Below are 44,691 nucleotides of genomic sequence, written 5' to 3'. Positions count from 1 at the left end.
CAAAATAGTATAGGTTGATTTTTATTTTGAACAAGAGATTCTGACAGAAAAGTACTAAATATCTGATGAATTTAATATCTAAAAATTATAGAGATAGAGAAATAGTGGTTGAAATTCATCAGAGCTATTTCAATGTTTGACGCAGTGTGCAAAAAGACTATTTTTGCCTAAAAAACACACGGTCTGTAAATAATCAAAAAAAAGCTGTTTTTTCAACTTGACAACAACAGGTTAAACAAGAAAAATGCTGTCTTTAGTTTTATGTGCCTTCTCTCGATCACCCTTCGAAGAAGTGTTACGTCATGCAATGGGCGTCATCTCTAGCCGAGATGGTGAACAAAGCAAATAAAAATATGTTTATCCCAACATGTTTTAGATCCCATATTGCTCAAACAGCAAGCGGGTCGGATTTTTTTCCTATTGCCATGAAAACTATGAAATATGTGTGCTATAACAGTGCAGACAATTAATGAATGAACACTGCTGATGTCTCCCATCAAGCGGTGATAAAAGATTAGGGTGAATCACGTTGGAACTTTTATCTGGTGGTGAAATGCTTGTTCGCGCATTAGCGGACGAAGGCGTTGAACATGTTTTTGGATACCCAGGCGGCGCAGTTTTACACATTTACGATGCGCTTTTTCAACAAGACAAAATCAATCATTATCTCGTACGTCATGAACAAGCTGCTGGTCATATGGCAGATGCTTACTCACGCGTTACAGGTAAAACTGGTGTAGTGCTGGTCACTTCAGGCCCAGGCGCAACCAACACCGTTACTCCAATTGCAACCGCTTATATGGACTCAATCCCAATGGTGATTTTGTCTGGTCAGGTGGCTTCGCATTTAATTGGGGAAGATGCATTCCAAGAAACCGACATGGTAGGTATTTCACGTCCAATCGTGAAACACAGTTTCCAAGTGCGTCATGCAAGTGAAATTCCTGCAATTATCAAAAAAGCATTTTATATTGCAGCAAGCGGCCGTCCAGGCCCTGTTGTTGTTGATATTCCTAAAGATGCAACCAACCCAGCAGAAAAGTTTGCTTACGAATATCCTGAAAAAGTGAAAATGCGTTCGTATCAACCGCCGCATCGTGGTCACTCAGGTCAAATTCGTAAAGCCATTGACGAGCTGATTAATGCCAAGCGTCCTGTCATTTATACAGGTGGTGGTGTGGTTCAAGGTAATGCTTCTGCATTATTGACTGAATTGGCGCATTTATTGGGCTACCCAGTCACCAATACCCTGATGGGCTTGGGTGCTTTCCCAGGTAACGATGAGCAGTTCATTGGTATGTTGGGCATGCATGGTACGTATGAAGCCAATATGACCATGCACAATGCAGATGTGATCTTGTGTGTTGGCGCGCGTTTTGATGACCGTGTCACCAATAACCCTGCAAAATTCTGTCCAAATGCCAAAGTCATTCATATTGATATTGACCCAGCAACCATTTCAAAAACCATTATTGCGCATATTCCAATTGTAGGTGCAGTAGAGCCTGTACTTCAGGAAATGTTGGCACAGCTCAAACAAATGAATGTGTCAAAACCAAATCCTGAAGCAATGGCAGCTTGGTGGTCACAAATTAATGAATGGCGCAAAGTGCATGGTTTGAATTATGACAAACCAACTGATGGTTCAATGAAGCCGCAACAGGTGGTTGAAGCATTAGACAAAATTACCAACAGTCAGGCAATCATTACTTCAGATGTTGGTCAGCATCAAATGTTTGGTGCGCTTTATTATAAATACACCCGTCCACGTCAATGGATTAATTCGGGTGGTCTAGGGACAATGGGCGTAGGCTTGCCATATGCAATGGCAGCGAAGCTTGCATTCCCAGACCAACAAGTGGTGTGTATTACGGGTGAAGCATCAATTCAGATGTGTATTCAAGAACTTTCTACCTGTAAGCAATATGGCTTAAATGTAAAAATTCTCTGCTTGAATAACCGTGCTTTAGGTATGGTAAAACAATGGCAAGACATGAACTATGAAGGCCGTCACTCAAGTTCTTATGTAGAGTCATTGCCTGACTTTGCCAAACTTATGGAAGCTTACGGTCACGTTGGCATTCAAATTGACCACGCAGATGAGCTTGAATCCAAGCTTGCAGAAGCGATGGCGATTAACGACAAATGTGTATTCATTAATGTCATGGTTGACCGTACCGAGCATGTTTATCCAATGCTTATTGCAGGTCAGTCGATGAAAGATATGTGGTTAGGTAAAGGGGAGCGCACGTCATGAGACATATTATCTCTGTACTCGTAGAAAATGAAGCTGGTGCGCTTTCTCGTTTGGTAGGTTTATTCTCACAACGTGGATACAACATTGAAACCCTGAATGTTGCACCAACTGAAGACCCAACCTTGTCACGTTTGACTCTGACCACGTATGGTGATGATCACAAAATCGAGCAAATCACCAAGCAGCTGAATAAATTGGTTGAAGTGGTCAAAGTGGTGGACTTATCTGAAGGGGCACACATTGAACGTGAGTTGATGTTGATTAAAGTCAAATCACTCGGTTCGGCGCGCGCTGAAATCAAGCGTACTGCGGATATTTTCCGTGCACAGATTGTTGATGTGACACCAACAACTTACACCATCCAAATTGCGGGTACGACTGAAAAAATCGACGGCTTTATTGATGCCTTGGCAGAAAACACAATTTTAGAAGTTGTGCGTTCAGGCGTGTCAGGTATTGCTCGTGGCGAAAAAGTTTTAACCATCTAATTTAAATTTTAACGACTCACTTATTCACACATCATTTTGAGTCAACCGCATAGATAGGGTGCTCGGTAAAAGGTGAATAAGTGAAGCATAAAGATAGCATTCTAGCGGAGACAACAATGCAAATTTTTTACGATAAAGACTGTGACTTATCTATCATCCAAGGCAAAAAAGTAGCGATCATTGGCTATGGCTCACAAGGTCACGCGCACGCGCTTAACTTGAAAGATTCTGGCGTAGACGTAACTGTAGGTTTACGTGCAGGTTCAGCATCTTGGAAAAAAGCTGAAAATGCCGGTCTTAAAGTTGCTGAAGTTCCAGCGGCTGTTGCTCAAGCTGACTTGGTTATGATCTTGACTCCAGATGAGTTCCAATCTCAACTTTATCGTGACGTGATTGAACCAAACATCAAAGAAGGTGCAACTTTAGCATTTGCTCACGGTTTCTCTGTTCTTTATAACCAAGTTGTTCCACGTAAAGACTTAGACGTAATCATGGTTGCACCAAAAGCACCTGGTCACACTGTACGTTCAGAATACCAACGTGGTTCAGGTGTTCCTGACTTAATCGCAATCCACCAAGATGCTTCTGGTAATGCGCGTAACGTAGCGCTTTCTTATGCTTCTGGCGTAGGTGGTGGTCGTACAGGTATCATCCAAACTTCATTTAAAGAAGAAACTGAAACTGACTTATTCGGTGAGCAAGCAGTTCTTTGTGGTGGTGCAGTTGAATTGGTTAAAATGGGCTTCGAAACTTTGGTTGAAGCGGGTTATGCACCAGAAATGGCTTACTTCGAATGCTTACACGAACTTAAGTTAATTGTTGACTTAATGTTCGAAGGTGGTATTGCGGACATGAACTACTCAGTGTCTAACAACGCTGAATATGGTGAATACGTAACTGGCGTTGAAGTTATCAACGAACAGTCTCGTGAAGCGATGCGTAATGCACTTAAACGTATTCAATCTGGTGAATATGCGAAAATGTTCATTAACGAAGGTGCGTTGAACTACCCATCAATGACTGCTCGTCGTCGTCAAAATGCAGCACACGGTATTGAAGTAACAGGTGCTAAATTACGTGCGATGATGCCTTGGATTCAAGCAAACAAGATTGTTGATAAAGAGAAAAACTAAGATTTAGTTTAATCTTTAAAAACCCTTGTTTTTACAAGGGTTTTTTATTGTGGGTAGTTGTTGTTTACCTCGTAGTTTGTTTAAAGCAGAGCTTTTATCTCAAATTTAAATAGAAAAAACATAAAAAATAAAAAGCCAATGTTCTGTCATCGACTGATCGATAGATAATATAACCCGTATTTTGGCAGGTTTTTTTATCTGAATGCTTAACTGAATTAAATTCATTCTAATAATTTAAACCAGAAGAACTATACAAGCCCATGAATAATGAAAATTACAAGGGATAAGTGAACAGATTGCATCTTTAAGGTGATGTTTAGTTTTTTATCTGATATTGGTAAAAATATCGAACATAGTATGTGTAAATTCACTATTAAAAACTAATAATTTGATTTGTAAGATTAATTAAATAATTGGTGATTTTGCTTTGTTATCATAAATATTGGAATTTGTGTAATTTATCTTTTTATTGGTATATTTTGTATCTTAATTATTGTTTATTATAAAAAATGTGATTTGTATCAATAAAAAGTAGATTATTTTGTTATTGTTTATAGTTATTGTGTAACAATGGGTAAATTGAAACAAATTATATACTTATTAGATAACAGTATTTTAAAATAATTTGTAACATTATATTAATTTTTTATTGGTTTTACTGATATCCCTATTTTTTTGCAATCAAATAAAAAACATGCTGATTAATTTTATTTTTATAAAAATTTTAATATTTATTTATTCATGTGAATTATCACTAAATAATGGTTCATTGTAAATATTGAATAAGATAACTATGCACTTACGATAAAACGGATTATAAGAAAATAATTCTATGTAAGGTGCTGTTTTTTAATAAATGTAAAACAACTTCTAAAAAATAGAAATGGAGATAGGGCCATGAAACTACAAGTGCAAACTGCTTTGGCAGCATTGGTTTTGGGTATGTGTTCAACGATGGTTTTAGCTGATCCAGATGTCAGTACGCAATCATTTGGTGGAGGAGGTGATCATAAGACTGGTAAACATGGTTGTGGAACTAAATGTGATGGTAAAATTGATATAGAATTATTTGTTGAAAAACACTGTGACTTAGACATCGATAAATCAAAAATCGTAATGCAAAAAAATCTTGTAGGTGGTAAATGGAGTGGACAATCTGGTTTCGATGTCCGTGCAAATGCACCATACAGCCTCAACATCACTAAACCATCTACTTTAGATAATGAAATAGATGCTTCACAAAAAATTCCAGTGAATGTTGATACTAAACTTGGTTTATTCAATTACACTGGAGCAGTACTTCCTTATACCTCATCAACTAGAACATTTACAGTAAAAGCTGAAACTGTAAGTGCAGTGTCTGACATGGCACATTGGGGTACCTATAAAGGGACTTATAAAGTAGCTGTTGCATTCTAAATAAAAATAGGGAATAGTGGTGTATGTGCATAACATGCACCACTATAATAATTTTAAAAGGTAATAAATATGAGAAAAATAATTTTATTCTTAATTTTAAGTAGCTTAAGTAATTTTTTATTTGCGGGCATTAAGTTTACACCAGTACAACTTTATTTAGGTGATAAAAATAAGCAACAGAGAAGTACCACAGTAATTGTGGAAAGTTCTGATTTTGATCGTTCTAAAATTTTTGAATTATCTGCGGTAAAATGGAGTCAAAATGAAAAAGGAGAGGATGTCCTTGAAGAAGAAAAAAACATTTTATTCAATCCTAAGATTTTTGAATTAAAGCCAGAAAGTAAACAAATTGTTCGTGTTGGCTTTAGTCAACCATTTACAGCTACTGAACTAGACCGTGAAAAAACCTGGCGTGTTATTTTTAATGAAGTTACTCCTGTCGCAGATGATGAGGCGATAAATTTTCAGTTTAACTTTTCATTACCTTTATTTGTAGGTAAACAAGATAAAACTAATCTGGATGTAAAACTTAAAACGATAAATAATAATATGATGGTCGATATTCAAAATATTGCAAAATCACATGTACAAATTACAGATATTCGATTGGTAGATAGTCAGAATAAGGAATTATTACAGAAAAGTTTTAATCGATATTTGCTTGTTGGACAAAAATATACATTTGATTTAGGTGAATTATCAAATAAACCAAATGATAAAATAAAAGTGAAAATTAAAACTGATAAAGATGGAGATTTATTAGAATATTAAATCTCTGAGGGTGATTCTATGAAATGTTTTAGAGTTGTTCTTGTTTTTTTTAGTGCAGTTGGGATTGCGCAAGCAAATGTTGATTCATTAGCAGAAACGGATGCAGGGGCACTAATTGTAAATGTTTGGTTAAATGGTGTAGATAGAAATATTGAAACAGTACTATTAGTCACTAAGGATGGTGAATATATAGAATGTAAAACATTAAATGAATTAGGTGTTGATCCTTCCAAATTTGTAAAGAACCATGATCAAGATGGTTTCTGTTTAATGCGTGGTTCCGATATAAAATTTCAAAAAGATGATGCACTTCAGGCAATTAAAATTGACTTACCTGCATCTTATTTTAAAGATAATAATTATGAGAGCGTAGTTGTTACCCCAGCAAGAGCAAATTTTGGGGGGTTTATTAATTATGATTTCTTTTATTCTAAAGATGATTTTTCAAATGACTTTAATGCCTATTCAGAAATTGGTATTTTTAAAGACTACTGGTTATTGAATAATGCAATTTTGTATAAAGACTCTCCAGATGAGGGGCAAAAGCAGTTTTTACGTGTCAGTTCATTGTTTGAACTAGAGTTTCCTGAAAAATATTTAAAATTAAGAATTGGTGATAATACGAGTGTTTATAACTCATTAACAAACTCATTCCGATATGGAGGGATCAGTTTTGGTACAAACTATACAGATCGTCCAGATTTTGTATATTGGAACATGCCAACTTTACAAGGAAGTGCTGCATTACCCTCAACAGTAGATTTATATATTAATGGTGTGAACTTATATAAGCAGTCAGTGACACCTGGTAATTATTCTTTGCAAACAGGAGCAACGATTGACCAAGCAGGTGAAGCGAGAGTTGTTGTGCAAGATATTTTGGGAAATCAAACGGTACAGAGTTTTCCTATCTATATTAGTAGTCAATTATTGCGTGTAGGTTTGAATGAATATGATGTTTCTTTAGGTAAGCTAAGATATAACTACGATGAAGATGATAGTGATTATCGTGATTTCTTTTCAAAAGTGTTTTTCCGCCGTGGAGTTGCTGCAAGCACAACCTTAGGATTTGATGCAACCTACTCAAAAGATGTAAGCAATATAAGTTTTATGTGGACTCAGGGTGTTAGTAAGTTTGCTTTACTTGATACTGCATATGCAGTGAGTGATTATAATGGAGACATTGGACATGCTGCTTCAGCTTCTGTAAGTAGAAATTTTGGAACTTGGTCTTTTGGTTTAAACACTCGTTATTACACTGAAAAGTTTCAACAGTTGGGTTTTGACGAGTATGATTTTAATACAAAGATATCTAATCTGGCCTATATAAATTTCTCTAATCTTGGATTTGTTGATGGTTTTAATTTAAGTTATGTTGACAATAAAAATTATAAAGTTGATGGCTTTGAGTCTGTTGACAGTAAAATTATAAACATAGGAGTTCAAAAATTATTGACTAAAAATTTATACACAAGTCTGAATTATTTTAAAAACTTTGAAGATGGTGATGATAGTTTTAACATAGTTCTTAGTTATAATTGGGATACTCGAGGGAATATTGATTTAGAGCATAGTACAGATAATGGTGAGACGGTATTAAGTTATTCTAAAAATAGCTTGTTGCAAAATGGTCTTGATTACTCAGTTGCTGTTTCAAATATTGATAGTGAATTTAATTATCATGGTTATGGTTTGTATAAAACTAATATTGGTGATTTTAGAGCATCTTATGATGAATATACAAATAATAAAGTAACTCAAGCTCAATATCGTGGAGCAACAGTTCTTTTAGGTAATAAGCTGTCAGCAACAAAATATGTGGATAATGCTTTTGCCTTGGTTAATATTGATGGTATGAAAGATGTAGATGTATTAAGGTCATTGTCAGTTGTTGGTAAAACCAATGACAAAGGATATCTTTTTGTACATGATATTATTCCTTATATTAATTATGACATTTCTTATGATCAAAATCAGTTACCTTTGGATTATACTTTTGAACAGCCAGTACAGAAATTAAGTGCATTAAATCAAAGGGGGTATATTCTAGATTTCAAAGTTGCAAAAACTAAGAAATTTGTAGTTAATTTAAAAGATTCAAATAATAAGAATTTTCCTGTTGGGACAGTTGTAAAACTTAATGGTAATGAGGATGAAAGTTACTTTATTGATAGTAATGGTTTAGTTTATTTGTATCTTTCAAAACCAGTAAAATATGATTTAAAACTCGTAATGCAGGAGGGAAAAACTTGTAATACATCTTTCAGTATTTCGCAGACTCAAATTGATAATAGCAATGATGCACAAGTCATCAATTTAGTTTGTAAGTAATAGGAGGTTGGTATGAAACCAATTTTTTTAGCTTGCTTAATTTCTATGAGTTGTAGTGCGGTTTATGCGGCAGGATGTTCGGTTAGTGGTTTTTCTGCCCCTGAAATGAAATTAGCAAACTACTATCATAGTCAGACTGCTACATCTTTTAACGTTTCTTGTGATCGCAGTTATTCGATTTCATTCCGAAGTCAGAACTTATTAAATGCGAGTGGGTCAAGTTATGTATCGAATGGACCCTATAAAGTCAAAACCCAAATGAATATTCGAGGTGCGAGTGAAAATCTATGGGGGGTTCAAATGAGACAAAAAGCAGGAACTAATCAGAAGTATATAATTTCAGCTCAACTCGAAGAGAATCCTTTATATAGCGTTCCTGCAGGAGTTTATCGTGACCGAATCTATGTTAATGTGGATTTTTAATTTCGTTGTAAAGCCTTTAGGTTTTGTAAATGATCAACAAAAGGGAGGTAAATGTTATCTCCCTTTTGTATTTCATGGGAATGTCAAACAATAATCATCAAACTGTAAACAAAGACATCTAAGCTAGAAGAAAATCAAGCAATAGGTGTTATATGTCTTACATATCCACTGTGGGCCTGCTAAAACAACAAGATTTTCCAGACAGCTTTAAGTTTTATTTCAAATTACAAAAAAACAAAAACAGCGTAGAAGAAATAAGTGTTTTAAAAGATCTGGTTCGCCCACGGTTAAAAATTGCAATCGTCACAGAAACATGGCCACCTGAAGTGAATGGAGTGGCTTTATCCCTGATGCAGCTTTGTAAAGGGTTGCAAAAGCAAGGGCATAAAATCTTACTGATTCGCCCCAGCCAGACTCAATCATGTGCGGACTTTATGCCGAACAAAGAATGTTTGGTTACAGCCCAAAGTATTCCTAAATATCCAAGCTTGCAATTTGGTTGGCCACAGTTTTTGAAGGTTGCTAATGCTCTGGATGAGTTCATGCCCAATGTGGTACATGTCGTGACAGAAGGACCATTAGGGCTTACAGCCTTGCATGCTGCCAAAAGTCGAGATATTCCTGTATCGAGTGGTTTTCACTCGCCTTTTCAGGATTTTAGTCGCTTCTTTGATTTGGCATTTTTAATAAAACCGATACAGCATTATTTACGTTGGTTTCATAACAATACCCAACTGACTTGTGTTCCGAGCAAAGATACCGAAAAGGCATTAAAGCAATTTGGTATCAAGTGTCCGTTGGTTGTAGTCGGACGAGGGGTGGATACTCAGCAATTTTCTCCTCTTTACCGCTCTGAAGCATATCGGTGCACTTGGGGTGCAGATAGTAATACAACTGTTATGCTTTACGTGGGACGGTTATCCCCCGAAAAAGAAATTGATGTGCTGATTCGTAACTTCATATGTATGCAACAACAAGATGAAAAACAGTACAAATTGGTGATCACGGGCGATGGACCTGACCGCCAGCGACTGGAAGCATTGGGGTTGGCACATGGTGTGATTTTTACGGGCAGCTTAACTGGTAAGAATCTTGCAAGTGTATATGCAAGTGCTGATGTGTTTGTATTCGCTAGCCAAGTCGAAACCTTTGGTAACGTTGTTTTGGAAGCGATGGCTAGTGGTTTACCTGTGGTGGCTTATAATTATGCATGTGCACATGCTCACATCGAGCATGGCAATACAGGATGGTTAAGCACGCTGGGTGATTTAAATAATTTCTCATCACAAATGCAGCACTTACCCCGTCCAAACATACTCAACAGCATGGGACAGCGTGCTCGAATTAAAGTGATGGAAATGGGCTGGCACCTACCTGTCATGCAATTGGAGCAGGCTTTATATCAAGTGGCAAAGGAAACCCGAATGATCGCATAAGCAAAACAAAAGCTTGAGGAGAGAAATTATGAATTTTAAGAATGCAAAAATAAAAATGCTCGATCTCGACTTAAAAGGCTGTTTATATCTGAACCATTTTTCCCATTCAGAGCGAGTGGCACATTTTTTTAAATTGATTAGCCGGTTAGGTGATGGTGTTTTCTGGTACATCATGTTGATGAGCCTGTGGATTTTGCAGGGTTTATCTTATAGTGTGCAAATGTTGTATTTGATTGTCGGTTCTTTGCTGGGCACAGCCATTTATAAAATTCTAAAAACTAAAACGGTGCGTCCACGGCCTTATCAAGTTCATCAAGTGATTCGTTTGTGTGAACGCCCTTTAGATCATTTTAGCTTTCCATCAGGACATACCTTACATGCAGTGATGGGCAGTGTGGTGATTGGTTCGGTTCAGCCAATTTTATTGGTACTGATGTTGCCGTTCACTGTGTTGGTGGCATTGTCGCGTATGGTATTGGGGTTGCATTATCCAAGTGATGTCGCAGTTGGTGCCATTATTGGAGCAAGTGTGGCAGCAGTGGTTATTGCTTGTGCACCGATGTTTAGTTTGGTCTTGTAGTTTGAAAGATACTGAGCCGTTTTTCAGACCAGTTAAAATTTGTTAAAGTAGCGCAGTCATAGCATAGATTAGGAACAGTCATGGGTTTACGTTGGACCGATACCATGGATATCGCGATTGAATTATATGAAGCACATCCAGATGTGGACCCGCAATGGATTCGTTTTACCGACTTACATGCGTGGGTATGTGCTTTGCCTGATTTTGCTGATGATCCGAATAAATCTACAGAAGGTTTGCTTGAAGCGATTCAAATGGCTTGGATTGACGAAGCCAGCTAATCCACGCTTTTCCAGCAGCACATCGAAAAAATCCAGTTTTTTTACATTTCATAAGCTGATAATTGCTCATTATTCGGTATAATGCGGCAAAATTTTCACGTCTAATTTGACTTAAGGAGCCGATCATGGCTATTGAACGTACTTTATCTATCGTTAAACCAGATGCAGTAGCTAAAAACCACATTGGTGACATCTTTGCTCGTTTCGAAAAAGCTGGTCTTAAAATCGTTGCGACTAAAATGAAACACCTTTCTCAAGCTGAAGCTGAAGGTTTCTACGCAGAACACAAAGAACGTGGTTTCTTTGCTGACTTAGTTGCGTTCATGACTTCTGGTCCAGTTGTTGTATCTGTTCTTGAAGGTGAAAATGCAGTTCTTGCTCACCGTGAAATCTTAGGTGCTACAAACCCTAAAGAAGCTGCTCCTGGTACAATCCGTGCTGATTTCGCTGTAAGCATCGACGAAAATGCTGCTCATGGTTCTGACTCAGTTGCATCTGCTGATCGCGAAGTAAACTACTTCTTCGCTCAAACTGAAGTTTGCCCACGCACTCGTTAATCGAGACACTTCAAACCAGATAAGTGTTATACTGCTTATCTGGTTTTTTTTATTCTCTTGAATTTTATTTGCTTGGATATTGAGCAATCTTCTTCTATCTTCGACATGGTTTAGGTAATTACACATGAGTACTGAAGTGGTCGTTTCATCTGCAACTTCTGATGAATCGCAACAATCTTTGTCCACTCCAACACCGCAATCTGCTGTGGAAAAAGTGAATTTACTGGGCATGTCACGTGCTGAACTGGAACAGTTCTTTGAAGCCATGGGCGAAAAGAAATTCCGTGCAGGACAGGTGATGAAGTGGATCCATCAATACTTCGTGACCGATTTTGCTGAAATGACCAACATTTCGGGCAAGTTACGTGAAAAATTAGAGCGCGTTTGTGAAATTAAAGCGCCAGAAGTGGTACACCGTAATTATTCTAAAGATGGAACCCGTAAGTGGGTATTCCGTGTAGGTGATGGTGCTGGTTCATTGGTCGAAACCGTACTTATTCCTGCTGAAGATAAAACAGGTGCGCGTAAAACTTTGTGTATTTCTTCACAAGTCGGCTGTGCATTGGATTGCTCATTCTGTTCTACAGGTAAACAGGGTTTCCAGCGTGATTTAACGCCTGCAGAAATTATTGGTCAATTGTGGATGGCAAACTACTCCTATATGGAAGAGGTGCCAGTTGCAGAACGCGAGCGCACAGTGACTAACGTTGTCATGATGGGTATGGGCGAACCATTACTGAATTACGACGCGGTATTAAGTTCGATGCAGCTAATGCTCGACGATTTTGCTTATGGTATGTCGAAACGTCGTGTGACACTATCAACTTCGGGTGTCGTGCCGAAAATTGACCAATTGGCACAAGACATTGATGTGGCATTGGCTATTTCATTACATGCACCAAATGATGAATTACGTAATGAATTGGTACCAATTAATAAAAAATATCCGTTGGATCAATTGATTGCAGCATGTCAGCGCTATTTGGCGAAAGATGGTAATGAAAGTGCACGCCGTCATGTCACCATTGAATATGTGATGCTGGATGGGGTGAATGATCAACCTGAACATGCACAACAGCTATTGAAATTGTTAAAGAATTTACCAAGTAAAATTAATTTAATTCCCTTTAATCCATTTCCACACGCACCATACGGGCGCTCAAGTCGTAACCGTATTATTTCTTTCCAAAAAACTTTGTCTGACGCTGGATTTGTGTGTACGATTCGTCAGACACGTGGTGATGATATTGATGCTGCATGTGGACAGTTGGTTGGTCAGGTGGCCGATCGTACACGTCGTGCAGAGCAGTGGAAGAAAAAAGTGGCTGAGCGGAATGAGATTTTGCGCTCAAAAGGATAATAAAGGGGCTGTCAATTGCGTAAACCCACCTACAAATTTGCAAGTATTACAATGTTTTGTCTTTCAATGTCGTTGGTGGGGTGTATTACGACAACCACCTCATCGGCACCAGGCTTTAAAAAAGACCCTGAGAAAGCAGTAGAAGTTCGTACACAATTGGCAGCAGAATATATCCGTAAGGGTGACTTGGACGCAGCAAAGCGTGCACTGGATCAGGCATTGGAGATGGAACCACGAGATTCTACCGCCAATATGATGATGGGTGTGCTGTTGCAGCAAGAAGGCAGTCCAGCCAATATGGAAAAAGCGGAGACACATTTTAAACGTGCTATTTCCGCAGATCCGAAAAATGCGCAAGCTCGTAACAACTATGGTACGTATTTATACGTCGTAGAACGTTATAATGAAGCAATTGAACAATTGACAATCGCGGGTTCGACCCTAGGTTATGATCAGCGATTTAAAGCATTGGAAAATTTAGGGCGTATTTACTTAAAGTTGGGTGATACAGCAAATGCTGAAAAATCATTCAAGCAAGCTTTACAAGTAAATCCGAATTCTTATGTTTCAATGTTAGAGTTGTCTGAAATATTTTATTTAAGACAACAAATTCCTGCTGCAACACAGTTATATGAACAATTTGTTCGTCTGGTTGGGCAGAAAAATCAGAGTGCACGTGCATTGTGGATTGGTATCCGTATTGCGCGAGCCAATGGCGATAAGATGGGCATGCAAGTGTTGGTGAACCAACTGCGTGCATTGTTCCCAGATAGCCAAGAATACACACGTTATTTGCAATTACAGTACAGTACTGAGGCCGTATGGAAGTAAATCCTAATTCACCGCAATCGAATGGTTCAAGCGTAGTACCTAATGCATTAGGAAATGTCCAGCGTCCTGGAGAATACTTACGCCAAAAACGTATTGCCCAAAAGCGTGAATTAAGTGAAGTTGCTGCAGATTTAAAAATTCCTGTAAAAACTTTGACTGCATTAGAGCAAGATGAATATAAATCTTTGCCAGAAGCAACCTTTATTAAAGGTTACTATCGTACTTATGCAAAGTATTTGAATGTTGATGCAACCTCACTCATCCAGCGTTTCGATGAAATCTATGCCAATGATACGGGCATGGTGCCTAACCATGCTTTGGACAACTCTCCAATCAAGATTATGGGCAAACTGCCAGGTTCAAAAAGTGAGCGTAACCGTAAGTGGTTAAAGCGTTCAGTGATTGCAATTGTGGTGCTATTAATTTTGGCTGCAATCGTCGGGACCATTCAAAACTGGACGTCGTCGAGCAGTTCTTCTGAAGGTAGTGCTGCAGATGCAAGCAAATCTGAAGTTGAAGTCTTGTCTGTTGGTGGTGCAACTGCAGTTTCTGGTGATCAACTGGTCTTGAATTTTAACCGCCCGACCTCAGTTCATATTGTGGATTCGACAGGTAAAGTTTTGGCGACAGGTCGTCAAGCCAGCACCTTGACGTTAAATGGTGAATCACCATTCCAGATTCGTTTGGATGATGCATCCGCAGTGTCATTAAGCTTGAACAATGAGCAGATTTCATTGTCACCATATACGGTAAATGGGAAAGCAGAATTCCGTTTATCTCGTTAATGGTGCCAGAGTAAATAATCATGATAGTAAACCCGATTAAACGTCGTCCGACCCGCAAAATTCGTGTGGGTTCTGTGTATGTTGGTGGCGATGCCCCAATCAGCATTCAGAGTATGACCAATACCGAAACCTGTGATGTCGATGCGACTGTTGCGCAAATTCAGCGTTGTGCAGATGCAGGTGCTGACATCATGCGTGTTTCTGTACCGTCCATGGAAGCTGCGGAAGCCTTTGGTGAAATCCGTAAGCGCGTACAAGTGCCTTTGGTTGCGGACATTCACTTCGATTATAAGATCGCATTAAAAGTGGCGGACATGGGCGCGGATTGTTTACGGATCAATCCAGGCAATATTGGTTCAGAAGCGAAAATTCGTGAAGTGGTGGCGGCTGCACGTCATCATGATATTTCCATGCGGATTGGTGTAAACGCGGGTTCATTAGAGAAAGATATTCAAAAGAAATATGGTGAGCCGACAGGTCAGGCCTTGCTTGAATCGGCAATGCGCCATATTGATATTTTAGACCGTTTGAATTTTCATGAATTCAAAGTTTCGGTCAAAGCATCGAATGTGTTTTTGACCATGGATGCGTATCGTTTGCTGTCTCAGCAAATTGATAATCCTCTACATTTAGGGGTAACTGAAGCGGGAATTTACCGTACGGGTTCGGTTAAATCTGCGATTGCTTTGGGTGGTCTGTTGATGGAAGGCATTGGTGATACCATGCGTATTTCCTTGGCGGCAGAACCTGAAGAAGAAGTCAAAATCGGTTTTGATATTTTAAAATCATTAGGCTTACGCTCTAATGGCATTAACTTTATTGCTTGTCCGAGTTGTTCGCGTCAAGAATTTAATGTCATTAAAGTCATGCAAGACCTCGAGGAGCGTTTGGAAGACATTCGTACCCCAATGGATGTATCCGTTATTGGGTGTAAAGTGAATGGTCCAGGTGAAGCCAAAGAGGCGGATATTGGCGTGGTGGGGGCAAGTCCACGTTCACTTGTGTATCGTAATGGTGAGAAAAGCCATTTAATTGATACCAAACAGTTAGTTGATGAAATCGAAACAATGGTTCGTCAACGTGTTCAAGAGCTTGAAGAAGCTAAATCTAAAGAGATCATTCGTAGTTCATCATGAGTTCAATCGTCGCAATCAAAGGTTTTAATGACATCCTTCCAACGCAAACACCTGCTTGGAGACGTCTAGAGCAACATTTAGCATCGTTAATGGATGCCTATGGCTATCAACAAATCCGTTTGCCGATGGTTGAACAAACGGGTTTGTTTAAACGCGCTATTGGTGATGCTACTGATATTGTTGAAAAAGAAATGTACACCTTTTTTGACAAGGGTAATCCACCAGAGTCGTTGACCCTACGTCCAGAAGGGACAGCGGGCTGTGTGCGTGCCATGTTGGAGCACAACTTGCTTCGCGGTGCGACACCACGTGTATGGTACATTGGACCGATGTTCCGTTATGAAAAGCCGCAAAAAGGACGTTATCGCCAATTCCACCAGTTTGGTGTGGAAACTTTTGGTGTAGCGACGCCAGATATTGATGCTGAATTGATTCTCATGACTGCGCGTCTATGGAAGCGAATGGGTGTAGCCGACAAAGTTCGTTTAGAACTGAATACTTTGGGTGAAACCGATGAGCGTGCAGAATACCGTGCGGCATTGGTTGAATTTTTAACTGCGCATAAAGATGAATTGGATGAAGATTCACAGCGCCGTTTAACCACCAATCCACTGCGTATTCTAGATTCTAAAGATGCACGTACTCAGCAAATTCTAGAAAATGCACCGAAACTGCATGACTTCATGAAAGAAGACACCATGCAGCATTTTGCACAGTTACAGCAATATTTGAGCGATGCTGGCGTTGAATTTGTGATTAATCAGAAACTGGTTCGTGGTTTGGATTATTACAACAAAACCGTATTTGAATGGACCACGACCCATTTGGGTTCACAAGGCACGGTATGTGCTGGCGGTCGTTATGACGGTCTGGTGGGACAGTTGAAAGGTAAAGCAGATCAATCTGTGCCAGCCGTTGGTTTTGCCATGGGAATGGAGCGTTTATTGCTGCTTCTAGAACAAGTGGAAGAAGCATCGCCAGTGCGTGATTGCGAAATTTTCTTGGTGGCAGATCCTGCATCTCAAGGTAAAGCGTTGGTCTTGGCGGAAAACTTCCGTAACCAGTTAGAAGCTGCACAAAGCCCATTACGCTTAAAAGTAGGCTCTCAAGGTTCCATGAAAAGCCAAATGAAAAAGGCGGATCAATCAGGTGCAATCTATGCCTTGATCTTGGGTGAGCGTGAGTGGGAAGCACAGCAGCTTGCTGTTAAAGCATTGGCTACTGCAGAGCAGTCTGAAGTCGCAATTGCCGATGTGGTACCATTCTTCATCGAAAAATTTTCTTCAAAATAAGAGTCAAATAACATTCAGGAAAAGGGTAGTCTGATGAGCGCATCATTGAGTGAAGAAGAACAACTTGAGAGTTTAAAATCGTTCACGAAAAAATATGGTTCAGCCATGATTAGTGGGATTTTAATTGCGTTGATTGCCTTTTTCGGTTGGGAATATTGGCAAAAGAAAAACCTTGCAGAATCACAAATGCAAACGGCAAAAGTCCAGCAATTGATGGATGATGTGCGCAGCGTGCAAGGTAATCCAAATGCCATAACTGATTTGACTGAAGCTGCGGATAAAATTGTTAAAGATAATCCAGATTCAGCACAGGCGATTCAGACCCAATTTGTCATGGCGAAATTGGCATATGACAATGGCGATTATGCAGCTGCTGAAAAGGCCTTGAAAAAGGTAGAAAACTCTAAAGTCAAAGACGAAGGCTTAACGCAAGTTGTTAAGCTGCGTTTGGCTTATGCACAGTTGGCACAGAATAAATTTGACGATGCACTTAAAACTTTAGCACTTGTGACCGATCCGGCTTTTAAAGCAACGGCAGATGAAGTCCGTGGTGATGTCTATGTGGCGAAGAATGATGTAGAAAATGCGAAGAAAGCTTATCAAAGTGCATGGGATGCATTGGTTGAGCGTAAACAAGAGCGTCAAATTTTACAAATTAAACTCGAAAGTGTTGGCGTTTTAGTGGATGATCCTGAAATCGAACGCCCAATTTTAGAAACACAAGTGGATGAGTCTTAATGGATAGAAAATATAAAATACCGTTTGCACTAACAATTTTGACGCTTGCTTTAGTAGGTTGCTCAAGTAACAAAATTAAAGTTGAAGATGCAAAACCAAGTCCATTACCAAAACTCGAACAATCGAAAAGTCTGGCAACGGTCTTTTCACAAAGTGTTTCATCGACTTCAGAAGCCGATCCACTGCGTTTACAACTTGATATCGATAATGGCGTGATTTTTATTGCCGATCCTAAAGGTGAAGTGACCGCTTACCGTGGCAAAGACAAGGTTTGGAGTAAAAAAGTCTCTAAACAAGGTCTTAGCTCAGGTGTAGAAGCCAAAGATGGCATGGTGATTGTTGGTAACCACAAAGGTCAATTGTTTGCACTGGATGAAGCGACAGGTGAACAAAAGTGGACGGCACAATTAACAGGTGCAATTTTAGCACCTTCATTGGTGCAGTCTGGTCGTGTGGTGACTGTGAGTAATGATGGCACGGTCTATGCGCATGATTTGGAGTCTGGACAGCAAGTCTGGAGTTATGACTTGCCGAATGTACAATTTAGTTTGCGTGGCACATCAACCCCAGTTGCTCTAGATAGCCGTACGGTATTGGTGTCTTCAGCCAATGCTTATGTGTATGCTCTAGATGTTTTAAGCGGCGTGCCTCGCATGCAGCGCCGTGTTGCAGTGAGTGATGGTCGTTCGGATATCCAACGCTTAAATGATGTGGATGGTGATCCAGTGGTGGCGGGTCAGCTTTTAGTGACCACCAGCTTCCAAGGACAAGTGACTGCAACAGATTTGGCTTCACAACAAGTGATTTGGAGTGAAGATGCCAGCAGTACCAAGCGTCCTGAAGTTGCAGACAATAAAGTTTTTGTCGCACAAGCAGATGGCAAACTCACGGCTTATGATTTGGCGACAGGTCAGCAGCTTTGGCAAAATGAACAACTTTTAAACCGTGAATTGAGTAACCCTGTACTCTTTGGTCAAGACTTAGTAGTTGGTGATTTGGACGGTGTTTTACACCTGATTGATCCGAATTCAGGTCAGTTGATTGGACGTGCTAAAACCAGTGGTGCGGTGCGCACATTACGTGTGATTGAAGGTCAACTCACTGTGGCGACACGTAAGGGCACATTTAGCGTTTGGCAGAACCGTTAATTTTTGTCTGCCTTATGTTAAACTAAGCCAAATCCGTATTTTTTTAAACACGGGGTATTTGAGAAATTTCAATGCCCCGTGTTTTATTTAGTATTTTTTAAATTCTTCCATTTTTCTGATGTTCAGACCAGTCCTACTGGCTGATCTTGAATAAAGGTTAAACTATGAAACCCGTAATTGCGCTCATTGGTCGTCCGAACGTCGGAAAATCAACCCTATTTAACCAGATTACCAAAAGCCGTGATGCTTTGGTGGCTGACTTCGCTGGTCTGACGCGTGACCGTAAATATGGCGATGCTGTTTATCAAAACAAGTCCTTCATTGTGGTCGATACGGGCGGTATCGGTGAAAATGAAGGTGGTATTGACTCCTACATGGCTGAACAGTCTAAAACTGCGATCCATGAAGCGGACATCATTATTTTTGTGGTGGATGCGCGTGCAGGCTTATTGGCTTCTGATGAACAGATTGCTCGTGAACTGCGTACCTTAGGTAAAAAAGTTTACCTTGTTGCCAACAAGGTCGATGGTGTACATGCAGAAGCGGCATTGGTTGAGTTCTATAAACTTGGTATGGGCGAACCATTACAGGTTGCTGCAAGTCATGGTCGTGGCGTACAGCAAATGCTGGAAGATGTGTTGGCAGAAGTACCTGAAGATGAAAATCCTGAAGAGCACGACAAAAATACAGGCTTGCGTTTAGCGATTATTGGTCGTCCGAACGTAGGTAAATCAACGCTGGTGAACCGTTTGTTGGGTGAAGAGCGTGTGGTGGCATTTGACCAACCTGGTACAACGCGTGACTCGATTTACATTCCATTTGAGCGTGATGGTCGCCAATACACCTTAATCGATACTGCGGGTGTGCGTCGTAAAGGTAAGGTCGATGAAATGATCGAGAAATTCTCGATTGTGAAAACCTTACAGGCGATGAAAGATGCGCATGTAGTTGTGATTGTGGTCGATGCACGTGAAGGCATTGTAGAGCAAGACTTGCATCTGATTGGCTATGCGTTGGAAGCAGGTCGTGCCATGGTGATTGCGATCAACAAATGGGACAACATGTCTGAGTATGATCGTAAACAATGTAAGTTGGATGTGGAACGTCGTTTTGACTTTATTCCTTGGGCGAAAATTCACTTGATTTCTGCCTTGCATGGTACAGGTGTGGGCGATATGTACCCATCCATCCACCGTGCTTATGAATCTTCACATTTGAAGGTTTCACCTGCAAAATTGACTCAGATTTTAAGTGATGCAACTGACGCGCACCAACCGCCAATGGTCGGCGGTCGCCGTATTAAAATGCGTTATGCGCATATGGGCGGACAAAATCCACCGACAATCGTGATTCACGGGAACAAGGTTGATAAAACCCCTGCAGATTATCGCCGTTACTTAGAAAACGTGTTCCGTAAGGTATATAAACTTGAAGGTACACCAGTCAAGATTGATTTTAAAACTTCGGAAAACCCGTTTGAAGGTCGTAAGTCGAAAGTAGATGAGCGTACGGCAGCACGTAAACGCCGTTATGTACAGAAGTTCAAAAAAGCAGAGAAGAAATTCAAGCGTTAAGCCTCGGCTTAATTCAATAAGAGCAAAAGCCCAAAGTGATCTTTGGGCTTTTCTTTTAGCGATTCGCTGCTGAATTCTTTTAGAATAGGCTCAGGATAAAGGAGGGTAGGTGTGGCAAAATCGATTCATATAGACGTCAGTCGTTTGGAGCAATTTATTCAGTTGCCTGAAGATTTGGAACGGAAAGCCAAAATACAACTGCAAAAGCAGGCCATCTATCAATTCCGCAATCAATTGCTGAGCCAACAATTACAACGAGAGATCCAGAATAGCGATTTCTCCAAGACCGAGTATGGCAAACCCTATTTAGCACACTTCCCGCAGGCTGCTTTTAATCATAGCCACAGTCGAAAGCATTATGCTTTGGCTTATAGTGATACGATTCCACAGGTGGGTGTGGATGTGGAAGATTTGGATCGAGCAGTGCGTTTCGAGGCACTGGCACAGCATGCCTTTCATCCTGAAGAACTCCGTTGTTGGGCTGAACTGGATTATTCCTTGGAGTATTGGTTTCGGGTGTGGACCACCAAAGAAGCCGTGTTAAAGGCGTCGGGCTTAGGTATTCGTCTTACCTTGAAAGAGTTCAATACACAGCTGCATCCGATCCATCATGGTGGCATGTGCCAGCATCCTGATATTGGCAGCTTTGCTTATCAGAACTATGTTTTAGGACAGATGATGCTGACCGTGGCATGGCAGGCAGAGGCGTCTTGTCGTGGCTTTCAGTGGCCGAAGATTCAAATCATTCAGCATTAAAAAAGCCCATCCGAAGATGGGCTTTTGCTTGAGTTTGTTGTTTAGGACTTAAGGAATTTCTTCCTCATCAAACTCAGGTTTGACTTGAACAATAAAGTCTTGACGGTTGAGACCACGCCAAAGTGCAAATGCAGTACCGATATAAATCGATGAATAGGTTCCCACAAAGACACCAATAAACATCGCCACAGAGAACCATTTCAAGCCATCACCACCGAGCACCATCATCGCTACAACCACAAGAAGTAGCGTCATAGAAGTGTGGATGGTACGACGTAAGGTTTCGGTCAGGGCAATATTCACAATTTCACGGGGTTCGGCACCTCGGATTTTGCGGAAGTTTTCACGGATACGGTCAGATACCACGATGTTATCGTTAAGCGAGAAGCCGATCAGCGCTAATATCGCTGCCAATACAGTCAGGTCAAATGGCCACTGCATCAAGGCAAAAATACCAATGGTCACCACCACGTCGTGGAATAATGACAATACTGCACCCATCGCGAGTTTGAACTCAAAGCGAATGGTGACATAGATCAGCATCAGGATCATTGCAAGTGCAACAGCCCCAGCAGAACGAATATACAGCTCATTACCAACCTGTCCACCCACGACATCTACCTTATGCACGGTCACTTCATTATTCGGCAACTGTGCGGCTTTAGTGATGGAATTATTCAGGTCTTCTACAGTGAGATCTTGAGGTGGCATACGCACCAACAAGTCTTTGTTACTGCCCAGTGTTTGAACTACGGCATCTTGGAAACCTGCTTTCTCGAGAGCCTGTACGACTGCCGTTTGATTAGCGGGTTGCGCATAGTTTAATTCGGCAGAGATACCGCCTGTGAAGTCCAAACCTAAGTTCAGACCACGAGTCACAATAAAGAAAATACTGGCAATGGTCAGGATGATCGAGAAAATTGCGGCAGGTTTCGCAATTTTCATAAAGTCGATTACGCGCTCATCATCTGGGCGACCATATTGTTTTGATTTAGGTTGAGTCATGTCAGTCATCATTGATCTCCTTAAATGCTCAACTTCTTCAAGTCACGCTTTTTGCCATAGATCAATTGCACGATCGCACGCGTTACTGTAATGGCAGTAAACATCGAGCAGACAATACCAATCATCAAGGTGACAGCAAAGCCTTTGATTGGACCTGTACCAATCGCAAACAAAATGAAAGCAACCAAGAAGGTGGTTAAGTTCGAGTCTAAAATGGTGTTATAGGCTCGGTCATAACCAGCAATAATTGCTTGCTTCGGTGAAGCCCCCCATTTCATTTCCTCTCGTATTCGCTCACAGATCAGGACGTTGGCATCGACCGCCATACCAATGGTGATGACGATACCGGCAATACCCGGCAGGGTGAGGGAAGAGCCAATCCAAGACATGACGGTTAAAATCATGGCCAAGTTGAACACCAAGGCAAAGTTGGCGATTAAACCAAACAGACGGAAGAACACCACCATCCAGATGGCCACCAGCAAGAAACCGATTTGGGTAGATAACACACCCTTGTCGATGTTTTCTTGACCGAGGCTAGGACCAACCACACGTTCTTCTACGAAGTACATTGGCGCAGCCAAAGCACCCGCACGTAACATCAATGCCAACTCCGCCGCTTCTTGTGGTGAATCTAGACCTGTAATACGGAATTGCGAGCCCAGTACCGCTTGAATGGTTGCAGCATTGATCACTACAGATTCTGCATACGGTGTACGCACTTCAGTTTGTGCACCGGTTTTCGGATCGGTCACATAGCTAATCTTCTGTTTATTTTCAATAAACAAAACCGCCATACGTTTGCCAACCGCATTACGCGTCGCATCTGCCATGAGCTTACCACCCGCGCTGTCGAGGGTAATATTGACCTCAGCACCGCCGGTATCTTGGCTAAAGCCAGAAGAGGCATTTTGAACACGTTCACCCGTCAGAATACGGTTACGGTTCAGTAATAACTCACGACCACTGTCGAGTGATTGGTAAGCAAAAACTTCAGTGCCTGGAGGCAGCGGTTGACCATTAGATTTACCCGTATATGGGTCGATATATTGGTCGTTTTGATCAGATACGAGACGGAATTCAAGATTCGCAGTACGGCCTAAAACACGTTTTGCTTCAGCGGTATCTTGTACGCCTGGCAATTCCACCACAATACGGTTATTGCCTTGCGTCTGTACCAATGCTTCGGCAACACCCAACTCATTAATACGGTTACGTAATGTGGTTAAGTTTTGATTGACGGCATAAGATTGAATTTCTTGCTTACGGGTGTCGGTATACGTCAAACGCAAGCTTGCGCCTGTATCTGTAGCAACTGCTTGTTGAGCAAATTCAGAGTTATTGCTGCGTAAGAAGCCCATGACTGCATCACGGTCTGCATTGTCTGCAAATTGCAGGGTGATGGTATTGTTATTCAATGAAAGACTATTGAACTTCAATTTATTATCACGCAATTGACGACGCAGATCGGTTGCCGAAGTTTCCATACGCTGGCTAATCGCTTTGTCCATATCCACTTCAAGCAAGAAGTGAACACCACCACGTAAGTCCAAACCCAGCTTCATTGGTTTTGCACCAATTTTCTGCAACCACTCAGGGGTGGTTGGCGCAAGGTTGAGGGCCACGACGTAGTTGTCTCCAAGACCACGACGTAAGGCATCTTTGGCTTTTAACTGAGCTTCAGATGAATCTAGACGCAGTAATGCAGCGTTATTGGTAAAGCTATTGTCATGCGTTGCAATATTTTCGCTTGTTAAAATTTGCTCTGCTTTTTGTATGATGCTTTGGTCAATTTGAGTACCAGCTTTGGCACCTGAAATTTGAACAGCAGGTTCATCAGGATACAAACTTGGCAGGGCATATAATGTACTGATTATGAGAACGACGATAATCAGTAGATATTTCCATGCTGGGTAACGCATTTGTTTTCTTCTTAAAATGAAAAAGTCGTGCGAGGTGCACGACTATTTTTTGATTAAAGGTTATTTAATGTGCCTTCAGGAAGAACTGAAATCACACTGGCGCGTTGAATTTTCACTTCTACACCACGGTTTAATTCAATCACTGCAAAATCACCTTCAATTTTAGTAATTTTACCCATCAAACCACCAGCGAACACAACTTCGCTACCCACACCTAAGCTTTCAACCAAAGAACGGTGTTCTTTAGCACGCTTAGATTGCGGACGCCAAATCAGGAAATAGAAAATTGCGACGAATACCGCAATCATCAGTAAGTTAGCCATCAGGCTTGGTTGTTGTGCAGCTTCACCTGCTGCGTGAGCAGTAGAAATAAAAAGGCTCATTTCAATTTCCTAAACAATAAAACTGGTATCAATTTGATAATAAATAGACTTGTTCTGCAATTTACCTTGTCTTTTTCTTCAGCGCAAATGCTAGAAGAATTAATCTTGTGGGCAAGGTGGTACTTCTAAGCCACGACGTTGGTAAAAGTCTTCCACAAAGGCATCAAACGTCCCATTGTCGAGCGCATCACGAATGTCTTGGGTGAAGCGTTGGTAGTAACGAAGGTTGTGGATAGTACCCAACATTGAACCGAGCATTTCGCCACATTTTTCTAAATGGAACAGGTAGGCGCGGGTAAAGTTTTTGCAGGTATAGCAATCACAGTGTGGATCAAGCGGTTGCTGATCGAAACGGTATTTACTGTTACGGATACGCACTAAGCCATCTGTCACAAAGTAGTGACCATTACGTGCATTACGCGTCGGCATCACGCAGTCAAACATATCGACGCCACGACGGATGCCTTCAACGATGTCTTCAGGCTTACCCACACCCATTAAATAGCGAGGTTTGTCCGCAGGCATTTTGACTGGGAGATAATCCAGCACCTTGATCATTTCTTCTTTGGGTTCACCGACTGACAATCCGCCAATCGCATAACCATCGAAGCCAATCTCTAGCAAACCATTTAAAGATTCGTCACGCAGGTCTTCGTACATGCCGCCTTGAATGATCCCGAACAAGGCATTGTTATTTTTCAACTCATCGTGATGATGTGTTTTACAACGCTTTGCCCAGCGCAATGAAAGTTGCAACGATTTTTGTGCTTCTTCATGGGTCGCAGGATAAGGCGTACATTCATCAAAAATCATGACGATGTCAGAATTCAAGGTCTGTTGAATTTCCATTGAAATTTCTGGAGACAAGAAAACTTTAGAGCCATCAATTGGAGAGCGGAAGGTCACACCTTCTTCTTTAATCTTGCGCATGGCGCCAAGACTGAAGACTTGGAAGCCGCCAGAGTCGGTCAAAATAGGCTTATCCCATTTCATGAACTCATGTAAGCCACCGTGTGCTTTAATCACGTCTAAACCTGGACGTAAATAAAGATGGAAGGTATTGCCTAAAATAATTTGCGCTTGAATGTCTTCGACATCGCGTGGCAGCATGCCTTTAACTGTGCCATAGGTGCCGACTGGCATAAATACTGGTGTTTCAACCACACCATGTTCAAGCGTTAAGCGACCACGGCGTGCACGCCCTGACTGCGCTAGTTTTTCAAACTTCATACAAATTCCAAATCAAGGCGAAAAAACAGTTCGCTGATTGTTCGAGCTAAAAGAGCGCTATTTTCCTTGATTCTGCGACTAAACGCCAGTTTTGTGATGTATTGATCTGTTAAATCAGATTAGCCGCACCAAATGATATAAATAAGTTAGTGTGATGTGTATCTCGCAAATTATTGTTGTGCAATGATTTGTTTCTCTTTTACCCATAAATGGTGATTAAATTAAGCTTCGTTTTAGTGTTTACTGCTTGTTTTATGCTGAGATGAATGTTCCTAGGGGTGGGGGTATGAGTGAATTAAAAGAGTGGGAGTTTTATAAAACACTGCTTGAAACGACCAATGCAATACCATGGCAAATTAATTGGGATACTAAAGCGTTTAGCTATATTGGACCGCAAATTGAGAGCCTATTGGGCTGGCCACAAGACAGTTGGAAATCTGCACAGGACTGGATTGACCGTATGCATCCTGATGATCGGGACAAAACGGTGGGCATGTGTATCAATTTATCGGATGAAGGCACAGACCATGAGGCAGATTATCGTGCCTTAACTCAAGATGGCGGCTATGTCTGGATTCGCGATGTGGTGCATGTGATTCGTGAAAATGACCGCACCATTGCGATTATTGGCTTCATGTTTGATATTTCTGAGCGCAAGCGCATGGAATTAGAACTCGAAGAACTGAATAAAAAGAATCAAGAACTGTTATTGCTCGATTCATTAACCCAAGTGGCGAATCGCAAAGCGCTAAATGAACGCATCGAACATGAATTTAAACGGGCTGAGCGCAACCATCGTCCATTGTCTGTGCTATTTATCGATATCGATCATTTCAAACAATATAACGATGAACACGGACATTTGCAGGGGGATCGCTGTCTGATTGCGGTGGCGCAATTGCTGAAAAAGATGTTCAGTCGCGCCTATGACTTTGTGGCACGTTTTGGTGGTGAGGAGTTTGTGGTGATTTTGCCAGAAACCACCTTGGATGATGCCGTGATGTTGGCGGAATGTTTCCGTAAGTCAGTCACACATCTGACCATTCCAAATCTTAGTGAAGAATTGCCTGCTGATGTGACCGTGAGTATTGGGGTGAATACCCATGGTGCTGGGCAAAACTACTTGAATGTGTCTAACTTTTTGCAATCGGCAGATGAGTTGTTGTATCAGGCTAAAGCTGAAGGTCGTAATCAGATTTGTTATTACTCTTAAATTAAAAAAACAGCATGGTTCGCCATGCTGTTTTTTGTTTTAATTGATGAAAATTTTTAGAAGTTTGGTCGATAATCAAAATTCTGCATGGCTGCAGTATCACGGAATGGTCGAATCGCTTTCTTGCCTACAGTCATGGTATTAATGATGTTGTGCGGAAAGATCTGAATCTGGTTGTTAAATAATTCAACATTGCGATTAAAAATGGTAATCGCAGCACCGACATTTTCATTTTGCTCTTCAATTTCATTCATCATTTTCAGATAAATTTCATTGGCTTTGAGTTCGGGGTAATTCTCGACCACCACATTTAAACTGTGCATCAATTCTTTATTCAGATTTTCAATATGCTGAAGCTGAGTCACATCGGCATTGTTTAGATTTAAATTCAGAATGTTTTGACGTAATTCGGTGACTTTTTCTAATGTGCCTTTTTCAAAGCTTGAATATTGTTCCACTAGTGGGGTCAGGGCATCTAAAATTTTGATTTTTTGACGTTCGTAACTGGCAACATTGGACCACGCACGAATGGTGGCATTGTGATGGCGCACAATGGTGTTCCGAATCAGAATGGTTGCGACAACTGCCAGAATAATCAGCAATAAAAAAATGAATAGCCCCACGCCGTTCCCCTTTATGGTTGTGCTTTATAGTGATGGTTATTTTAAAAGCTGTAATAAGTCAGATTTTAACTGTTCTAGATACGGTAATTTAAATGTACGTAAGTGTCCACGTAAACTGGAAATATCTTGAATGTTTTGCGCCTTACTGGAAATCTTAAATAAATCGTGAGGTCCTAGATAGCACAGTACATTGCTTTCAGGATGAAACATTAAATCCCCAGCACGATGTTCAAAGAAGTCAGAAATTCTCAGGATTCTTGCAGGGGTAAGGGTTTTTGCCATCTGCATTTGATCACAGCCGTAAAACTTCAAACGTTGATTGGTTTGAATGTCACTGGTGTGCCAAGCGAATGAATAGGGATAACCAAAAGATTTGCTTGCCGTAGTAATGGCCAAGCCAGGCATTTCAATATCAAACACAAATACCCCCCAAAGATCACGATGCACTTCCTGTACTTTGACCTGATTGCCATCTTTGTCTTTCATGCGCATTTCATTGACGTAATGATACTGGAACACCAATACCTGATGGGCCTGCCCCTGTTCGTCTGTCCAGACGGTACTGGCATACAGTGGAAACTCATTCGACTGCGAGCCTTGCTCAAACAAGGGAAATAGGCGTTTTAAATGTGCAATAAATAAAACAGGATTTAAAGGAATGGAAATATGTTGCGGCTGACGGTGATACGCCAGTTGGTATTTTTGCGCAATCGTTTGTTGTTCTAAATAATCGATGACTTCTTCAATCGGGTCGTCATCTTCATAACAAATATACGCCCAGAACAGCATTAATGCACCGCAGAATAAACTGGCTTGTGCCCAAATACTGCTGGGTTGAATCAGGATAGCCAACATGAAAAGACCACCTGCAATCGCGAGTAAGCATGGCAGGGTATTTTCAAACTTTAAGGTCGTGGGTGCATTCCAAGGGTGTAAGCCGTCGAGGATGTCTTGATGGCTGTGTGCTTGACGCCCCACATCCCAAAGCCGAGCAATATTGTGAAACACCACCTGATTCTTTTTACGGCGAATATGAATCGAATGTCGCACAGTATCCATCGGCATAAGCGGGCACAGTCCTTGTTGTAATTATCCTGTATAGCGGTCAATCAACATCGCATCGCCATAGCTGAAGAAACGATATTGTGCCGCTACTGCATGTTGGTAGGCATTCAAAATGTTATCGCGATTGGAGAGTGCCGAAACCAACATCAGTAAAGTCGATTCAGGCAAGTGGAAGTTAGTAATGAGACGGTCAACCACTTTAAAGTCATAACCTGGATAAATGAAAATTTGCGTGTCACCGACCCAAGCATCGAGTACACCGCCATGTGCTTGTGCTGCACTTTCCACGGCACGGGTTGCCGTGGTACCTACAGCAATGACTTTATTGCCACGCGCTTTGGTTTGACGGATCAGCTCAACCGTTACAGCGGGAACATCACACCATTCGCTGTGCATAATATGATTGGCAATATCATCGGTACGAACTGGCAGGAACGTGCCTGCGCCCACGTGCAATGTCACAAATGCTTTATTGATGCCTTTGGCTTCTAGTTTTTCTAATAAAGTTTGATCGAAGTGCAAGCTGGCAGTAGGGGCAGCCACACTGGCCAGTTTAGTCGGATCATTAAATACCGTTTGATAGCGTTCAGTATCAATGGCTTCCGCTTCACGGTTGAAATACGGGGGAATCGGTAACTGACCACAACGATCCAAAACGTCTAGAATCGGCTGCGAAAATTCGACAATGAACAGATTTTCATGGCGACCTTGCACCGTGACTTTAATTTCTTCTGTACCGATAAACAGTTCCGCACCCGCTTTCGGTGAGTTGCTGGCTTTAATATGGCAATGCGCGATATGGGTATCTTGCAGACGCTCGACCAGCACTTCAACGGCACCACCTGTGGCACGCTTGCCTTTGAGTCGTGCCTTCATCACTTTGGTATCGTTCAGAACCAACAGATCACCGTCATTGAGTAAATCTAGAATGTCGGTAAATTGATGGTCGTGATATTGACCTTGCGCATCTAAATGTAGCAAACGTGATGCACTACGCGTGTCTAAAGGGTATCGAGCAATCAGCTCATCAGGGAGATCAAAATTAAAGTCAGAAAGTTGCATGACACATTTCGCTAAAAAAACTGGCTGTAGTATATGCTTTTTTTGATTTTTTGCTTGAAATTGATTAAATAAGAATCTAAAAAATATTTTCTGCTTTAAAATTAATCAAATGCGATCAAGTGGCGTTGACAAGTTTTTCAAACAGGGTAATATACCCATCAACACCTACCCGAGGTGGTGAAATTGGTAGACGCGGCGGACTCAAAATCCGCTGTCAGAGATGACGTGTCGGTTCGAGTCCGACCCTCGGGACCAAATATTAAAGAGCCCTCAAGCACATTAAGACTTGGGGGCTTTTTTATTGTCTCCATCTTTTCTCTCTGGCCTTAATCACTTTTTGATGATCTTTTTCAGCTTTTGAATCTTTTCATAACAGGCTATGTTATGACAGAAGGTCACATGATTTGGAAAAGAACAATGAATAAGAAAATGGCTTGGTCCATAGTCGGGCTGCTGCTGATTATTTTCGCTTATTTCTATGCCACGCCTTATCTGGTGTTAAATAAGATGAAAAATGCCGCTCAAGCAGGAGATAGTGCCAAAGTCTCTGAATATATTGATTATCCGAGCGTACGAAAAAGTCTAAAAGATCAGATCAATTCGCACATGCTTCAAGAGCTAGGCATCAATGAACAAAGTCGTTTGGCGAATTTTGGACAAAAGCTGGCTTCGACGCTGTTAGATAATATGATCGATCATGTGGTGACACCAGAGGGAATGACGATGGTGTTACAAGGGCAAGGTCTAAAAGAAATCTATAAAGCGAAAGTCACACAAGAAACTACTGAAGTCAAACAACAACATAAGCCCCAATATAAAGCAGGGTATACTTCTTGGCAGAATTTTGAAGTACAGATTCAAGCTCCTGAGTATTCAAGAGGGGTCAAAATCAATATGGTACGAGATGGTTTGAGTTGGAAGGTTAATCAGGTTAGCGTTCCATTGCAGTAAGTAAGTTTAGAGTAAGTCGATGTTTGGTAAACAGAAAATACAACCAACACCTAAGCAGCCAGTTAAAATGATACTGGCGATTGGGTTGGTTGTAGCAGCATTATTCGCGAGTGCGGGTGTGTTTTATTATTATGTCATTTTTGTGCCAAAGCTCGAGCAGCAAAAACTTGATTTGGAACAACAAAAAATCAAGCAAAAGCAAGAAGAGCAAAAGGCACTCAAGAAAAAACAATGGCAAGCCGAACAGCGCAAACAGGTTTATCAAAATTGCCTGAATGATGCGGAGCAGAGTTATAACAATCGCTGGGCGAATACTTGTCAGCAGATTGTTGAGCAGAATCAGAACAATCTAGAGCAATGTTTAAATGATCGTCGGGTCATGCTCAATCCATTTAAGGGCGAAGCTTACTGTTTAGAATTGTTTGGCAAAACTGAATTCAATGCCAATTGTGAGCTGCCAGTAGACGTTGCTGATCAATTAGAGCGAGATCGGATAAAGGCTAAACAGACCTGTGCCAGTGAAGCTCAAAATATGGTGTTCCAGTAAAGCATTATTTAATCTCCGAAGTACTTGAATTGGCATATTCCCCGATTCAAGTGTTCGGTATTCTTTAAAGAGATACCGCGATTGCTGTTCTATAAAGGCTTTATTTTTTTTAAATGTCGTGAATTGGAAAAATATTTAATATAAATGATAGCGATAATACGTTTCCTAGTTTATGACATGTATATTTCATCTATCGATCTAAACTGTGTTTGCATAAAGAAATTAGAAAATTAACTGAACATCACTTCAAGAGAAAATAATTCAAGTAAATTGCATAATGACATCGTATCTATAAATCTATTTTTGATATTTAGTTAAAATTGATACTAAATTTGAATCAATTATTGAAAAGCAGTTTGCTACAATCGCGCATTCTTTCAAACTATTCAAAATAGATAAAGAATTTAACACACATAAAGAGGTGCGGTTTGAAGGCTGAAATTGCGGGCACTGTTTTGACGGTGGTTTTATTTGCTGGTTTGGTTTGGGTTGGGCGCAGAAAGCTCAAGCATGATGCTGTGTGTCCGCTAAGTCAAATGGAGCAAGCACTTCCTGCTCATGTCGAGGAGCCTGCCTGCGTATGTGAGCCATGTAAAACCCTTGAAATTTTATATCAAAATTCGAAAGGTCAAATGACGATTAGAGATATTGATGTGCTTCGTGTCTATCAAGAAAATCAGCAATGGCATGTTGAGGCATTTTGTCACTTACTGACAGAGCAACGTATTTTTAAGGTTGAAAAAATTAAATGCTTAAAATGTCCAAAGCATTGTTCTCGTTTAATTAATTCGGCTGAAATTTTAGAATATTTAACTAAGCATATTTAAAATTAAAGTGGTTCTGTTGCTTGGTGAAAATAGAGAGATTTATGTAAAAAATAAGATTTAAATTATTTTAATTCAATATATTAAGAATTTTTCTTTTTGCTCTATGGTATTAAGAGTTGTTTTTTAATCGTATAAGTGAATCATAAAATTTCCAGAGTTTATTTTTTCTGAAAAGGGATAAGGTTTGGTTGTTAGATCGTTTTAGACTTTGAACAAGGTCGTTTATTACAAAATCAAAGCGGACTCAAAGAGCTCAATTTTCAAAGATGTCGCTAAAAAGTATGTAAAAGCGTGTGCAAATTAATCAACAAATGATACATTTATGTATAATAGTGTGACTTATTTATCATTTATTGTAAATTTTGTGAGTATTTGCGGTATGCAGGGGATGACAACAAGAATATATCAAGTCTTATGGGGAAGTGCTGCACTTTTTTTTATGGGTGTCTGTCATGCTTTTCCTCAGCCAGGTAGCTTTATTTCTAACATTGCATCTGGGGACTATGCTGACGAGATGGGGAATGTCTTGTTGGTTAACTCCAATCCTGTGGCGTTAGAAGTACAGAAAACCTACTCCTTGACTTTGGTTCAGAATCAAAATCAGTATGGTGTGATTGGTGGTGTTGTCAATATTCCGCATATTTTGACGAATACAGGGAATACGGCAGATCGATACTCACTAAGCTTGATTCAAAGTGGTAGCGACAACTTTGATTTAAGCAATGTGAAGGTCTATGCAGACCGAGATCAAAATGGTTTACCTGATAACACAGACGATTTACTTACGGGGACAGTAGATCTGAATGCTGGACAGTCATTGTCTGTTGTTATTGTTGGAAGTATTCCTACAAATGTGACTGTTAATCAGATTAGTAGTTTAGATTTAAAAGCGATAAGTCAGCAAAATGCTACACTTTCTGCTCAAGTCATGGATACAATCCGTATTGTTGATGATGCTGTGATTACTTTGGTTAAGGCGCAAAGTGCGAGTGAAGGTAATGTTGGAGATGTCATTACATATACTCTAACTTATCGAAATACCGGAACTGCTTCACGTCGTGTACTTTTGCAAGATGTACTGGATGATTCTCTTGAGTATGTAACAGGATCGGCATATTGGAATCAGAGCACAACTGCTTTAACAGATGCAAATGATAGCGAAGCAACAGCGAATACTGGTATTGCTTATCAACTGAAACCTGATGGCAAGAGTTTAGAGGCGAGCATTGCTACTGTTGCACCCTTAACGTCAGGAACGCTAACATTTAAAGCTAAAGTTAAGCAGGGGGCTGCCAATAAAATTCCCAATACTGCAGGTTTTGTACAATATGATGCGGATAATACAACGGTAAAGCTTAATAGTAATTCCAATACGGTGATTTATAATTTGGCTGCCGTATATGGTGTAGTTTTAAATAATAAATCGAGTACTGCTACCAATGTGGGGAACCCAAATTCTAGCCCAGATAATTTAATCATTCAGGCAAGTCTACAACCAGGACAAGAAGTTTTCTTTAATAACTATGTGTGGAATGTAGGGAATACCACGGATACTTATAATTTAAGCTATAGCTCGACCAATTTGCCGAGCTGTGCCAAAGTTAATTTCTATACGTCCGATGGAAAAACCTTGTTAACTGATACCAATGGTGATGGAAAGGTTGATACGGGTTCAATTTCTAATGCAGCGGTTAAGCAAATTCAGGTTGGTATTTTTGCATCTTCAGGCTGTACTAGCAGTATTAGTAACATTAATGTTGATGTGGTAGCTACATCAATTGCTTCAAATGCGGTTTCAGATCCAATTCGTAATCAGATTACGACGTTAAGTGCAGCATCTAGCAGCAGTGATTTATATAATGCGGATCAATCTGGTCTGGGTGTTGGTACTGTAGATAATGCAGGTCAACCTCTACGAACAGTGAAAGTTGCTTCAGAGAAGGCCATTTTCCCTTTAGTTGCAAAAAATAATTCAACCCAAGCCAATAACTACAACTTGTACGCCTCTTTTAGTGCCATTGATGTCGCCAATATTGCGCCAACAGTAAAAACTGGTTTTAGTGTTAAGTTTTATGAAGGGGATGCTAGTTGTCAAACTATAGGTAAGCAAATTACCAATACTGGTACAGTAGCAGCAGGCGCAAGTAAGGCTTATTGTGCGGTAATTGAAGTTGATACGAGTCAACAGAATTTTACAACTTCAATTTGGTTTGCGATCCAGTCACCAGTAAATCAACAAGCAGATTCGATCAAGAACCAAGTCGAGAGTAATATTGCTCGCCAATTAACCTTGGTGAATGATCAGCAAGGTCAGGTTAGTGTGGGAGGGACTATTGTTTATGCCCATACATTAAAGAATGTGGGTAATATCGCGGAAGGTTCAACTTCAGGTTCACAAGTAAATCTTAAGGTAATTCCGCTTAGAAATGATGGTTTTGTTTATACGCTTTATTATGATGTCAATAAGAATGGTCTGATTGATAGTACAGACCAAATTATAACGGCAACAACAAGTTTGAATCAGTTGCTTGGAAATTCTGGTTTGCAACCTCAAGCTGAGATGCAGTTATTGCTGAAAGTTCAGGCGGCACCATCTGCAACCGAAGGGGTGATGAGTCAAGCAGACATTGTAATTGAGATCGCTGATTTTAATGGTATTCATTTAGAAAACTTAAAAAATACTGATGTTACAACAGTTGCGACAGGGCATTTACAATTGCTGAAAACTCAGGCTGCGAATAGCACCTGTACTACCAGTGATTTGGCAAACTTAAGTTATTCGACACAACTGGTCTCGGTTAAACCAAATCAGTGTGTGGTGTATAAACTCACCTTAAAAAATGATGGTGGTTCTGTCGTTAAGAATATTCAATTTAATGATGCTGTTCCTGTATATACCAGTCTAGTCGGAACACCCACGATTGATCCAGTGGGAACAAACCTTTCCTCTGGAGACAAAGTTTCTGGTTTAGTCGCAAGTCTAGATCCGAACCAAGAAGCCAATTTCTACTTTGTTATTCGTGTTAACCCTTAAACGTAGGTTCGGAAAATGTTTACAGAAAAGAAAATGATTCGAAATTTACGTATGGCGATGCTGGGCTTATTGGGCGTAACAGCATCGACTTGGGTTTTAGCTGATGCTTTGGTTATCAGTAATATGGCTGTGGGCGAATATAAAGAAGAAGGCTCTACTGTGGTTCAAGCGGCACGTTCCAACTTGGTTCAAACCACGGTGATTCCTGTTTATAATCTCAGTTTGAAAGATAACCGAACGGAATATGTCCGCCCTAGCCAAACAGTCTATTATCACCACGTATTAACCAATACAGGTAATGAGCGCGATATTTATAATTTACAGAGCAGTCAAGTTGCTGGTGGAGGTTTTAACCATAGTAATATCGAAATCTATTTGGATGCAGATCGAAACGGGGTTCCTGATAATAATTCGGTCATTACACAATATGGATTAAATACGGGTGAAGCAGTTGCATTAATTATTAAAGCTACGATTCCTTCTTCAGCTACCTTGAATAGTAGTAGTCAAATACAGTTGACGGCAACGTCGACTCTACAACCTAGTCTTACACAAAATAATATCGATACATCACGAATCACTGATCAGGCTGTTCTCAGTTTAACGAAAAGCTTTGATAAAACAACGGTGATAAATGGTGATATTGCGACTGTCCGATTAACGTATTTCAATAATGGCAGCAATAGTGGTGTCGTTAATATCAGCGATGTATTGGATACCACGCAGTTAGAATATGTAACAGGAAGTGAAAACTGGAATGGACAAGTCTTAAATTCTGCGCCGGGCAGCAATGATCCAACTGGAATTAATTATTATTTAGATACAGATGGTAAAACTATTCGGGCGCAAATCACCAATGTCCCTGCAAATGCGCAAGGCTATATTGAATTTCGTGTCCGTGTGGCACGGACTGCTCCTGGTGAAATTTTGAACGTGGCAAACATGGACTATGACCACGACAGCCTGTCTACGACGGTAAATTTAACTACGCAGTCAAATACGGCAGTGTTAAGTATTAAACCTGTCTATGGTGTGGTGATTAATGCGGATGCAAACAGTGTTGGAGGTGCCGATTTACTTACTAAGTCAGCAGTCAGTAGTGGAGCAACGGTAGTCTTTGAAAACTATGTCTGGAACACAGGTACAGTTGCCGATCGGTTTAATTTAAATTTTAACAGCCATAATTTACCTACAGGTAGTGTACTGGAGTTTTATCGAGCAGATGGGGTTACACCTTTATTTGATACTAATAATGACGGTGTTGTGGATACGGGACCTTTAGATGCAGGAGCTAAGCTCCCGATTATTGTAAAAGTGACTTTCCCTGCTGATTATGTAGATACTACCAATACGACTTATAGCATTGTGCCTAAAGCACAATCGATTGCTGACAATACCAAAACAGATACGGTACAAGATCGTACATCACTAATTCAAAGTACTGCTTCGCGATTGGTTGATTTGTTCAACAGTCCAGAAACCTCGGCAAATGGTACTGGAAATGGCAATGTATCCAATGGTAGCTTGCCTTGGAAAACTTTGGCTGGAGCGAACAATCAAACGGTGGTATTTCCATTAACGGTACGTCATACAGGTCAAGCAACCAGCTATAGTTTTAGTGCTGATGCAGATAATAATTTTACGACATTAGCCTTACCTGCAGAGATTAGTTCAGTTCGTTATTTTTCTACATCAACCACAGATTGTTCGACACTTGGCTCTGAAATTTCAACAACACATTTGCTAAATAATGGTGAATCGCAGCTGTATTGTGCTGTTGTAGAAATTCAAGCAGATGCAAAAACCACGACTCAGGCAATACCTATTTATTTCAAAGTCGCATCGTCTAATTTGACTACCTCTGCACCAAGTAATGGTTATGATGTGATCCAGAATGCCATTACGATTAACTCAAATGCGAGTCAAGGTGGAGTGAGTTTAGAGCCTGATTTGCGTGGGCAAATTGCGCCGGGCGGCAGTATTGTTTATAGCCATATTTTAAAACCATGGGGAACGTCTGTATTGTCCGCAACAGATACGTTAACTGTTGCTAATGATCGAACTGGCTTTACCACAACCCTTTATTATGATGCTAATAACGATGGGCAGTTAGATGCATCTGACCCGATCATTCAGAATTTATCGATCGTGAATAGCTCTCTTTTAAGAAGCAAAGCACCGCTTCGTATTTTTAATAAAGTTGAAAATACCGCGTATAACACGGTTGGCGTAGTGAACACTTCTGTGATTAGTCTAAAAAATAGTGTGGGTACAGTGCTAGATACTGCAACTGATATTACCACCATTACCAGTGCGCCCGTGCGTCTAACGAAATTGCAAGCCAAGGATAATAATTGTGATGGTGTGGCAGATACGGCTTATACCTCAAATGTCTTGCCGATTACACGTAATGCAGATGGTTCAGGGCAATGCGTTTTATATCAATTAACCGTGAAGAATTTAGGTGCTTCGGCTATTGGTCGATTTAATTTTTATGATTTCACGCCTGAAGCAATGGTGATGAGTAAAGTACCAAGTTGTACAACTTGTGAATCTGCTTCGCTTAGTGCACCTGCGCTGGGGCAAACAGGTGCAGTTAAGGGTTCAGTTGCGACAATAAATAGCAATGAAAGTCATAGCTTGGAGTTTGGGGTGAAGTATGTGGGGAACTAAGTCTATGAAGCACCTTATGGGGTTGTTAGCGAGTTTATGTTTTTTTTCGGTGCTAAATATAGCAATTGCAGCCACTCCAACTTTAGAGATATCAGCAGCAAGCGGCAATACCAGTACTACAGGTCCCACAACCTCATCTCAAACCAATACGTACCAGTTTAATGCTGATAATCCTACAGCTAACACATTTACAGATGTGTATTTCCCAAAAACAATAGCAACGTACAGTTTTGTGGGTCAACAATATAGCAATGGGATGGTTTTTGGTAGTAATGATACTTCTAATGGTAATAATCGAATTTTTATTCCCTTAGTTGCACAAGGTACACCAACAAATGGTAATTTTTCTTCAAGTAGATTTAATATTGGTGCAGGTATAGACGTAAATTTAAATTATGGGACTAGGTTGACAGTTGATGCGTATAAGCTGAACTCTAAAAATATTAAAACAAGTGGCTTAGGGTATTATTATGGTGTTTTGAAGGTTGACTTTAGTCGACCTGTGAAAAATCCAGTCATTAATGTTTCAGGATTAGGGGGTACTGCAAATTATTATTTAGGGCCTTTTTGGAATCAAAGACTGGTTAGTTATGGTTTGACGACTAACTTCAAATTATTGAATCCCCCTACAGGAGCATCAATTAGGGTTTTATCAGGACAAAATTTAGCAGTTAGAAATACTACTGAGATTGTGAATGTCGCGACAAGATATGGCTCTACAACAGGAGGAAATAATAATTCTGCTCACGATTTAACTGGACCTAATGGAGGAGCGAGTGGGAGTATTCAGGTTGATACAACACAACCAATATCATCGCTTAGTTTCGAAGTTTATTTGTCCACTGACTATTCTGGGAATGAAACTGAGTGGATTGATGGTACAGGTGATGCTTTTGTATTCAGTGCATCTAGTATTGACTCCATGGTCGGGGACTTGGTCGTTTCAAAAACCAATGGTACAAATCAAGTCTATTCAGGTAGTACGACGACTTATACCGTCCGTGTGGCGAATAACGGACCCGATACTTATACAGGAACTTTACTTAAGGATGTGGTCGGGACAGGCTTAACCGCGACTACAGTTGCCTGTAGCACAGCAACAAATAATAAATGTACTACAGCTCCAGCTTTAAATAGTTTAGCTTCTGTTGATACAGGAAGCTTGGCTGCGGGTGAATTTTATGAAATTTTAGTCACAGCACGTGTAGATGCTGCGGCAGGTAGTACAGTAACGAATACTGCTACGGTGGAGTTGCCAACATTAGGTTCATCTACAGGTGTAAGTTGTACAACCTTAAATGCAAACGGTATTACTCGTTCATTTAACCAATCTACAGGGGCTTGTACTACTACAGATCAAGATTCAGTTTTGGCTTCAGCTGATTTGGAAGTTTCGAAGACTTCTGATAAATCAACCTATAATGTGGGGGATGTTATTAAGTATACGATTAAGGCTTGGAATAATGGAGCAGCTGGTGTTACAGATGCAATATTAGCGGATAATGTTCCAAATAATATTGCCAGTTTATATTGGTCATGTAAAAGCTATGGAACTGCTGTATGTCCAAGTAGCGTGACGAACGGCACTGATACCAATAGTCTAAGCGCCACAGGATTGACCTTGCCAGCAAATGGTAAAGATGTGAATTATCTAGAATTTACAATAACAGGTTTAGCTTACAAAAGTGGTTCAGTAACGAATACGGCATCGGTAACGACGAGTACTTTTGAGAATAACTTAACCAATAACTCGTCATCGGTGGATATTGTTATTAATTCAAATTCACCGATTACCAGTGGCAGCTCCCAAAACCAATGTTTGGCGGGCCAATCGGCTAACTTGGTTTCAGATACAACTTTTAGAGCATATTTGGTTGATAATTCGATCAGTACTTATGACCATTCTTTAAAAACAGCTGGAATGAGTCCTGCTATTTTGCCAAATTCAGTCATGTATGGTACGGGTGCAAATGGCGCATTACAGTTAAGAGGGCGCTTGAATTGGTCAAATGGTAATCCTAAAGCTAGTACCAGTGGGGCAACCCTAAAAATTATGGTGGACGGTGTAGTCTATGCAACGCTTGTCACTCCAGCAAAAAGTTCAAATAATCGTGCTTCATTTACGGCATTTAATGGTGCTCAGGTTAGTACAACTGAATACGCAATTGGTTCGTATAGTACAGACCCAGTCACCATCAATTTCACAATTACCTTACCTACAACTGTCACTATGGCAAAAATAGTGCGTACGGAATTTCAGAATATTCGACCAGGAACGAATATTATCGGAGATGATATTGGGATTGGTTTGAATGAACTTAATGTTTGTCTTAAGCCGACCTTTGAAATGAATAAAGTATCTGAAAGTGGTACCGACAGTTTTAATTTCAGCACTTTCGCAAACTTGAGCAATGCCAATGCTGAAACCATTACCAGCGGTGAAGTGGTCACGACGGTAATTGGAACAGCACAGTCTGTGCGTTTAAAAACCAGTACATCGCCTGTTGAACAGGGTTCGACAGTGGCTTATGCGACACCGAATACGGCAATTAGTTTTACCGAATCTACATCGAGCCTTTATTCACTGAAAAGCATTGAATGTACAGATAGCAATGCTGCAATTTCTGGAAATAGTACGGGGAATTTAGGTGGTGTAAACGGTATGACCCAAACCATTCCTGCTGCAAATGTGAAATTTGCATCCAAGCTCGTTTGCCGCGTGACGAATAGTAAAAAAGCGGGTTATGTTTTTTCAGGTCGGGTGTTTAACGATAACAGCGGTACAACTTTAGATGCTTCTAAAGCGTATAACGCGATTGTTGATGCAGGTGAAGTGGGGATTGCTGGTAGTGCGATTGAACTGCAAGATTGTAGTACTAAGGCTGTTTTAGCCTCTTCAACCAGCAACGCAAATGGTGATTTTAAAATACAGACTTTAGATGATGTGTTTGCTGGGCGCAGTAATGTTTGTTTGGTACAACGTAATTTGACAGGTTTTGATTCGGTCAGTTCTGCGAAAGCCAGTGGTGTGACAGCGACAGCCGACACCAGTAACGACGTCTTTACCATTCCTAAAGCCGCAAATGTGACTAGCTATGATGATTTTTTGTTTGGTGATGCCGAGTTACAGTTGGTCTTAACTCAAAACGGTCAAAAAACCATAGTGGCAGGAGATGTGGTTGATTATCCACATGAGCTAGTCGCAAAAAGTGTAATGAACTTTGATAATCTATCTGCGAGCAAAGAGCAGCAACCTGCGAACAATTTACCTTGGCAAAGTTTAGTTTATGTAGATAGTAACTGTAATGCGCAGTTAGATCAGGGAGAGAGCTTACTTAGCAGTCGAGTTTTTAAAGCCAATGAAAAAATCTGTTTGATTCAGCGTGTGAATTCACCAACCACTGCTCAAGGGGGAGATCGTTTTTTGGCTAGCTTTAAAGTCAATGCCTCTGCAACCTATACAGGAGCGATAAGTAAAGAAAGTAATAGTGTGACTGATATAACGACCATTGGAACAGCTGGTTTGAACTTGACTAAGCTGGTACGTAAAACTTCGGCTTGTCCTGCACCAAGTAGCGATACAACACCATTCACTGTAAGTAATCAGGCTGCGAAAGGGGATTATTTGGAATATCAAATTACTTTTGCAAACAATTCAAACAAGAACTTGGTTGATATAGTTCTCAAAGATAGTGTGCCAATTGGTACAATTTATCAAACGATGTCTTGCTCTGCGGCTGGTTGTCAGACTCAACAGACTTCTGGACAAATGAACTGGAGCATTCCAGGTATACTAGCTTCGAAGCAAAAAGGACAAGTTGGCTTCTGTGTAAAAATCGCAAACTAGGTTGAAAAAACTGAGAAAGATAAGGTCGAATCACATGATTGATTTGACCTTATTTTTTTATTAATTTTTAATATCTTATTTTTAATTTTAGGTGTGAAATGGCTAATTTTTAGCTCGGTAAGTGCGTGTAAGCGGCTGAAAGTGGATTGAGTGTGTACTTATGTAAAGCAACTATTTTAATAAAAAATGTAGATAAACAACATTTTATAAATTTATTTGTAATTTTATTTAAATGTACAAAATAATTAAAAGCGAACTGGTTAACATTTTTTTTATAAAATGTATGGTCGAGCGTTTGTTTTTTGTTTAATATTGCCATGAGCTTTGTGGCATTAATTTTAATAAGTGTGATTAGTGTCTCAAATATGTGCATTGGTATGCAGTGGATAAAATCATGTTAAACAAAAAAACGATGCTTAAAAAATTGATGATTAGTTTAGTGCTTGCTGGGGGAGCTGCTCATGCGATGGCAGCCACTGCGACATCGAATGAACCTGTCTCAATTCAGTTAAAGGCATTTAAGAAAGTTGTAGACAATAAAGGGAATGCACAGTTTAAAACTGCAGACTCAATCAAGCCTCAGGATGTTATTGAGTATCGTGCAACGTATACCAATAACACGACGCATAGTATCAAAAGCTTAAAAGCGACTTTGCCTATCCCAGCGGATACTCAATATTTAGGAAGCAGCCTACCAACAGGTGCACTTGCAAGCACAGATGGCGTTAACTTTTCAGCTATACCCTTGAAGAAAAAAGTTGATGGTAAGTTGGTAAATGTACCGCTAAAAGAATATCGCGCATTGCAGTGGCAAATTGCGGAATTGCCAGCGAAGCAAACCGTCACAGTAAGTGCTCAAGCCAAAGTAAATACTTCAAACGATTAATTCTAAATTTTACATACATTATTTCGATGGAGTCGGGGGACTTTCATGTCTATAAATTTGAAATCAACAAAGCGAAATAGCCTTTATGTGTCGATTGCGACTGTCTTAGGTGGCTTTGCTTTTTTCTCTACTGGTGCATACGCAGCAACACCAGCAGCGGGTACAAATATTAGTAACATTGCGACAGCATCGTATGTGGATGGTACATCTACGACTCGCACGGTAACGTCGAATGAAGTTAAAACAACTGTTTTACAAGTCGGCAGCTTTACTTTGGTACAAGACCGTACAACAACAGCAAATCCAAATAGTGCTGTTGCGTTATCACATATTTTAACAAACACAGGTAATGGTACGGATGAATTTACGTTAAGTTTAGCTAACGTTTCTGGTGATGCTTTTGACTTCACAAATATTGCAATCTATCTAGATGCGAATAAAGATGGTATTGCTGATAACAATACTAATTTGATGGGGCTGAAAGTTTCATTAAATGCTGGTGAGTCAGTAGGTTTAGTAGTTGTGGGTACAACATCTACTACAGCGAAACTAGATGAACTTGGGAAGTTAGAGCTCTCTGCAACAAGTAAAGAAGCTGTAGTAAATAAAACAATCATAAATACTGATTTAGTCAAGATAGTGACAGGTGCAAGCTTTGCAGTCACAAAAAGTGCAAGTGTGAGCGTAGTTGATACACGTAGCGCTGCTCAGGCAGTTACTTATCAATTAAATTATGTGAATAAAGGGAATTCAACTGATACTTTAATTATTGAAGATACTTTAGACTCTAATTTGACCTTTGATCCTACGCGCCATCAGATTACGGTATCTGGTACTGTGTTGAGTACTAATTCAACAGCTAATGCATATTATGCATGGGATGCTGCAACTAAGAAGCTTACAATCACGATTAAAAATGTTGCAGCCAATACAAGTGGTATTGTTAAGTTTGCAGCAGAAGTGAAAATGGGTACTGCAGCAGGTGTAGTATCAAACACCGCGATGTTTGATGCTGATGGCCCAATTACAAATGGTTCGGTACCAGACCAACCAACAAACCGTACAGATATTACGGTGCAATCGTTCTATACGGGTGTAATTAACGATAGTAGTACCAAAACGACAGCACTTGGTGAAGATGACGTTATTACCATTACAACAGCAAGCCAAGGTGCGCAAGTTCGTTTTGGTTCTGGGGCAGTAAATGATGGTGCTAGTGAAGTTATTTATGTTCACAATACTGGAAATGTAACAGATACCTTTAAGGTAGTGACTACGACTGGAACAAATCTACCGCCAGGCGCAATCGTAAGTTTATTTAAGTCAGATGGTGTAACTCCGCTCACTTCATCGATTGGCTCTGAAAAAGACACTGGTCCAATTGCTGCAGGTGGAAAATACCAAATTGTTGCAGTAGTAAGCTTACCAGCTGGGTTCACAGGAACCACCTATAATGGCAACCCAATTCAAGTGGTCTTGCAAACGACTGCCTCTCAAAATGCTTCTGCTACAGATACTATTACTTTAAAAATTAGTGAAGTAACAGCGCTTAAGGTTGACTTAAATAATGGTGGAACAGGTGGTATTGGGCCAGATAATGGCAATCTAGTGGATACAAAATCTACTCAACCAGGAAAACCAATTACTTTTGACTTAGCTATTAAAAATGAGGGAACTCAGCCAGATAATTATAATCTAGGTATTTCTTCTACTTTACCAAATGGTTGGACGGTCGAATTTTTTGCTCAAAATTCTGATGGTAGCTGTAGTGCAACCAAGTTGACTAATTCAGGTACGATTCAGCCAGGTGCGACTGTTAAGTATTGTGCAGTGGTGACGCCATCAGCTAGTGCTGTGCCAACAGATAGTCGTGATATCGTTTTCACAATTAACTCTCCTGCGACGGGTTTAACGGATAGCCTAAAAGATCATTTGGATATTGAAGCTGCACGTAAAATTACCTTTGTAGCCGATCAAACTGGTCAAGTGGCACCAGGTGGTTCAATTATTTATAAGCATACCTTAACTAACAACGGTAACGTGATAGAGGGGCTTGCTGGAAATACTTTACCTATCGAAATTACTCAGAACCCTGCGAGTGCTGGATTTGTAACATCCGTTTATGTT

Annotated in this window: 36 protein-coding genes and 1 tRNA gene (1 of these 37 cut by a window edge); 30 read left to right on the top strand and 7 right to left on the bottom strand. The window is 40.3% G+C overall.

All coding sequences use genetic code 11. The features are described from left to right. Positions 1–529 precede the first annotated feature (529 nt). From ACWQ4X_RS09800 to ACWQ4X_RS09705, 20 genes are all read left to right on the top strand, one after another. A complete protein-coding gene (locus ACWQ4X_RS09800; RefSeq protein ID WP_457903504.1) occupies positions 530–2,257 on the top strand; it encodes an acetolactate synthase 3 large subunit in 1,728 nt (575 codons plus the stop codon). Further along, complete coding sequence (ilvN, locus tag ACWQ4X_RS09795; protein ID WP_004697653.1) at positions 2,254–2,745, top strand: acetolactate synthase small subunit; 492 nt, start codon at positions 2,254–2,256, stop codon at positions 2,743–2,745. The genes ACWQ4X_RS09800 and ilvN overlap by 4 nt, the downstream gene beginning before the upstream one ends. A 116-nt stretch (positions 2,746–2,861) precedes the next feature. After that, entirely contained in the window at positions 2,862–3,878 is a 1,017-nt protein-coding gene (gene ilvC / locus ACWQ4X_RS09790; RefSeq protein ID WP_100242003.1) for a ketol-acid reductoisomerase, read from the top strand. An 897-nt stretch (positions 3,879–4,775) separates the two neighbouring features. Next, positions 4,776–5,297, top strand: coding sequence for a hypothetical protein (locus tag ACWQ4X_RS09785; RefSeq protein WP_457903503.1), 522 nt, complete (start codon positions 4,776–4,778; stop codon positions 5,295–5,297). Between the two features lie 69 nt (positions 5,298–5,366). After that, positions 5,367–6,068 carry a fimbrial biogenesis chaperone gene (locus tag ACWQ4X_RS09780; protein ID WP_457903502.1) on the top strand — a complete coding sequence of 234 codons (702 nt, stop codon included), beginning with the start codon at positions 5,367–5,369 and terminating at the stop codon, positions 6,066–6,068. 18 nt (positions 6,069–6,086) lie between these two features. Then, positions 6,087–8,399: a fimbria/pilus outer membrane usher protein gene (locus ACWQ4X_RS09775; protein WP_457903501.1), complete on the top strand. Its 2,313-nt coding sequence runs from the start codon at positions 6,087–6,089 to the stop codon at positions 8,397–8,399. 12 nt (positions 8,400–8,411) lie between these two features. Further along, positions 8,412–8,822, top strand: a complete 411-nt coding sequence (locus tag ACWQ4X_RS09770; protein WP_016166216.1) for a hypothetical protein — start codon at positions 8,412–8,414, stop codon at positions 8,820–8,822. 152 nt (positions 8,823–8,974) lie between these two features. Further along, positions 8,975–10,258 carry a glycosyltransferase family 4 protein gene (locus ACWQ4X_RS09765; RefSeq protein WP_457903500.1) on the top strand — a complete coding sequence of 428 codons (1,284 nt, stop codon included), beginning with the start codon at positions 8,975–8,977 and terminating at the stop codon, positions 10,256–10,258. Positions 10,259–10,286: 28 nt separating this feature from the next. Continuing rightward, on the top strand, positions 10,287–10,838 hold the full coding sequence (locus ACWQ4X_RS09760) for a phosphatase PAP2 family protein (protein WP_142767780.1): 552 nt from the start codon (positions 10,287–10,289) through the stop codon (positions 10,836–10,838). A gap of 80 nt (positions 10,839–10,918) precedes the next feature. Then, on the top strand, positions 10,919–11,119 hold the full coding sequence (gene iscX / locus ACWQ4X_RS09755; protein ID WP_100242009.1) for a Fe-S cluster assembly protein IscX: 201 nt from the start codon (positions 10,919–10,921) through the stop codon (positions 11,117–11,119). A 125-nt stretch (positions 11,120–11,244) separates the two neighbouring features. Then, a complete protein-coding gene (gene ndk, locus ACWQ4X_RS09750; protein ID WP_016166212.1) occupies positions 11,245–11,676 on the top strand; it encodes a nucleoside-diphosphate kinase in 432 nt (143 codons plus the stop codon). Positions 11,677–11,800: 124 nt separating this feature from the next. Further along, positions 11,801–13,036, top strand: coding sequence for a 23S rRNA (adenine(2503)-C(2))-methyltransferase RlmN (gene rlmN, locus ACWQ4X_RS09745; protein WP_457903499.1), 1,236 nt, complete (start codon positions 11,801–11,803; stop codon positions 13,034–13,036). 66 nt (positions 13,037–13,102) lie between these two features. Next, complete coding sequence (pilW, locus tag ACWQ4X_RS09740) at positions 13,103–13,867, top strand: type IV pilus biogenesis/stability protein PilW (RefSeq protein WP_161934427.1); 765 nt, start codon at positions 13,103–13,105, stop codon at positions 13,865–13,867. Continuing rightward, a complete protein-coding gene (locus ACWQ4X_RS09735) occupies positions 13,858–14,652 on the top strand; it encodes a helix-turn-helix domain-containing protein (RefSeq protein WP_457903498.1) in 795 nt (264 codons plus the stop codon). The genes pilW and ACWQ4X_RS09735 overlap by 10 nt, the downstream gene beginning before the upstream one ends. Before the next feature lie 20 nt (positions 14,653–14,672). Beyond that, entirely contained in the window at positions 14,673–15,788 is a 1,116-nt protein-coding gene (gene ispG, locus ACWQ4X_RS09730; protein ID WP_161934347.1) for a flavodoxin-dependent (E)-4-hydroxy-3-methylbut-2-enyl-diphosphate synthase, read from the top strand. Next, positions 15,785–17,080 (top strand): histidine--tRNA ligase, encoded by a 1,296-nt coding sequence (gene hisS / locus ACWQ4X_RS09725; RefSeq protein ID WP_457903497.1) that lies wholly within the window; start codon positions 15,785–15,787, stop codon positions 17,078–17,080. The genes ispG and hisS overlap by 4 nt, the downstream gene beginning before the upstream one ends. Before the next feature lie 33 nt (positions 17,081–17,113). Further along, a complete protein-coding gene (locus tag ACWQ4X_RS09720; RefSeq protein WP_457903496.1) occupies positions 17,114–17,818 on the top strand; it encodes a YfgM family protein in 705 nt (234 codons plus the stop codon). Beyond that, positions 17,818–18,966 (top strand): outer membrane protein assembly factor BamB, encoded by a 1,149-nt coding sequence (gene bamB / locus ACWQ4X_RS09715; protein ID WP_457903495.1) that lies wholly within the window; start codon positions 17,818–17,820, stop codon positions 18,964–18,966. Before ACWQ4X_RS09720 ends, bamB begins: the two co-directional genes overlap by 1 nt. A gap of 164 nt (positions 18,967–19,130) precedes the next feature. Then, on the top strand, positions 19,131–20,540 hold the full coding sequence (gene der, locus ACWQ4X_RS09710) for a ribosome biogenesis GTPase Der (RefSeq protein WP_100242017.1): 1,410 nt from the start codon (positions 19,131–19,133) through the stop codon (positions 20,538–20,540). A 111-nt stretch (positions 20,541–20,651) separates the two neighbouring features. Beyond that, positions 20,652–21,296 carry a 4'-phosphopantetheinyl transferase family protein gene (locus ACWQ4X_RS09705; protein ID WP_457903494.1) on the top strand — a complete coding sequence of 215 codons (645 nt, stop codon included), beginning with the start codon at positions 20,652–20,654 and terminating at the stop codon, positions 21,294–21,296. Positions 21,297–21,344: 48 nt separating this feature from the next. Here ACWQ4X_RS09705 and secF read toward each other — a convergent pair whose 3' ends face one another. From secF to tgt, 4 genes are all read right to left on the bottom strand, one after another. Then, entirely contained in the window at positions 21,345–22,313 is a 969-nt protein-coding gene (gene secF, locus ACWQ4X_RS09700; protein ID WP_457903493.1) for a protein translocase subunit SecF, read from the bottom strand. Positions 22,314–22,321: 8 nt separating this feature from the next. After that, entirely contained in the window at positions 22,322–24,223 is a 1,902-nt protein-coding gene (gene secD, locus ACWQ4X_RS09695) for a protein translocase subunit SecD (RefSeq protein ID WP_100242020.1), read from the bottom strand. 53 nt (positions 24,224–24,276) lie between these two features. Further along, positions 24,277–24,606, bottom strand: coding sequence for a preprotein translocase subunit YajC (yajC, locus tag ACWQ4X_RS09690; RefSeq protein WP_457903492.1), 330 nt, complete (start codon positions 24,604–24,606; stop codon positions 24,277–24,279). 99 nt (positions 24,607–24,705) lie between these two features. Then, positions 24,706–25,836, bottom strand: a complete 1,131-nt coding sequence (tgt, locus tag ACWQ4X_RS09685) for a tRNA guanosine(34) transglycosylase Tgt (RefSeq protein ID WP_161934354.1) — start codon at positions 25,834–25,836, stop codon at positions 24,706–24,708. A 286-nt stretch (positions 25,837–26,122) separates the two neighbouring features. Here tgt and ACWQ4X_RS09680 point away from each other — a divergent pair, with 286 nt between their 5' ends. Beyond that, positions 26,123–27,049 carry a sensor domain-containing diguanylate cyclase gene (locus ACWQ4X_RS09680; protein WP_457903491.1) on the top strand — a complete coding sequence of 309 codons (927 nt, stop codon included), beginning with the start codon at positions 26,123–26,125 and terminating at the stop codon, positions 27,047–27,049. Between the two features lie 56 nt (positions 27,050–27,105). On the opposite strand, the gene ACWQ4X_RS09675 is transcribed toward ACWQ4X_RS09680, so the two are convergent. From ACWQ4X_RS09675 to queA, 3 genes are read right to left on the bottom strand one after another with little or no spacing between them, the layout of a single operon-like run. Then, entirely contained in the window at positions 27,106–27,672 is a 567-nt protein-coding gene (locus ACWQ4X_RS09675; protein WP_457903490.1) for a LemA family protein, read from the bottom strand. A 36-nt stretch (positions 27,673–27,708) separates the two neighbouring features. Continuing rightward, positions 27,709–28,737 carry a hypothetical protein gene (locus ACWQ4X_RS09670; protein WP_457903489.1) on the bottom strand — a complete coding sequence of 343 codons (1,029 nt, stop codon included), beginning with the start codon at positions 28,735–28,737 and terminating at the stop codon, positions 27,709–27,711. 24 nt (positions 28,738–28,761) lie between these two features. Continuing rightward, the gene (queA, locus tag ACWQ4X_RS09665) at positions 28,762–29,799 is read right to left on the bottom strand and encodes a tRNA preQ1(34) S-adenosylmethionine ribosyltransferase-isomerase QueA (RefSeq protein WP_457903488.1); all 1,038 of its coding nucleotides are present in this window, start codon (positions 29,797–29,799) and stop codon (positions 28,762–28,764) included. 168 nt (positions 29,800–29,967) lie between these two features. Here queA and ACWQ4X_RS09660 point away from each other — a divergent pair. From ACWQ4X_RS09660 to ACWQ4X_RS09620, 9 genes are all read left to right on the top strand, one after another. Then, positions 29,968–30,054 (top strand) — tRNA-Leu (locus ACWQ4X_RS09660). A 162-nt stretch (positions 30,055–30,216) separates the two neighbouring features. Next, complete coding sequence (locus ACWQ4X_RS09655; RefSeq protein ID WP_457903487.1) at positions 30,217–30,750, top strand: DUF2939 domain-containing protein; 534 nt, start codon at positions 30,217–30,219, stop codon at positions 30,748–30,750. A 19-nt stretch (positions 30,751–30,769) separates the two neighbouring features. Next, a complete protein-coding gene (locus tag ACWQ4X_RS09650; RefSeq protein ID WP_457903486.1) occupies positions 30,770–31,297 on the top strand; it encodes a hypothetical protein in 528 nt (175 codons plus the stop codon). A 428-nt stretch (positions 31,298–31,725) separates the two neighbouring features. Next, positions 31,726–32,124: a WYL domain-containing protein gene (locus ACWQ4X_RS09645; protein ID WP_457903485.1), complete on the top strand. Its 399-nt coding sequence runs from the start codon at positions 31,726–31,728 to the stop codon at positions 32,122–32,124. A 388-nt stretch (positions 32,125–32,512) separates the two neighbouring features. Next, positions 32,513–35,158: an isopeptide-forming domain-containing fimbrial protein gene (locus ACWQ4X_RS09640; RefSeq protein ID WP_457903484.1), complete on the top strand. Its 2,646-nt coding sequence runs from the start codon at positions 32,513–32,515 to the stop codon at positions 35,156–35,158. Between the two features lie 15 nt (positions 35,159–35,173). Beyond that, on the top strand, positions 35,174–37,831 hold the full coding sequence (locus tag ACWQ4X_RS09635; protein WP_457903483.1) for a hypothetical protein: 2,658 nt from the start codon (positions 35,174–35,176) through the stop codon (positions 37,829–37,831). Positions 37,832–37,880: 49 nt separating this feature from the next. Next, positions 37,881–41,678, top strand: coding sequence for a prealbumin-like fold domain-containing protein (locus ACWQ4X_RS09630; protein WP_457903482.1), 3,798 nt, complete (start codon positions 37,881–37,883; stop codon positions 41,676–41,678). Between the two features lie 394 nt (positions 41,679–42,072). Further along, a complete protein-coding gene (locus tag ACWQ4X_RS09625) occupies positions 42,073–42,564 on the top strand; it encodes a hypothetical protein (protein WP_457903481.1) in 492 nt (163 codons plus the stop codon). 45 nt (positions 42,565–42,609) lie between these two features. After that, positions 42,610–44,691: the 5' portion of a beta strand repeat-containing protein gene (locus ACWQ4X_RS09620; RefSeq protein WP_457903480.1), read on the top strand. The gene runs 588 nt beyond the window's last position; the window shows 2,082 of its 2,670 coding nt (coding positions 1–2,082); the start codon lies at positions 42,610–42,612; its stop codon lies off the right edge, out of view.

The sequence above is a fragment of the Acinetobacter sp. NigerLNRRAM0016 genome (assembly GCF_054112845.1).
The sequence above is the reverse complement of the archived record's forward strand: the minus strand, read 5'-3'. Positions and strand labels throughout refer to the sequence as shown.

Bases quoted from the DNA above. Each gene is read 5' to 3' on its own strand.
- ilvN (WP_004697653.1), top strand. From the start codon at position 2,254: ATGAGACATATTATCTCTGTACTCGTAGAAAATGAAGCTGGTGCGCTT.
- ilvC (WP_100242003.1), top strand. From the start codon at position 2,862: ATGCAAATTTTTTACGATAAAGACTGTGACTTATCTATCATCCAAGGC.
- ACWQ4X_RS09785 (WP_457903503.1), top strand. From the start codon at position 4,776: ATGAAACTACAAGTGCAAACTGCTTTGGCAGCATTGGTTTTGGGTATG.
- ACWQ4X_RS09780 (WP_457903502.1), top strand. From the start codon at position 5,367: ATGAGAAAAATAATTTTATTCTTAATTTTAAGTAGCTTAAGTAATTTT.
- ACWQ4X_RS09775 (WP_457903501.1), top strand. From the start codon at position 6,087: ATGAAATGTTTTAGAGTTGTTCTTGTTTTTTTTAGTGCAGTTGGGATT.
- ACWQ4X_RS09770 (WP_016166216.1), top strand. From the start codon at position 8,412: ATGAAACCAATTTTTTTAGCTTGCTTAATTTCTATGAGTTGTAGTGCG.
- ACWQ4X_RS09765 (WP_457903500.1), top strand. From the start codon at position 8,975: ATGTCTTACATATCCACTGTGGGCCTGCTAAAACAACAAGATTTTCCA.
- ACWQ4X_RS09760 (WP_142767780.1), top strand. From the start codon at position 10,287: ATGAATTTTAAGAATGCAAAAATAAAAATGCTCGATCTCGACTTAAAA.
- iscX (WP_100242009.1), top strand. From the start codon at position 10,919: ATGGGTTTACGTTGGACCGATACCATGGATATCGCGATTGAATTATAT.
- ndk (WP_016166212.1), top strand. From the start codon at position 11,245: ATGGCTATTGAACGTACTTTATCTATCGTTAAACCAGATGCAGTAGCT.
- rlmN (WP_457903499.1), top strand. From the start codon at position 11,801: ATGAGTACTGAAGTGGTCGTTTCATCTGCAACTTCTGATGAATCGCAA.
- pilW (WP_161934427.1), top strand. From the start codon at position 13,103: ATGTCGTTGGTGGGGTGTATTACGACAACCACCTCATCGGCACCAGGC.
- ACWQ4X_RS09735 (WP_457903498.1), top strand. From the start codon at position 13,858: ATGGAAGTAAATCCTAATTCACCGCAATCGAATGGTTCAAGCGTAGTA.
- ispG (WP_161934347.1), top strand. From the start codon at position 14,673: ATGATAGTAAACCCGATTAAACGTCGTCCGACCCGCAAAATTCGTGTG.
- hisS (WP_457903497.1), top strand. From the start codon at position 15,785: ATGAGTTCAATCGTCGCAATCAAAGGTTTTAATGACATCCTTCCAACG.
- ACWQ4X_RS09720 (WP_457903496.1), top strand. From the start codon at position 17,114: ATGAGCGCATCATTGAGTGAAGAAGAACAACTTGAGAGTTTAAAATCG.
- bamB (WP_457903495.1), top strand. From the start codon at position 17,818: ATGGATAGAAAATATAAAATACCGTTTGCACTAACAATTTTGACGCTT.
- der (WP_100242017.1), top strand. From the start codon at position 19,131: ATGAAACCCGTAATTGCGCTCATTGGTCGTCCGAACGTCGGAAAATCA.
- secF (WP_457903493.1), bottom strand. From the start codon at position 22,313: ATGATGACTGACATGACTCAACCTAAATCAAAACAATATGGTCGCCCA.
- secD (WP_100242020.1), bottom strand. From the start codon at position 24,223: ATGCGTTACCCAGCATGGAAATATCTACTGATTATCGTCGTTCTCATA.
- yajC (WP_457903492.1), bottom strand. From the start codon at position 24,606: ATGAGCCTTTTTATTTCTACTGCTCACGCAGCAGGTGAAGCTGCACAA.
- tgt (WP_161934354.1), bottom strand. From the start codon at position 25,836: ATGAAGTTTGAAAAACTAGCGCAGTCAGGGCGTGCACGCCGTGGTCGC.
- ACWQ4X_RS09680 (WP_457903491.1), top strand. From the start codon at position 26,123: ATGAGTGAATTAAAAGAGTGGGAGTTTTATAAAACACTGCTTGAAACG.
- ACWQ4X_RS09670 (WP_457903489.1), bottom strand. From the start codon at position 28,737: ATGCCGATGGATACTGTGCGACATTCGATTCATATTCGCCGTAAAAAG.
- queA (WP_457903488.1), bottom strand. From the start codon at position 29,799: ATGCAACTTTCTGACTTTAATTTTGATCTCCCTGATGAGCTGATTGCT.
- ACWQ4X_RS09655 (WP_457903487.1), top strand. From the start codon at position 30,217: ATGAATAAGAAAATGGCTTGGTCCATAGTCGGGCTGCTGCTGATTATT.
- ACWQ4X_RS09650 (WP_457903486.1), top strand. From the start codon at position 30,770: ATGTTTGGTAAACAGAAAATACAACCAACACCTAAGCAGCCAGTTAAA.
- ACWQ4X_RS09640 (WP_457903484.1), top strand. From the start codon at position 32,513: ATGACAACAAGAATATATCAAGTCTTATGGGGAAGTGCTGCACTTTTT.
- ACWQ4X_RS09635 (WP_457903483.1), top strand. From the start codon at position 35,174: ATGTTTACAGAAAAGAAAATGATTCGAAATTTACGTATGGCGATGCTG.
- ACWQ4X_RS09625 (WP_457903481.1), top strand. From the start codon at position 42,073: ATGTTAAACAAAAAAACGATGCTTAAAAAATTGATGATTAGTTTAGTG.